Genomic DNA, 55,192 nt, shown 5'->3' on the forward strand with positions numbered 1-55,192 from the left:
GACGACGGACCCCGTGCATCTCGATCGTCGCGCTGCCCACGCCTCAAACGTTAGTCCACGACGGCTTCTCGATAGTCTGACGGGCGTGCGTATCGCCACCTGGAACATCAACTCCATCCGCTCCCGCATCGACCGCGTCGAGGCCTTCGTCGAGCGACACTCGATCGACGTGCTCGCCCTGCAGGAGACCAAGGCCAAGCCCGACCAGATCCCGACGATGGGCCTGGAGGCCCGCGGCTACGAGGTCGCCTCGGTGGGCTATGACCAGTGGAACGGCGTCGCGCTGATCTCCCGCGTCGGTCTGTCCGACATCCAGATCGGGTTCGAGGGGATGCCGTCGTTCAAGGACGTCGCGGAGGCGCGGGCGCTGACCGCGACCTGCGGTGGCGTACGCGTCACCTCGGTCTACGTCCCGAACGGCCGCAAGCCCGACGACCCGCACTACGCCTACAAGCTGGAGTGGCTCGCCGCCCTGCAGAAGGCCGCGACCGCCTGGTACGACGGCCCCTCGGCGATGGTCGGCGACTGGAACGTCTGCCCCTACGACGAAGACTGCTTCGACCCCAAGCAGTTCGTCGGCAAGACCCACCTCACCCCTGCCGAGCGCGACGCCTTCTTCGCCATCGAGAAGGACTTCAAGGACGTCGTACGCCCCTTCGTGCCCGGCCCCGAGGCCTACACCTACTTCGACTACTACCGGCAGCGCTTCGAGCGCAACCGCGGCCTGCGCATCGACTTCGTCCTCGGCTCGCCGTCGTTCGCGTCGCGGGTCACCGGGGCCTTCGTCGATCTCGACGAGCGCAACCCCGCGATCGGCACGGGTTCGCCCTCCGACCACGCTCCGGTGATCGTCGACCTGGCCGACTAGGGCCGCCTACTTCGGTGGCTTGGGCGGCAGCGACTCGGCGGTGGCGAGGCCGCGGCTGACCCAGTCGGCGAGCGCATCGCCGCGCAGCAGGTCGGCGGCGACGTTGACGTAGCCGGACATCGTCCGGGCACCCATGACCATCGGCTCGGCGCCCGCCGCGATGGCGGCCTCGTAGGCCGACCTGCCGGTGCGTACGAGCAGGTCGTCGGCGCCGACCGCGCAGGCCATGTTGCCGTTCACCATGAACGCCAGCCCACCGAACATCTTCACCTCGGTGGCCCCGGCAGGCATCAGGTCACGGACACGTGCGGCGAGCTCGGCGTCGTAAGCCATGTCTCCATGCAACCACGTTCAGCCGCGCTGAGCCCATCGAACAAAAGTGTCGGTGGTCCCTGGGAGGATCGCAGGTATGGAGATCTGGATCCTTGTGCTCGGGCTGGCGATCGGTCTCGTCCTGGGTGCGCTCCTCGGCGTGCTCTGGGTGCGGGCGCGGAGCGTGGAGACGGTCGCGGCCGGGATGGTGGACCAGGCCGAGGTGATGCAGGGGCTCGACCGGCTCAGCGACCAGATGCAGCATCTCGACCGCGAGCGGGCGCGCTGGCAGGGACAGTTCGAGACCGAGGTCGGGCGGCTGCAGACCGAGACCCGGTCGCTGTCGACAGCGCTGCGCAAGCCTCAGGTCAGGGGCCGCTGGGGCGAGATGCACCTGCGCCGCGCGGTCGAGCTGGCCGGCCTGGTGGACAAGTGCGACTTCTCCGAGCAGGTCCACCTCGAGGACGGACGGCTGCGCCCCGACCTGGTGGTGCACCTGTCCGGCAACAAGGAGCTGGTCGTCGACTCCAAGGTCCCGCTCGACGCCTATCTCGACGCCGCGGCCGCGGACAACGAGGACGACTACCGCGCCCACCTGCGCCGACACACCGCCCAGCTGCGTACGCATGTGGACCAGCTGGCCTCGAAGGCCTACTGGCGCTTCCTGGAGGAGTCCCCGGAGTTCGTCGTGCTCTTCGTTCCGGCCGAGTCGTTCCTCTCGGCGGCGCTGGAGACGGAGCCCGGCCTGATCGAGTACGCCGCGGAGCGCCGGGTCGTGCTGGCCTCGCCGACCACGCTGATCGCGCTGCTGCGCACGGTCGCCCACGGGTGGTCCCACGAGGCGCTCGCCGAGCAGGCCCGGGAGATCCACCGGCTCGGCCGTGATCTGCACCAGCGCCTCTCCACGATGTCCGCCCATCTGGACGGGATCGGGCGCTCGCTCAACACGGCCGTGACACGCTACAACCAGGCGATCGGATCCCTCGACAACCGGGTCCTGGTGGCCGCCCGTCGTTTCAATGAATTATCGGTAACCGACGACGATCTCGAGACGCCTCGTCCCGTCGAGATCCGCGCTGTGGAGCGGCTCAGCAGCGTGCGGGAAGATGATCGGCGCGCCGCCGAGAATGACGGTGTGCCGGGCCCTACCGTGGGTTCTGATACACAGGCTGCATACGAGAGATCGTGACCCCATGAGTCAGCGCACCATCTGGGAGGAAGGACGCGAGTCCGGCCGCCACGTCGTCGCGCTCGGATCCGCCACCTCGCTGACCGTGACCTTCGTCGATCTGCTCATCGACGACAGGATCGGCCTGCTCTTCGACCTCACCTTCGTGGTGATCGCGCTGACGCTTGCGCTCATCGTCCGGCCCAGCGACTTCTTCGTGGTCGGCGTGCTGCCACCGCTGATCATGCTCGGCATCTTCATCCTGCTCGCCGCGACCCAGCCCGGGTCGATCGCCGATGCCGACGACGGTTTCGTCCAAGCCGTGTTCAGCGGTCTGGGCCATCATGCGATCAGCCTCTTCATCGGCTACGCCGGCTGTCTGGGCAGCCTGGCGATGCGCCGCCGGGTCCTCAGGCAGCGCATCGAGCAGAGCGACGAGGTCGAGCACGAGAGCGCGCTCGCCTCCTGAGCGAAAGGTCCTGAGCTCCTCAGTCCAGGGCCAGGAAGCCGGACACGTCGCCGGCACCCTCACGGATGATCTCGGGCTGACCGTCGGACCAGTCGATGACCGTGGTCGGCTCGGCCGGGGTCTCACCGGCCTCGATGACGATGTCGACCTGGTGGTCGAGCGCCTCCTTGACGTTCCAGCCGAAGACCTCCGGCTCGGTCTCGCCGGGCAGGATCAGCGTGGAGGAGAGCAGCGGCTCGCCGAGCTCCTCGAGCAGCGCCTGCACGACCGCATGCTCGGGGATGCGTACGCCGACGGTCTTCTTCTTCGGGTGCATCAGCCGCCGCGGCACCTCAGGGGTCGCCGGAAGGATGAACGTGTAGGGCCCCGGGGTCGCGTGCTTGATCGCCCGGAACGCGCTGTTGTCGACGTGGACCATCGTGCCGAGCTGCGCGAAGTCCTTGCAGATCAGCGTGAAGTGGTGGCGGTCGTCGAGACCGCGGATCCGCAGGATCCGGTCGCGTCCGTCCTTGTTGCCGATCCGCGAGCCGAGCGCGTAGCCGGAGTCGGTCGGGTACGCGATCAGCTGGTCGTCACGCAGGGCATCGACGACCTGGCTGATCAGACGGGGCTGCGGGTTGTCAGGGTGTACGTCGAGAAATCGGGCCACCCCTCGACCCTAACGCCCCCGGGCAGGCAGGGATCAACCCCTTGCCGAAGCCGCCTTCAGATCCTTGCGCAGCTCCTTGGGGAGCGCGAAGATCAGCGACTCCTCGGCGCTCTTGTGCGCCAGGGCGTCGGGGAAGCCTCGCTCCTTGAGGAACTCGACGACACCCTCGACCAGCTTCTCCGGGACGCTGGCTCCGGAGGTGACCGAGACGCTGCGTACGCCATCGAGCCAGGACTCGTCGATCTCGCTGGCGTCGTCGACGCGGTAGGCGGCCTTGGCGCCGGCCTCGAGCGCGACCTCGACCAGACGGACCGAGTTGGAGGAGTTGCCGGAGCCCACCACGATGACCAGGTCGCTGGCCGCGCCGATCTCCTTAACCGCCAGCTGACGATTCTGGGTGGCGTAGCAGATGTCGTCGCTGGGCGGGTCGAGCAGCTCGGGGAACTTCTCTCGGAGCGCGGCGACGGTCTCCATGGTCTCGTCGACCGAGAGCGTGGTCTGGGAGAGCCAGACGACCTTGGAGGGGTCGGGAACCTCGACACCCGGTACGTCATCGGGCCCCTCGACGAGCGTGGTCGCCTCCGGCGCCTCGCCCATGGTGCCCTCGACCTCCTCGTGACCGGCGTGGCCGATCAGCAGGATGCTGTAGCCCTCGCGCGCGAACCGCTTGGCCTCCAGGTGGACCTTGGTGACCAGCGGGCAGGTCGCGTCGATGGTCTTCAGCTCGCGCACGGCGGCGTCGGCGTGGACCGCCGGGGAGACGCCGTGGGCGGAGAAGACGACGGTCGCACCGGAAGGCACCTCGTCGAGCTCGTTGACGAAGACCGCGCCGCGGTTGCGGAGGTCGTCGACGACGTGCTTGTTGTGCACGATCTCCTTGCGCACGTAGACCGGCGCGCCGTAGAGGTCCAGCGCCTGCTCCACCGTGATCACGGCCCGGTCCACCCCGGCGCAGTAACCGCGCGGCTCCGCGAGGAGGACAGCCTTCTCGTCGTCGGAGATCAGGCGTGGGGTGCCGAGGTCGATGCTCATGGGATCAGTCTAGAGATCCCTCCTGAAACCCGCCGAGTCGGCGCATCCTGACCGAGTTTCTCGCCGAGTCGGCTCGTCATGACGCGCCGACTCGGCGGGGATCTGGGTCAGGATGAGCCGACTCGGCGGCACTAGGGTTGGCGGCATGGCCCTGGACACCTCCCCCGAGTCGCCCGCTCCGGTGCGGCAGATCGCGAACGCGATCGGCAACTGGATCGACCGGCTCGGTGCGGTCTGGGTGGAGGGGCAGGTGGCGCAGCTGAGCCGGCGGCCGGGGATGCAGACGGTCTTCCTGACCCTGCGCGACTCGGTGGCCGACATCTCGGTGCCGGTGACGTGCACGCGGTTCCTGCTCGACAGCCTCAACCCGCCGCTGGTCGAGGGCGCCTCGGTGATCATCCACGCCAAGCCGTCCTACTACGCCAACCGCGGCACCCTGTCGCTCCAGGCCCGCGACATCCGGCCGGTCGGGCTCGGCGAGCTGCTCGCCCGGCTCGAGCAGCGCCGCCAGCTCCTCGCCGCCGAGGGACTCTTCGCGGCCGAGCTCAAGCGGCCGCTCCCCTTCCTGCCGACCAAGGTCGGGCTGGTCACCGCGGCCAACTCCGCGGCCGAGCGCGACGTGCTCGAGAACGCGCGGCGACGGTGGCCGCAGGTGCAGTTCGAGGTGGCGTACGCCGCGATGCAGGGCTCGCGCAGCGCCGCCGACGTCGTCGAGAAGCTGCAGCGGCTCGACCGCGACCCCGAGGTGGACGTCATCGTCGTCGCCCGCGGCGGCGGCTCCGTCGAGGACCTGCTGCCCTTCTCCGACGAGCACCTGATCCGCGCGGTGCACGCGGCCCGCACCCCGATCGTCTCCGCCATCGGCCACGAGCCCGACTCACCGCTGCTGGACCTCGCCGCTGACGTACGTGCCTCGACGCCGACCGACGCCGCCAAGCTCGTCGTACCCGACGTGGTCGAGGAGCAGCGGATCGTCGCGACCGGTCGCGACCGCCTCCGCGGCGGGATCGCCGCGCTGATCCACCGCGAGCAGACGCTCCTGGACGCCCTGCGCTCGCGTCCGGTGCTGGCCGACCCACGCTCGCTGATCGACGCCCGGCGCGACGAGGTCACCTCGCTGCGCGACCGTGCCCGCCGCACCGTCGGGCACGCCCTCGACCGGGCCGCCGACGACATCGGCCACCACCGCGCCCGCGCCCGCGCCCTCTCGCCTCTGGAGACGCTGAGGCGGGGGTACGCCGTCGCCCAGGATGCCGACGGACACGTACTCACCAGCGTCGCCGACACCGCCGAGGGCGCCGCCGTCAGCATCCGCCTCGCCGACGGCCGCCTGGCCGCCACCATCACCTCGACCGAGAAGGACCCAACCGATGACTGACCGCGACACCGACAAGGACCTGTCCTACGAGCAGGCGCGCGAGGAGCTGGTCGAGGTCGTCCGCAAGCTCGAGGCCGGCGGCATCACCCTCGAGGAGTCCCTGGCCCTGTGGGAGCGCGGCGAGAAGCTCGCCACCCTGTGCCAGGAGTGGCTCGACGGCGCCCGCAAGAAGATCGACGCCGCCATCGCCGACGACTGACCGCCGAGCCGTCAGCTGCGTCGGCCGAGCCGTCGCGTACGTCAGCCGAGCCGTCGCCCCGGCCGGTCGAGCCGTCGCGTACGTCGGCCGAGGCGTCACCCCGTCGGTCGAGGCGTCGCGTACGTCGGTCGAGGCGTCACTCTCGCTGGCCGAGTTGTCACGAGGGTGCCACCTCGCCCGACCTACCTGACGTCTCGCCCGACCTACCTGACGCCTCGCCCGACGGGGGTGACTTCTCGCTACTTCAGCGGCTCGGTGGTGAGGAGCGCGAGGTAGTCGCGGACGTCGCCGTCCTTGGGACCCCAGAGCATGAGGGTCTGGCCGTCGACCTCGGTGGAGTAGCCGGTGTCGCCGTCGGAGTCGGACCACTCGGTCCAGGTGGTGGCGACATCGGTCGGGATGTCGACCTGGTCGCCCTTCTTGGCCTGGGGGTCGACGTTCTTCTGGGCCAGCGCCTGCGCGGAGCGGGTGGAGAACTCCAGGCCGACGTAGGAGGTCTCGCCCTTGACGAACGACATGGTCCAGGCCGGCTCCTCACCGCCCTTGTAGGAGGGGTCGGTGTTGGCGTACCAGCCCGAGGGCAGCTCGCGGGGGTAGACGACGTCGAGATCGGCGACCTGGGCGCTGCGTACGGCCTCGGCCCAGTCGGCCTTGTAGGTCTGGTTGGCACCGCTGACCTCGCGCTCGAGGTTGCCGCGCCACTGCACGACGAGCACGATCGGGACGACCAGGACGAGCAGGAAGATCATCGATCCGATGAGAGCACCGAACGTACGCGGATAGCTGCGCGCCGGGGTCTCCGGCTGCTCGCTCGTCGACTCACTCGACGGCTGGGCCGGCTGCTGCTGATCGGTCTCGCTCACGTCCTCCATGGTCCCACTCGGGCGATGTTCGCTCGAATCGTGGTCTCGACAAGCTCGAGCACCGGGGCCACGTGTTCCGCAGATGAGGAGACTTTCCGCGCAATCGCTCCGCAGATGCGATACTCCTCCGGTGACCTCGTACCGTATCGCCGAAGCCGCCGAGCTCCTCGGCGTCAGCGACGACACCGTGCGCCGCTGGGTCGACGCGGGGCGGATCGAGGCGAGCACCGAGAACGGCCGTGCGGTCATCGACGGCATCGTCCTGGCCGCCCTGGCCTCGGAGCTGGCCGACGCCCCCAACCCGGACCGGACGAAGGCGGTCAGCGCCCGCAACCGGATGCTCGGGATCGTCACCAAGACCACCCTGGACACCGTGATGGCCCAGGTGGAGATGGTCTGCGGCCCCTATCGGATCGTCTCGCTGATGAGTGCCGAGGCTGCCGTCGAGCTCGGGCTCGAGCCCGGCGTCAGTGCCGTGGCGTCGATCAAGTCAACCAACGTCGTAGTGGAGCGCCCATGATCACGAGGACCAGTATCTCCGCCGTCGTCGCCGTGACCGCCCTGCTCGCGCTCGCCGGATGCGGGAGCTCGAGCGAGGGGACGGAGAAGCGGGAGCTGACCGTCTTCGCGGCCGCCTCGCTGACCGACACGTTCACGGAGCTGGCCGAGCAGTTCGAGAAGGAACATCCCGGCGTGAAGGTGACGACCAGCTTCGGCGGCTCCTCGGACCTGGTCGCCCAGATCGAGGACGGCGCCCCGGCGGACGTCTTCGCCTCGGCCGACACCAAGAACATGGACAAGCTCGGCGACCTGGCCACCGACCCTCAGGACTTCGCCTCCAACACGCTCGAGATCGCCACACCTCCAGGCAACCCGGCCGAGATCGGCGGCTTCCAGGATCTGGCCAAGGCCGGCACCAAGGTCGTCGTCTGCGCGGCCGAGGTCCCCTGCGGCAGCGCGACCGCCGAGATGGAGAAGAAGACCGGCGTCGACATCGAGCCGGTCAGCGAGGAGCAGTCGGTCAGCGACGTACTCGCCAAGGTCACCTCCGGTGACGCCGACGCCGGGCTCGTGTACGTCACCGACGTGACCGCCGCCGGCGGCACCGTGACGGGCGTCGAGTTCGCGGAGTCCGACGAGGTCGTGAACACCTACCCGATCAGCGCCCTCGACGGCGCCGACGACGCCGACCTCGCCCAGGAGTTCGTCGACCTGGTGCGCAGCGAGTCCGGGCAGAAGGTGCTCAGCGATGCCGGCTTCGGCCAGCCCTGATCTTCTCGGGAGGTCCGGACGGACGGACCGGCAGCGGGGGGCCGGTCCGTCCGTCGGGATGCCACGCTGGTTGTGGCTCCCGGCGGGCCTGGCGGCGGCGTTCATCATCGTCCCGCTCGCCGCGATCATCCTCCGCGTCGACCTGGCGAGCTTCCCGGCGCTGATCACCTCGCCCTCCGCGCTGGAGGCGCTCTGGCTCAGTCTGCGCACCGCCGGGGCCAGCACACTGCTGTGCATCGTCCTCGGCGTACCTCTCTCCACCGTCCTGGCCCGCACCGGCTTCCGCGGCCAGGGACTGGTGCGCTCGCTGGTGCTCCTCCCGCTCGTGCTGCCGCCGGTGGTCAGCGGCCTGGCGCTGCTCTACACGTTCGGCCGCCGCGGGCTGCTGGGGCAGTCGCTGGACCTGGTCGGCATCCAGATCCCGTTCACCACCCTCGCCGTGGTCATGGCGCAGACGTTCGTGGCGCTGCCGTTCCTGGTGATCAGCCTCGAGGGTGCGCTGCGCACCAGCGGCACGCGCTACGAGGCGGTCGCGGCCACGCTCGGCGCCCGCCCGACCACCGTCTACCGCCGCGTCACCCTCCCCCTCGTGGCGCCCGGCCTGCTCTCCGGCTCCGTCCTCGCCTTCGCCCGCTGCCTGGGCGAGTTCGGCGCCACGATCACCTTCGCCGGCAACCTCCCCGGCGTCACCAGCACGATGCCGCTGCAGGTCTACCTGCTCCGCGTCGACGACCCCGACGCGGCGGTCGCGCTCTCGCTGGTGCTGGTGGTCGTCGCGGTCGCCGTGATCGGCTTCGCCCGGCACGGGAGGGCCCTATGAGCTCGCTCCACGTCCGCGCGGTGATCGCCCAGCGCGGCATCGACGTCACCCTCGACGTGGCCGCCGGCGAGACCGTCGCGCTCACCGGCCCCAACGGCGCCGGCAAGTCGAGCATCCTCGGCGTGATCGCCGGCCTCCTTCGCCCCGACGAAGGAGAGGTACGCCTCGGCGACCGCATCGTCGACACCACTCCCCCGCACGCCCGCGGGGTCGCTCTCCTCGCCCAGGACCCGCTCCTCTTCCCGCACCTGTCGGTGCTCGCCAACGTCGCCTTCCCTCCGCGGGCGAGAGGCGTACGCCGCCACCAGGCCAACGAGCTCGCCCTCCGCCACCTCACCGAGGTCGGCGCCGAGACGCTCGCCGGGCGCAAGCCGTCCCACATCTCCGGCGGCCAGGCCCAGCGGGTGGCGGTGGCCCGGGCACTCGCCGCCGACCCCGAGCTGCTCCTGCTCGACGAGCCGATGGCCTCGCTCGACGTCGACGTACGCCCCGCCCTGCGGCAGACGCTGCGCACCGCCCTCGAGGACAGGACCGCCATCATCGTCACCCACGACGCCGCCGACGCCCGCGCGCTCGCCGATCGGGTGGTGGTGATCGAGCACGGTCACGTCGTCGAGGACGGCCCGACCGAACGGGTGCTGAACGAACCGCAAACACCGTTCGCCGTCAGGCTCGTCTCTGGATCGATCAAGTGACGCGGCGGGCGCTACCCCGCGCCCGGCCGATAGATTGAACCCTATGAACGACACCCAGCCGCTCGGCGTCGCCCCCACCGCCCCTGACCGCAACCTGGCCCTGGAGCTGGTGCGCGTGACCGAGGCAGCAGCGATGGCCGCCGCCCGCTGGGTCGGCCGTGGCGACAAGAACGGCGCCGACGGTGTCGCGGTCAACGCGATGCGCACGATGATCTCCACGGTCGCCATGAACGGCACCGTCGTGATCGGCGAGGGCGAGAAGGACAACGCCCCGATGCTCTTCAACGGCGAGCAGGTCGGCGACGGCACCGGACCCGAGTGCGACGTCGCGGTCGACCCGATCGACGGCACCACCCTGACCGCCAAGGGCATGAGCAACGCCGTCGCGGTGATGGCGGTCGCCCCGCGCGGCAGCATGTACGACCCCAGCGCCGTCTTCTACATGGAGAAGCTGGTCACCGGCCCGGAGGCCGCCGACGTCGTCGACATCCGTCTGCCGGTCGCCGAGAACATCGCCGCCGTGGCCAAGGCGAAGGCCACCACGACCTCCGACATCACCGTGATCGTGCTCGACCGCCCGCGCCACGACAAGCTGGTCGAGGAGATCCGCGAGACCGGCGCCCGGATCAAGTTCATCGTCGACGGTGACGTCGCCGGCGCGATCTCGGCCGCGCGTGCCGGCTCCGGCGCCGACCTGCTGATGGGCATCGGCGGCACCCCGGAGGGCATCGTCGCCGCCTGCGCGATGAAGGCCCTGGGCGGCACCATCCAGGGCCGGCTGTGGCCCAAGGACGACGAGGAGCGCCAGCGCGCCCTCGACGCCGGCCACAACCTCGACCCCGACTTCGTGCTCCACACCAACGACCTGGTCACCGGCGACGACTGCTTCTTCGTCGCCACCGGCATCACGGACGGTGACCTGATGCGGGGCGTGCAGTACCTCCCCCACGGCGCCGTCGTCACCGACTCGCTGGTCATGCGCAGCCGCTCGGGCACGATCCGCAAGGTCACCTCCGAGCACCAGCTCGCCAAGCTCAAGGCCTACAGCGCGATCGACTTCTGAGCCGGTGACCCCGCGACGACGTCGCCGGGTCACAGCGCGAAGAGATCGAGCGAGCGCAGCGGGTGAGCTTGCGAACCCGCGAAGCGGGTCGAGATCTACGCGTCCCGAAGCATTGCGCCGGACCAGATGCGCGGCAAGGACCTCCCGGTCCTTGCGGCGCTTCTCGTTGCGCTCGTAGTCCTCCCGAGCGACCGCCCGCGGTGCCGTTTTGTTGCTATCTTGTGGTGCGACACGAGCATTGATGAGCGTCTCAGGTGTATGTCGTTCCGGGAGGCATCGACGTGACGGACCCATTCTTCGCTGCGCTGCGGGCACGCCGCCCGGACGTCGACCTCGTGATCCTGCCGCCGGCGGACCCTCCCGAGCCCTCCCCCGAGGCGACGGCTGACGAGCTGAGCCGGTCGGCGGAAGCGGTGGACGCGACCGTCGCAGCCATCGCCGCCCGCCTCCCGGAGCCGACCGGAGACGGCCCCAGGTGGGAGACGTACGACCACGACAACGTACGCCGCTGGGCCCAGCTCGAGGCGCGCACGACCGACGGCGGCACGACCCTGGAGGGCCTCGACCAGGCGTTCCGGGACGCGAGGTGGCGCTCCAGCCTCGCGGTGAAGGCGTTCCACCGATGGACCGCTTCGCAGCCCGAGGTCCAGATCGTCGGCACCTGGTCCGCGAGCCATCACGCTCTCGTGGTGACCGTGACCGGCCGGGTCCTCCATCCCGCGCCGGGCGCGCGGGAGGTGTTGACATGACGCTGCACGTCGAACCGGCCAAGGTCCGGTCCACGGCCGCCGCCTGGGACACGGAGAACCTCCATCTCACCGCCGCGGCGAAGCAGATCAAGGCGGTCGGCACCGGTGGCTTCACGCCGACCGTGGCGAGTCTGGTCGGACGGTTCGTCGAGGCGTGGGAGGCGATCGCCACCAGGTCCGCGAGCGCCTCCGAGTCCCAGGCCGACGGGCTGCGGAGCACGGCGATCGACATCCTCCAGACCGACGCGAAGACCGACATCAACGCATCCTTGGCGCTGAGCAGCATCAAGGAGATCCGGTGACCATCACCATCTCCCTGCCGCCGACACCGAACGAGACACCTGAGTTCGACGCCGACGGGGAGAAGGTCCAGGACGCCGGGACCACCCTGCGCACCTCCTCGTCGATCTTCGACGACCACGGCTCGTTCGTCGGCGGGAAGGCCAAGGACTCCGGCCTCCTCGACGGCCAGGCGGCCGCCGCGTACGTCCAGGCGCTGAGCCCCATCGGCAGGCACGCGGACGCCTGCTCGCTGGCGCTGCGCGCCGCGGCCAACGCCGTCCTGGGCCATGGCGACGAGCTGGTCGATCTCGCGAAGCGTCATCAACAGCTCCGGAGCGACCGGGAGCACCTGGCCCGCGAGGCCGCCGCGCTCGCCTCCCGGGCGAATCCGCTGCCCACCGACGAGGCCGAGCTCCAGCGCCTCAAGGCGGACTGCGACCGCTGCACCAGCCAGATCGAGGCGTACGAGTCCGACCTGGTGAGGTGGACCGAGGACCTCAAGGCCAGCGAGGACAAGGTCACCGCCGCGCTCCGCGGCGCGATGACGGAGACACAGATCGACCAGACGTACGCCGGGGTCGCCGACCCCGCGGACGCCGCCAGGGACTCGATGCCGTCGGGCAAGGACCCCAAGGCGGTCAAGGCGTGGTGGGACGGGCTCACCGAGGAACAGCGCGCTGCCCTGATCGCTGCCGACCCCGAGATCGTGGGCAACACCGACGGCATCCCGGCGGCCGACCGCAGCGCGGCGAACACCGTCTCGCTCGACCGTGACCTCGCCGAGCTCGGCGCCATCCCCGAGGACCAGCGCACCGACGACGAGCAGACCCGCTACGACAACGCGAAGGCCGCGGACGTCGCGCGTGACAAGATCGAGAGATCCAAGGACCCGATGACGAACGAGCACTACGAGGCCCAGGTCTACATCTATGACCCGATGGCGTTCGGCGGCGACGGACGGGTCGCGATGGCGGTCGGCGACCTCGACACGGCGCGCAACGTGTCGGTCAGCGTGCCGGGCCTGACCACCGACATGGAGTCGGCCCAGTCGAATGCCGAGAACGTGATCAATCTCCATCAGGCAGCGTCCTTCGAGGGCGGCACCAGCACCGCCACCATGTTCTGGATCGGCTACGACGCACCCAGCGGAGCCGACTCGGCCGGCGTCGCGACCGAGGGCATGGCCGCCGCCGGCGGAGAGCGGCTCGCCGACACCCTCGACGGGCTCAACGCCATGCGTTCCGACGACTTCCACCTGACCGCCATCGGCCACAGCTACGGGTCCACCACCGTCGCCCATGCCATGACCGACCACCACCCCGGTGCCGACGACGTCGTCCTGCTGGGCAGTCCTGGCGCCGGCGACGACGCCGACTCCGCCGACGACCTCGGTGTCGGCTCGGGACATGTCTTCGTCGGTACGAACAGCGAGGACCTCGTCGGCCGACTGGGGCAGACCGGATGGGTCAGTCCTGCGGCCATCGGTGCGGGTGTGCTCACCGGTCCCCTAGGCGGGGTCGTCGCCCAGATGGCCGGCGCCGGCCTCGGCCACAACCCGGCGGAGGACGACTTCGGTGCCGTACGCTTCCAGGCCGAGAGCACCAGCAGAGGGTCGATCCCCAACATCGACGACCACGTCAAGTACTACGACCACGACACGGAGTCACTCGCCAACATGGCCCACATCGTCAACGGCCAGTACGACGACGTCGTACGCGCCGGGCAGGTGCATGACCCGTGGTACCGCGGTCCGGTCGACCCCGAGAGCGACCGCACCCCGACCAGCCCCGACACGGACGGCTCATGACCGCCCGGATCCTGGCCGCGACGGCTGCGGCACTGACGATCATGCTCGCCGGAGGATGTGGTGGAGTGAGCGACCAGACCTACACCGAACTGGAGCACCAGCGAGACGACGTGCTCGCGTGGGCACGTGAGCTGTCGGCCGTCGCCTCCACGACACTTGCCACGTCCCCGGAGGACGCGACGGAGGCCTACGACGGCGTGGCCCAGAAGGGGACCTCGGACAACTACAAGTCGTACAAGTACGACGTCCAGGCAGACTTCGTCACGGAGCACCAGGAGCCGCTCGACGCGCTGCACGACGAGCTCGAGGAGTTCAGTCCGACGTTCAGCAGCAACTCGCTGCGGCTCTCGCACGGCGATCTGACGGCGTTCTTCCAGATCTATCCGAAAGGTCCCGGAAAGGTCGGCATGTTCGTCGAGGGGCCTGCGATCGAGATCGACCAGGAAGACATGAGCGACTGGGACGGCTTCGTCGTCGGCGAACCGGTCGACCTGGCCTGACCCGGTAAAGTCGATACATGACCACCGCCGCCGAGCCGACCGAGTCCACCGCCTTCCTCCCCGGAGGAGTAGAGATCGCGTACGACACGTTCGGCGACCCCAGCGCTGACCCGCTGCTGCTGATCATGGGGCTGGGCGGCCCGATGACCTGGTGGGACGTCCAGCTGTGCGAGCAGCTGGCCGCGGCCGGGTTCTACGTGGTCCGCTACGACAACCGCGACGTCGGCCACTCCTCGCCCCACCCGAGCGACGAGCGGATCACGCTGGCGCGGCTGGCCCGCGCGTTCGTGGGGCTGCCGACCACGTCGCCGTACGCGCTGACCGATCTCGCCGACGACGCGGCCGCGCTGCTGACCCATCTCGACATCGACTCCGCGCACGTATGGGGTGTGTCGATGGGCGGGATGATCGCCCAGACCCTGGCCATCCGGCACCCGGACCGGGTGCGCTCGGTCTGCTCGACGATGTCCACGACCGGCCGTCGCGGTGTCGGCTTCCAGCACCCGACCCTGCTACCCGCGCTGGTCATCAAGAAGCCCGGTCTGGAGGGCTACATCGAGCGTCAGATCAAGGGCGGCATCCAGATCGGCTCGCCCGCCTACCCCGAGCCCGAGGACGAGGTACGCCGGCGCGCGATCGACACCTGGAACCGCGGCGTCAGCGGGCCGGCCGTGGCCCGGCAGATGCTCGCCATCCTCACCCAGCCCGACCGCACCGAGGACCTCGGCCGGATCAAGGTCCCGTTCAGCGTGATCCACGGCCTGGCCGACAAGATGGTCCACGTCTCCGGTGGCCGTGCGACGGCTGCGGCCGTCCCCGGCTCCGAGATCACCCTGATCAAGGGCATGGGCCACGACCTGCCCCGGCAGCTGTGGCCCGCCTTCATCAAGGTCGTCCGCCGCACCGCCGACCGCGCCGTCACCGCCTAGGACGATGCGCACCACGGTCCCCGAGGACGAGTCGGGGTCGCTGCTCGCGAGGGCGCTCGCGGACGTCGCCGAGCCGATCGAGGACGAGGCGGTGACCGCGAAGCTCCTCGACGCCGCCGCGGAGCAGTTCCGCCGCATCGGGATCAGGCGCACCACCATGGAGGAGGTCGCCAAGCGGGCGGGGGTCGCCCGGATCACCGTCTACCGGCGCTTCGCCAACAAGGAGGCGCTGGTCGAGCAGGTCGTACGCCGCGAGTTCCGCCGCTACTTCGAGCAGTTCGTGCTCGACATCGCCGATGCCGCCGACGCGGCCGAGCGCGTCGAGATCGGCTTCGCCAGCGCGATGCGGGCGATCCGCGGCAACCCGCTGATCGGTGGCCTCCTCGCCGTCGAGACCGACTCGCTGGTGCACTCGATCGTCGGCGACGGCGGCCGCACCGTGGCCACGATCGCGCGCTTCGTCGCGGGCCAGCTGCGGCGCGAGCAGCGGGCCGGCAACGTACCCGAGGAGGTCGAGGTCGACCTCGTCGCCGAGCTGATGGTCCGCACCTCGACCTCGTTCCTGGTCACCCCGAGCGAGGTCGTCGACATCGACGACGAGGCCCAGCTGCGTGCCCTCGCCCGGCTGTTCCTGGTGCCGCTGATCAGCCCCGGCAGCCGCCCGAAATAACCTCCGGTCGCGCCCCGGAGATACCGTGAGACCATGCACGACCACGGCTCCCTGCCCGCGCTCGGCTGGTCCGAGTTCCTCACCACCTGGAGTCTCCAGCCCGGCTGGTTGCTCGCCGTGGTCATCCTCGGCGCGGGCTATCTGACGCTCCGCAACGCCGCCGGACCCGCCTCGACGGTCAAGGGCTGGCGGGTCGCGTCGTTTCTCACCGGGCTCGGCCTGATGTACGTCGTGGTCGCCTCGGCCATCAACGGCTACGCGATGGCGCTGGCCTGGATGCACATGGTGCTCCACCTGACCCTGATCATGGTCGTGCCCGCGCTCCTGGTGCTCGGTCACCCGCTCACCGTCATCGCCGAGACCGGCCCGCGCGCCGAACGGGCGATGCGGTCGCTCCCGGTCACGATCCTGGTCCACCCCGCCACCGGCACCCTGCTCTACTCGCTGGTCATCATCGGCACCCACCTGTCCGGGTTCATGGACTCGATGGCGCAGAGCACGCCGCTGATGGTCGGCGAGCAGGTGGCGTACGTCGTCTCCGGCTTCCTCTTCCTGACCGGCACGATCGGCGAGGAGAAGGTACGCCCCGACCTGCCCTACCTGGGCCGGATCGCGCTCCTCGTCGTCGGCATGGTGCCCGACACGATCGTCGGGATCGTGATGCTGCAGACCGAGCGCGACCTCTACCCCGTCTACTCCGGCGCCCGGCCCGAGTGGGCGCTGGACGCGGTGCGCGACATCCAGACCGCCGGCGGCCTGATGTGGGCCGGCGGCGACGGCGGCATGATGCTGCTCGCCATCGGCCTGGTCATCGCCGTCGTCTCCTCACCCGAGCGCCGCACCAAGATGACCGGCCGCTTCCTCGACGGCGTACGCAGCGCCCGGCTCGCCGAGGAGAGCGCCCGGGGCACGACGGAGGGCCCCGCCGAGCCGGGATCCGTGGATCCCGACAGCGACGAGGCCCTCGATGCCTACAACGCGATGCTGGCTCGGATGAACCAGCAGCACTAGGTCGTCGGTCAGTCGTTGACGCGCAGGCCCGACTCGGTGTCGAAGACGTGGACGTCCTCGGGGTCGGTGGTGACGTAGATGGTGTCACCCTTGCTGACCTGGTCCTTGGAGGAGACCCGGACGATCAGGGTCGACGGGACGCCCTCGACGTCGCTGGTGCCGTAGACGTAGGAGTCGGAACCGAGCTCCTCGACGACGGTCACCTGGACCGGCAGCCCGCCCTGGCCCTCGCCGATGACCCGGAAGCTCTCCGGGCGCACGCCGATGGTGATGTTCTTCGGCAGGTCGGAGGCACCGACGGGAACGACGTACTCCCCGATCTTGGCGCCGCCGTCGGCCGCGGTGGCCTTGATGAGGTTCATCTGCGGCGAGCCGATGAAGCCGGCGACGAAGAGGTTGACCGGCTTGCGGTAGAGGTTGAGCGGGGTGTCGACCTGCTGCAGCTCACCGTTGCTCATCACCGCGACGCGGTCGCCCATCGTCATCGCCTCGACCTGGTCGTGGGTGACGTAGACGGTGGTGATGCCGAGCTCGGCCTGGAGCTTGGCGATGTCGGTGCGGGTCTGCACGCGCATCTTGGCGTCGAGGTTCGACAGCGGCTCGTCCATGCAGAAGACCTGCGGCTGACGGACGATCGCGCGGCCCATGGCGACGCGCTGGCGCTGACCGCCGGAGAGCGCCTTCGGCTTGCGGTCGAGGTAGTCGGTCAGGCCCAGGGTCTTGGCGGCCTCGGCGACGAGCTTGTCACGCTCGGCCTTCGGGACCTTGGCCATCTTCAGCGAGAACGCCATGTTCTCGGCGACGCTCATGTGCGGGTAGAGCGCGTAGTTCTGGAAGACCATCGCGATGTCGCGGTCCTTGGGCGCCACGTTGGTGACGTCGCGGTCGCCGATCCTGATGGAACCGGAGTTGACCTCCTCCAGCCCGGCGAGCATGCGCAGGGTGGTGGTCTTACCGCATCCGGACGGGCCGACGAGCACCATGAACTCGCCGTCCTTGATCTCGAGGTCGATGCCCTTGACCGCGGGCTCGGCGGCGCCGGCATACCACCGCTGCGCCTTGTCGAACGTAACTGTTGCCATGATTCCGTTGTCTCCTTCACCGGCAGGTACGTGCCGGACGATCCGTTGTGAAGTGACCGAGGACACATTTCCTCGGCGGGGACACCATAGCCCAGATTCGGAATCAGCGGGTCAAAGCCCGGCACACAGCCGGGGTACAGCCCTCGTAGGCGTCGAGCCGGCGCATCAGGTCGCGGGCGTAGGGCTTCGCGTGGTCCTCGGCGAAGACGTTGCGGTCCTCCCACGGCCGGTCGTAGCGATAGAGCTCGTAGGCGTAGTCGGTGCCCTTCCAGGACTTGTCCAGGTCGAAGCGGACCAGCAGCCCCTGCGAGCCGCGCACCGCGATGTAGGACGGGATGATGTCGATGGTGCCGCCGGAACCGCTGTCGAGGTCGACCTCACCGGGATGCGACTTCGCATAGGTGTGCTCGAAGAAGGCGTATCTCCCACCCGGCAGCCGCGGCCGGCTCAGGGTCTCCGCGAACGAGGTGCCGGAGACGTACGCCGGGGTGGGAGCGCCCGCGAGGTCGAGGAAGGTCGGCGCGAGGTCGATGTTGTTGACGAACTGGCTGCGCTTGCCGGGCACCACGTCGGGTCCGACGACGACCAGCGGGACCCGGGTGTCGGAGTCGTAGGGAGCGCCCTTGCCGCCGTTGAGCTGGTGCTGCCCCAGGTGGAAGCCGTTGTCGGAGGTCAGCACGATGTAGGTGTCCTCGCCGGCGGCCTCCCGCACCTGGGCGATCATCCGGTCGATCGACTGCACCATGCGGGCGCGGTCGCGGTACTGGCTCAGTGCCGTCTCGTCGCTCAGCGACACCTTGTTGGTGCGCCAGGCAGGAGCCTGGGACGTACGCCCGCCGCGGCCGAGGTAGGTCGGCACGTTGTCCGAACGGTCGTCGCCGTAGCCGACCAGGTCCTTCAGGGTCAGGTCGGCGCACGCCACGCGCCCGCAGTTGCCGCCCGACGGGTCACCGGCCGGCGCCTGGTCGGCGACGGCGGGCGGGAACCAGGTGTCCAGGCCCGGGTAGTGGTGGCCGAGGCGGGAGTGCGGTCCGTAGGCGGCGATCTCGAGGAAGTAGGGGTCCTCGTCGTCGCGGTGCGCGTTGATGAAGTCGAGTGCGTAGTCGCGCGTGACGTTCGTGGCGTACGCAGCGTCCTTCTCCTGCACGGAGGCGTTGCGTGCGGGCTGTGGGTGGTTGTGGAGCTGCACGTTGCCGTCGCTGTCGAGGTAGGTGCTCTGGTAGCCCCACCCGCCGTAAGCACCGCCGAGGAGCGCGTTCCAGGTGTCCCAGCCGGGCACCTTGGGCGGCGGGACCCGCTTGCCGTCGGCGTCGAGAGTCGCTTCGTAGGCGTTGATGTACTTCCCCACGAACCCGGTCGTGTAGCCGGCCTTCTGGAGGCCGATGCTGAACTGCTTCTCGAGGTTGCCGTAGCGCTGGAACGCCGACCAGCCGCCGACCGGGTGCTCCGGGTCGTTCTGGGTGTTGGTCAGGACCTTGGTGTGGTGCGGCGTCTGCCCGGTCAGCAGCGCCGCCCGCGAGGGGCAGCACAGCGAGTCGATGACGAAGGAGTTCTGGTAGGTCGCGCCCTCGGCGGCCATCTTAGTCGCCTCGGGCATCGTGCGGAGAAGCTCCAGCGAGAAGTCGTCCATCAGGATCAGGACCATGTTGCGGCGCTCGTCGGTCGTGGCGGCGAGCTCGGCGGCGGGGTCCTCGACCGGAGCGGCGGACGGGTCGGCGGCCGCGGAGCCGGCGGCGATGGTCTTCGGGCCGAGGACGAGGAGTCCGGCGACCAGGGCCACGACGGCCAGGAGTGCGGCACCCAGCAGTGCGCTCCACTTCGGCTTCATCCCGAGACTCCTTTGTCTATTATGTAACTACACAATAACTGGTTCAGGTGAGGTTAGTGCCTGATTTCCAGGCACGACAAAATCGGTCCGCGGAGCGGACCATCCCGAGAGGTGTTGCTCAGTGCAGCTCGTGCGGCGGTGGCGTCCGCAGCTGCTTGGGGCCCTTGGCCCCCTTCAACGGCTTGCGGACGACGGTGACGCCGCCCATCAACGCCAGGCCCTTCACCCGCAGCAGCGGGCCTCCGGTCGGCTCGACGCCGCGCGGACCGACGTAGCCGCCCATGATCCCGACGCCCTGCATGACGACCTGGACGTCGGGGCCGACTGTGATGTTGACCCCGCCCATGATCGCGTTGGCGTAGATCACGGTCTCCTGGGCGGAGAACTGCGCCTGACGCATGTCGAGATCGGCGCCACCCATCAGGGCGATCACGTTGCCGGTCGCTGGCACCGTCCAGACCCCGCGTCGGTCGACGCCGCTCATGATCGCGACGTAGAGCTGGCTCTCGATCGGGTTGTCCGCGAAGACCGCGGGGTTGCCTCCGGTGGCGGGCCTGGTCTGCGGGACCGGCGGTGCCGGGGTCCCCGCCACGGGCAGGTCGACGGTGATCGGGATCAGGTCGGCGTACGTCTTGGCCTTGAAGGTCGCCTCGAGGCGGTCGTCGAGCTCGTCGATCTCCAGGCGTCCCTCGCCTGCGGCCTCGCGCAGGATGTCGGCCACCTTGTGACGGTCGGCATCGCTGATCCGCAGATTCGGATCAGGATTCTGGCCGTGAAATGGCTCGGGGGTCGTTCCCATGGGGCGAATGGTAGTGGGGGCATCGAGACCGTGCCTCAACAATCCCCCCACCCCATTTCCATAAGTCCGGTCACTCCAGGCCGAGATGCTGCTTCAGGGTGCGCTTCGGTCCGCGCGGACCCCGGCGCTTGACGGTCACGTCGCCCAGCACCGCGACGCCACGCACCCGCACCACCGGCGAGTCCGCGGAGAGCACCTCGGGCACCTTGGCGGAGGGTTCCTTGAAGTCGCCGAGGACACCGTTGCCCTCGACGATCACGTGCACGTGGGGCGGCACGGTGACCTTCACGCTGCCCAGGATCGAGGTGGCGTTGATGACCACCTCGCGCGCTGCGTAGTGCGCCTCGCGCAGGTCGATGGTCGCATCGCCCAGCACCGCGTTGACCGAGAGGTGCTGCGGGACCATCCACACGCCCTTGCGCTCGACGCTGCTCAGGAACGCGCTCGCGCTGTCGGAGGCTTCGCCCTGGCCGTAGACGACCGGCACCGCCGAGGTGGCGGGTGCCGGGGGCGCCGCCGGCAGCTGCCCCGCGACCGGGAGGTCCTGGGTGATCGGCTCCAGGTCGGCGTACGTCTTGGCCCGGTAGGTCTCCTCGAGCCGCTCCTCGAGCTCGTCGATGTCGAGGCGGCCCTCCCCCGCCGCCTCGCGGAGGATGTCGGCCACCGCGTGGCGGTCGGCATCGCTGACGCGCAGGTCGGCGCGGCGGGGCTGGCCGGGGTGCGGTTCGGGGAGTCCCATGGGCGTTGATGCTATCGGCGCGCGCCGTATCCGTCTCTCGGGTTCAACCCTGATCCTTTGCCCGGGCACCGAGCCGAACGTGCCCTGACGCCACCGATGGCGCCAGGGCATCGCCGGTCCCTCAGGTCAGTCGGCGAGCGGGAGGTAGACCCGGCCTCCGGCCGCCGCGAACTCCTTCGACTTCTCCATCATCCCGGCCTCGACCTCCTCGGGGGAGGCGCCGTCGTTGCCGCCGAAGCGGTCGCGTACGTCCTGGCTGATCTTCATCGAGCAGAACTTCGGGCCGCACATCGAGCAGAAGTGGGCGGTCTTGGCGCCCTCGGCCGGCAGGGTCTCGTCGTGGAACGCCTCTGCGGTGACCGGGTCCAGCGAGAGCGCGAACTGGTCGCGCCAGCGGAACTCGAAGCGGGCCCGGGAGAGGGCGTCGTCGTGGTCGCGGGCGCCGGGGTGGCCCTTGGCGATGTCGGCGGCGTGGGCGGCGAGCTTGTAGGTGATCACGCCGGTCTTCACGTCGTCCTTGTCCGGCAGGCCGAGGTGCTCCTTCGGGGTGACGTAGCAGAGCATCGCGGTGCCGTGCATGGCGATCGTGGCCGCGCCGATGGCGGAGGTGATGTGGTCGTAGCCGGGTGCGATGTCGGTCGCGAGCGGGCCCAGCGTGTAGAAGGGCGCGCCGTGGCACCACTCCTGCTGGAGGTCGACGTTCTCCTTGACCAGGTTGAGCGGTACGTGGCCGGGGCCCTCGACCATGACCTGGACGTCGTGCTCCCAGGCCCGGGTCGTGAGCTCGGCGAGGGTGCGCAGCTCGGAGAGCTGGGCCTCGTCGTTGGCGTCGGCGGTGCTGCCGGGACGCAGGCCGTCACCGAGGGAGAAGGCGACGTCGTACTGCTTGAAGATCTCGCACAGCTCGTCGTAGTGGGTGTAGAGGAAGTTCTCCTGGTGGTGGGCCAGGCACCAGCCGGCCATGATCGAGCCGCCGCGGGACACGATGCCGGTGACGCGGTTGGCGGTGAGCGGGACGTAGCGGAGCAGGACGCCGGCGTGGATCGTCATGTAGTCGACGCCCTGCTCGGCCTGCTCGATGACGGTGTCGCGGAAGACTTCCCAGGTCAGCTTGTCGGCCTCGCCGTTGACCTTCTCCAGGGCCTGGTAGATCGGGACGGTGCCGATCGGGACGGGGCTGTTGCGCAGGATCCACTCGCGGGTGGTGTGGATGTCGTCGCCGGTGCTCAGGTCCATCACCGTGTCCGCGCCCCAGGTGATCGCGTGGGTGAGCTTGTCGACCTCCTCCGCGATGGAGGAGGTAACCGCGGAGTTGCCGATGTTGGCGTTGATCTTCACCAGGAACCGCTTGCCGATGATCATCGGCTCGGACTCGGGGTGGTTGACGTTGTTGGGGATGATCGCGCGACCGGCGGCCACCTCCTCGCGGACCAGCTCGGGGTCGCAGCTCTCCCGCACCGCGACGTAGGCCATCTCCTTGGTGATGATGCCCTTTCTCGCGTAGTGCATCTGGGTGATGTTCTCGCCCTTGCGCGGCAGGCGGCGCTCGCCCTGCCACTCCTGGCGGGCCGCGCCGCGGCGTACGGCTGCCTTGCCGTTGTCGAGCAGCTCGGTCCGGCGACCCTCGTAGGCCTCGGTGTCTCCGCGCTCCTCGATCCATTCGTCGCGACGCGGCGGGAGGCCCTGCTCCGGCTGGGACCCGGGGCCCTCGGTGCAGTAGCGGTCGAAGGTCTCGCCGTTGGTGAGCGCGACCCGGGTCACCGGGACCTTCAGGTCGCCGAGCTCGAGGCGAGTGTGGGCGGGGTGGACGGTCATGCTGTCTCCTTCGTGCTTGTCGGGCTGGGCTGATCCGTGAAGAGGTGGGCGATCGGGCCCCGGCCGCGGCCGAGGGTCCAGTGCCGGCTGGTGGCGAGCTGCCGGGCGACGTACGCAGCGGCGTGCTCGGCCGCCTCTCGCAGCGGTGCGCCGTGGGCGAGATGTGCTGCCAGGGCCGAGCTGTAGGTGCAGCCGGTGCCGTGGTCGTTGCTCGTGGGGACGGCGGGGTGTCGCAGCGGGATCGGCGGTTGTCCCGGCTCCGCGAGCCAGTCGGTGCACTCCCCCGTGGCCGCCGGGTCGCCGCCGGTGACGACGACCGCCGGCCCCAGACCGGCCAGCTGCGTCGCCAGCTCCTCGGGTGACCCGTCGTGCCCCGCCAGGGCGCGGGCCTCGTCGAGATTGGGCGTGACGACGGTGGCGACCGGAAGGAGGTGGTCGACGTAGGCGCGGCGCACGTCCTCCCCACCGAGCACCGCTCCAGAGGTGGCGACAAGGACGGGGTCGACGACAACCGGAGGTTGTGAAGCCGAGAGTGACCCATGGGCCACGCTCAGCTTCACAACCCGCTGCGCGATCGCTTCCACGGCCGCGACGGTTCCGAGCATCCCGGTCTTGATCGCGGCGACGGGCAGGTCGTCGAGCACCGCGTCCAGCTGAGCCTCGATGGCGGAGTGCGGAACCGGGTGGATGTCGCTGACGCCGGTCGTGTCCTGGGCGGTGACGGCGGTGATCACGCAGGCCCCGTGGACCCCGAGCGCGGCGAAGGTGGCCAGGTCGGCCGCCGTACCCGCCGCTCCCCCGGAGTCGGTGCCGGCGATGGTGAGCGCGACCGGCGGGTTCACGGGACCGCCTTCTCAGCGGGAAGTGCGGTCAGAAGGTCGCCCACCACCTGCGCCGGCTCCTCGGCACGCATCACCGCCCCCATCACCGCGACCCCGTGGGCACCGGCTTCGATGGCTTCGGCGGCGTTGTCCGGGGTGATCCCGCCGAGCGCGTACGTCGGGAGCGCCAGGTCCGCGAACGCGCCCGGCCCCAGCGGCGGCCCGTAGCCGGGCTTGGACTCGGTCAACGCGTAGGGACTGAGCATCACGTAGTCGAACCCCTCCTCGGCCGCTCGGGCGACGTCGGCGGGGCTGTGGCAGCTGCGGCCGAGGTGTAACACGCTGTTACACCGACTATCCGGTCGTTCTGATGGGGCGAGTAGTCCTACGAACGACGTGTTACAGCTCGCGGAAGCCGGCAGTTGCACACCCACCGCAGCAGGCAGATGGGTGTGGGCGGCGATGACGTTCAGCCCGAGCCCAGCGAGCTGCTCGGCCAGCTGTGCCCGCTGCTCGAGGGGCTCGTCGAGCTCGCGGAGCACCACATGGGTCAGCCCCGCCTCCGCGCACTCGGCCAGGGTCGGGAGCAGGCCGCGGCCGAGGCGGAGCTGGGAGCGGTCGGTGAGGACGAGCAGTCGCGGGAGCGCCGTCATGCGATCCGGCCCTCCATCGGCGAGGAGGCCCGGGCGACCGCCTGGCGCGGGATCCGGCCGGCGCCGCGGGCGGCGTGGCCGGCCTCGACGGCCAGCCGCAGCGCCCGGGCCATCCCGACCGGGTCGTCGGCGCGGGTGACCGCGGTGGCGGCGAGCACCGCGGAGCAGCCGAGCTCCATGGCCAGGGCGGCGTCCGAGGCGGTGCCGACACCGGCGTCGAGCACGACCGGAACGTCGACCGCGGCCACGACGGCCTCGATGGCATGCGGGTTGAGGATGCCGAGCCCCGACCCGATCGGGGAGCCGAGCGGCATCACCGCCGCGCACCCGGCGTCCGCGAGCCGGCGGGCGAGGACCGGGTCGTCGGTGGCGTACGGCAGGACCGTGAAGCCCTTGCGCACCAGCTGCTCGGCCGCCTCGACGAGCTCGACGGCGTCGGGCATGAGCGAGGTCTCGTCGCCGATCACCTCCAGCTTCACCCAGTCGGTCTCCAGCGCCTCGCGGGCCAGCTCGGCGGTCAGCACCGCCTCGCGCGCCGAGAGACAACCGGCGGTGTTGGGCAGGATCGGCACCTCCGCCGCGCGCAGCGTCTCGAGCAGCCCACCCGTCGCCGTTGAGGACGTACGCCGCATCGACACCGTCACCAGACCCGGCTCGGCCGCGTCGATGACGTCGGGGAGCAACGCCAGGTTGGGCAGGCCGCCGGTGCCGAGGAAGAGGCGCGAGGACAGCTCACGGTCGGCGATCTTCAGGCTCATCCGCCCTGCACCGCCGTCACGATCTCGACGACGTCGCCGTCCCGGAGGCTGGTGGTCGCATGCTCGGCACGCGGCACGACCTCACCGTTGACCGCGATCGCGCTTCCCGCGCGCTCGTTCAGCAGGTCGACGATGCCTGCACCGTCGGCGACCTCGGCCGGTTCGCCGTTGATCATCAGTCTCATCTGTCGGTCTCCTCGGTGTTGCTTGACGGGCACTTCGTGGGCTTGTCGGGTGTTTCAGTGCCCGTCAAGCCCTGGAATCCCCGGTCGACCGGGGATCCCAGGAACCGGCGCGGATCCACCACGGCCTCCACCGCCCCGGTCTCGATGTGATCGGCGACCAGCCGCGCGATGAGCGGCGCGAGCAGGACCCCGTTGCGGTAGGCGCCGGCGGCCAGCACGACCCCCGGCTCGTCGGTCGGCCCGACCAGCGGGAGGTTGTCGGCGGTGCCGGGCCGGTCCCGCGAGGTCACCTCCACCACGCCGGCCCGGTCGAGCGCCGGCACCACTCGCCGGGCGGCGTCGAGCAGCCGCCAGGCGCCCTCGACGGTCGGCAGCAGGGGGCCGTCGCGCTCCTCCGAGGTTGCCCCGATGACCACCTCGTCGCTGTCGGTCCGCGGCACCACGTAGACCTGCTCGCCGTGCACCCACGCCCGCACGGTCCGCTCCACCCGCTCCTGCGTCCGCACCCGCACCACGTCGCCGCGGACCGGGCGGATGAGGGAGGAGTACGGAGCGGGGAGGTGCGCCCCCGTGGCGACGACGGTCACGTCGGCGACCGCGTCGGCCTCGGCCACCGTGGGCACCCGCGCGAGCAGCGCCGCGACGACCGCGCGCGGGTCGACCGAGTGGTCCTCGGCGAGGAAGGCCCCACCGGCGACGCGACCGAGTCCGGGTTCGTAGCCGAGCAGCTCCCTCCGCCCCAGCCGTTCGTAGGAGACCCCGGCGAGGTCGAGCACCGCGAGCTGGCGCTCGACCTGCTGGACGTCGCCGGCGTCGGCGCCGACGAGCAGGGTCCCGCGGGTGTGCACGGGCACCCCGAGTCGCCCCGCGAACTCCGGCCACAGCGCCAGCGACGACAGGCACAGCCGGGTCAGGTCCTCCTCGCCGTACCAGGCCTCGCCAGCCGGGCTGAGCATGCCGGCCGCGGCGTACGACGCCCCCGAGCCCGGGGCCGGATCGACCACCGTGACGTCGTGTCCGCGACGGATCAGCTCGTCGGCCACGGACAGCCCGACGATCCCGGCACCGAGGATCCGCGCCCGCATCAGCCGACCGCTTTCACGAGCTCCTTCGCGGCTTGAAGTGGATCGGGTTGTCGCCAGAGCCCGCCGATCACGGCGACCCCGTGGGCGCCGGCGGTACGCACCGGCCCGGCAGACTGCGCCGAGATCCCGCCGATCGCGATCAGCGGGAGCACCCCGGCGGCGTCCGCGACGGCGGCGACGCCCAGCGGAGAGGGAAGCCCGGCCTTGGACGTGGTCGCGAAGACCGGGCCGAACCCGGCGTAGTCCGCACCCGCGCCGGCGGCCGCCTCGACCGCGGCCCGGTCCCGGCAGGTCGCGCCGATGACCAGCCCCGGAGCGACCGCGTCGGCGATCCTCCTGGCCTCGGCCACCGGCAGGTCGGAGGCACCCAGGTGGACCCCGTGCGCCCCGGCCGCGAGCGCCACGTCGAGCCGGTCGTCGACGACCACGCACGCGTCGTACGTCCCGACCTGCTCGATCACGGTCGCCGTCAGCGCGAGCAGCTCACGGGTGGTCGCGGTCTTGTCGCGCACCTGGAAGCCGGTGACACCGAGCTCCGCGAAGGCGGGCAGCAGCGCGAGGTCGTCGCGTGCGGAGACCAGGCAGAAAATACGTGGAAGAAGCACAACCAATCACTTCCTTCGCCGGCATGATCCGGATCAGGTGTAACGGTCGGAGCGGCTCCAGCTCCCTCTCAGCCCGCTGCCGCGGACTCCCGTGTGGACGTCTCCGACCATAGCGCGCACCCCCGAGAGCGCGCAGCCCGAGGGCCCGCACAACGGGATACCGCTAGTAGGTCGAGATCCGCAGCGCCCGCATCTTGGCGTACAGCGTCGTGCGGGAGATGCCGAGCTCGCGGGCGACCGCGGCCTTGTTGCCGTCGTGCTTGATCAGCCCGTGCAGGATGACGTCGCGCTCGGCCTGGTCGAGCGGTCGTACGACCACCCGCGGCCCCGGCACCGATCCCAGCTTCGGCGGCAGGTCGGCGGCGACGATGGCGCCGAACCGGCGCCGCGCGGCAGCATGGCCGAGCACCGCCCGCAGCTCGCGTACGTTGCCCGGCCAGCGGTGCTCGACCAGCATCCGCTCGACGCCCGGGGTGAGGAAGACATCCGGGTTGATCGCGGAGAGCAGCTCGCGGGCCAGCCCGGGGATCTCGTCGCGCCGCGCCGCCAGCGGCAGCTTCTCCTCGACGCGGGAGGCCAGCGCGGCCACCGCTGCGGTGTGCTCGGAGAGCTCGGTCAACGGCGCCGAGACCATCACCACGTGGGCCCGGTCCGGGCGATCCAGTGCCTCCGCGACGACCCCGAGCAGCGCGTCGGAGAGCAGCTCGAGGCCGTCGATGACGACCGTGCCCACCCCGGCGGCCATCCGCCGGCGGAACTGCTTGGCCCAGTTGCCGTCGCCCTCGAGCACGGTGGTGGCGCCGGTGAGCAGGGTGATCGGCGCCGAGGGCGCGAGCTCCCGGGCCAGCGACGTACGCCCCGACCCCGGTGGCCCCGCCACCAGGATCGTCCCCGGCTCGCGCACAGACTCGGAGAGCGCGCTGACCGAGAGTCCGCGACGTGGCTCGCGGGGCTCGATGCGTACCAGCGCGGCCAGCCGACGGGTGTCGAGCACCTCGGCGTGCACGTGCACGGACTCCCCCGACTCCAGGCTCATGTCCATGACCGTCTCCCCCGGCAGGTGTACGTCCTGGAGCAGGATCCGCAGCACCGCGATGTCCGCCGCGGTCAGGGTGTCCTGGGCCGTCTGGTTGGCCACGGTCAGGTTCTCCCCGACCGCGACCAGCGCACCCCGGCAGGCCACCACGGACTCGTGGAAGGCCAGCAGCAGCTGCTTGTCGGTGGTGCGGCTGCCGTCCTGGAGCCGCCGCTGGATGTCTGTCACCGCACGCTGCACCACCGGCCGCAGGAGCGGGTTGGCGTCGCTGGCCAGGGAGGAGATGTCGAGGACCCCCTCGATCCGGTGGGTCACCGGATGCCGGATCGGCATCCCGAAACAGCTGAAGTCACGCAGCATCTCGGCGAAGTGCTCGGCGCCGTGCACCTGCACCGGGAGCCGGGTCTCCAGGGCGGTGCCGGGCGCGTTCGTGCCGACGCGCTCCTCGAGCAGGCTGGCGCCCAGGTCCACCCCGAGGCCGTCGAACGCCCTCGCCACCTGCGCCTGGCCGCACCAGCGGTGCACGATCCGGCAGTCCCGGTCGACCAGCAGCGTGGCGTACGTCGTGCCGTCGAGGTTCTCGGCCAGGTCCTTCAGGACCGGGCCGGCCGCCTCGTACAGGGATCCGTGGGGGTCGATGTCGACCGGCGCGAGCGAGCCATGGGCGCGCACCGGGTCGACCCCGGCGAGCCGGGAGCGATGCCACGACGCGGCGATCCGATCCGGCGCTGACGGTTCCGGTGATGACGTCGAGGTCGGCACAGCATCCCCCCATCGAATGTGGCTCACGTCACATTAGCCCGGTGGTGTGGGCCCCGAAAGGGAACTGTTCAGGTTCTGAACACCCGACCGCGCGCTGCGCTGCGACCGTGGCAAGGATCCCCCGCTCCCATCCCCGCGACACAAGGAGTCAGCCATGAAGACCAAGGCCGCAGTCGTCTACGAAACCGGCAAGCCGATCGTCATCGAGGAGCTCGACCTCGACAAGCCCCAGGCGGGCGAGGTGCTGATCCGCTACACGCATGCCGGGCTGTGCCACTCCGACGTGCACATCGCCCACGGCGACCTCGAGGCCCGGCTCCCGATGGTGCTCGGCCACGAGGGCGCCGGCGTCATCGAGGAGGTCGGTCCCGGCGTCACGCGGGTCAAGCCGGGTGACCGGGTGGTGTGCTCCTTCATCCCCAACTGCGGCACCTGCCGCTACTGCTCCACCGGCCGGCAGTCGATCTGCGACATGGGCGCGACCATCCTGGAGGGCTACCTGCCGGGTGAGCGGTTCCCGATCACCGGTCCCGCCGGCCAGTACGGCGCGATGTGCATGCTCGGCACCTTCAGCCAGTACGGCGTCATCCACCAGAACTCGGTGGTCAAGGTCGACGACGACCTCTCGCTCGAGTCGGCCGTGCTGGTCGGCTGCGGTGTTCCCACCGGCTTCGGCTCCGCGGTCAACACCGCCGCGGTCAAGGCGGGCGACACCGTCGTCGTCTACGGCATCGGCGGGATCGGCATCAACGCGGTCCAGGGCGCGCGGCTCGCCGGCGCCAAGTACGTCGTCGCCGTCGACCCGCTGGAGAACAAGCGCGAGGCCGCGCTCCAGCTCGGCGCCACGCACGCCTTCGCCGACGCCGGCTCCGCGCTGGCCGAGGTCACCAACCTGACCCGCGGCCAGCTCGCCGACTCCGCCATCCTCACCCAGGGCCTGGTCACGGCCGAGAACGTCACCGACGGCTTCGACGTGATCGGCAAGGGCGGCGTGCTGGTCCTGACCGGTCTCAACAAGCTCACCGAGCCGACGATCCAGCTCTCCGGTGCGGTGACCACGCTGTTCCGCAAGACGATCAAGGGCAGCCTGTTCGGCGACTGCAACCCGACGTACGACATCCCGCGGATCCTCGGCCTCTACCAGAAGGGCGACATCAAGCTCGACGAGCTGATCACCCGCACCTACACGCTCGAGCAGGTCAACGAGGGCTACGACGACCTTCTCAACGGCGCCAACATCCGCGGCGTGGTCGTCCACGACCACTCCTGAGGATGTCGTGGCCCTCGGTCTCGGCGCCGGAGCCGACGCCGGGACCGGGGCCGTGGCGGCGTACGATTCTCTTCCGTGGCTGACGTTGAGTTCCGGTACTCCGACCTCCTCCCGACCGGTAAGGACGACACTCCTTACCGGCTGATCACCAGCGAGGGGGTGGAAGAGATCGAGGTCGACGGGCGCAAGTTCCTCAAGGTCGACCCCGAGGCGATCCGCCTGCTGACCGCCGAGGCGATGAAGGACATCAACCAGTACCTGCGCCCGGCTCACCTGCGCCAGCTCCGGAAGATCATCGACGACCCCGAGGCGTCCGGCAACGACCGCTTCGTCGCGCTCGACCTGCTCAAGAACGTCAACATCTCCGCCGGCGGGATCCTGCCGATGTGCCAGGACACCGGCACCGCGATCGTGATGGGCAAGAAGTCCGAGGGCGTGCTGACCGGCTCCGACGACGCCGAGACGGTCTCGCGGGGTGTCTTCGACGCCTACACCAAGCTCAACCTCCGCTACTCCCAGCTGGCCCCGCTGACCACGTACGAGGAGAAGAACACCGGCTCCAACCTGCCCGCGCAGGTCGAGATCTACTCGACCACCGAGGGTGAGAACGGCCCGGAGTACAAGTTCCTCTTCATGGCCAAGGGCGGCGGCAGCGCCAACAAGTCGTTCCTGTTCCAGGAGACCAAGGCGATCCTCAACCCCGACCGGATCCTGACCTTCCTCGACGAGAAGATCCGCTCGCTCGGCACCGCCGCCTGCCCGCCGTACCACCTCGCCGTCGTCATCGGCGGGACGTCCGCGGAGTTCGCGCTGAAGACCGCGAAGTACGCCTCGGCCCACTACCTCGACAACCTCCCGACCGAGGGCTCGATGAGCGCCCACGGCTTCCGCGACACCGAGCTGGAGGAGAAGGTCTTCGAGCTGACCCAGTCCTTCGGGATCGGGGCGCAGTTCGGCGGCAAGTACTTCTGCCATGACGTACGCGTCGTCCGCCTGCCTCGCCATGGCGCGAGCTGTCCCGTGGCGATCGCGGTCTCCTGCTCCGCCGACCGTCAGGCGCTGGGCAAGATCACCCGCGACGGCGTGTTCCTCGAGCAGCTCGAGACCGACCCGGCGCAGTACATGCCCGACGCCGGGATGGCCGAGGAGATCTCGGCCGGCGAGGTCGTCTCGATCGATCTGAACCAGCCCATGGACAAGATCCTGGAGACGCTCTCGCAGCACCCGGTCAAGACCCGCCTCTCGCTGTCCGGCCCGATGGTCGTGGCCCGCGACATCGCGCACGCCAAGATCAAGGAGCGCCTCGACGCCGGCGAGGAGATGCCCTCCTACATGAAGGATCACCCGGTCTACTACGCCGGGCCCGCCAAGACGCCCGAGGGCATGGCGTCGGGCTCCTTCGGCCCGACGACGGCGGGACGGATGGACTCCTACGTGGAGCAGTTCCAGGCCGCCGGCGGCTCCATGGTCATGCTCGCCAAGGGCAACCGATCCAAGGTGGTGGCCGAGGCCTGCGGGACCTACGGCGGCTTCTACCTCGGCTCCATCGGCGGCCCCGCCGCCCGGCTGGCCCAGGACTGCATCAAGTCCGTCGAGGTGCTCGAGTACCCCGAGCTCGGCATGGAGGCGGTGTGGAAGATCGAGGTCGAGAACTTCCCCGCCTTCATCGTCGTCGACGGCGAGGGCAACGACTTCTTCACCGACCCCTCCGGCACCACCACCATCCCCCTCACCGGGATCAGGGTGCGGTCGAAGGAGCGCTGAGGCCCGGCGGGGGCGGGCTCAGACCTCGTTGTCGCGACGGTTCTCCGGCGGCGCCTCGCCGGGACCGGAGCCGCCCGTGTCCGGGCTGCCGGACTCGGAGTCCGGGTAGCCGGCGGTGGCGTCCGAGGGCGCGATCGGGGTGTCGCTGTCGTCCTCGTCGAGGCGCTCGGTCTCGGAGACCTGACCTTCCTCACCGGTGTATTCGGGGTCGTCGGGCCCCTCTGCTGGCAGTTGCTCGTGGCTCATGTCTGCTGCGGTACCCAGCAACGGCCTCCACGGCACCTGTCAGCTGTGGCCGCCGGGTTGCCACTCCCGTCTGAGCAGCCCGAAGACCCACGAGTCCGAGACGTCGCCGTTCACGATGCAGTCCTCGCGCAGCGTCCCCTCCAGTCTGAAGCCGAGCTTCTCCAGCACGCGTCCGGACGCGGCGTTGCGGGTGTCGGCCTCCGCCTGCACCCGGTTGAGGTCCAGCGTGTCGAAGGCCCACCCCAGCAGCGCGCCGGCGGCCTCGGTCGCATAGCCCTGACCCCAGGCGGGCTTGCCGAGGCAGTAGCCGAGAGACGCGCTGCGGAACTCGGGGTTCCACGAGTTCAGCGTGCACCAGCCCAGGAAGACGGAGTCGCGCTCGATGGCCACCCGAGCCCCGCTGCCCTCCTCCGCCATCTCACGACACCTCGCGATGAACTGGTCCGCGCGGCTGCGCTCGGTCCACGGCGGTGAGTCCCAGTAGCGCAGTACGTCGGCGTCGCTCTGCAACGCGAAGAGCTCGTCGGCATCGGAGTCGGCGAACGGACGCAACCTCAGCCGCGTCGTGACCAGGGTCGGCGTGGGCAACGGCATGCGCACCATCGTGTCAGTCCGTCGCTGCCCGGGGCACCACGTTTTCGGCGCACCGGAGACTGTCGGTGGTCGCGCCCATACTGGCCGGCATGGACGCGGTCGAGGCGCTGGAGCAGCTGGGCGGGATCGCCTGCGCTGCGGACATCGTCACGCTCTCCAGCCGCCGACGTCTCCGCACCGCTGTGTCGAGCAGGGCGATCATCCACGTCGATCGCGACCGCTACGCCCTGCCCGTGACCGACCTCGGTCGCCGCCTCGCGGTGGCGCACAACCTCCATCTCACCCATCTCAGCGCGGCGCTCCATCACGGCTGGGAGGTCCGTACGTCTCCCAGCGTCCCGCACCTCCTCCTACCGAGCGGACAGGAGCGACCCACGAGCAAGGCTCGGTTCTGGACGTACGACGCCCGGCGCGAGGAGCTGGACGGCTGGGCCACCGGGCCGTTGCTGACCGTGATGCTGTGCGCACGTGATCTGCCGTTCGCCTCTGCACTGACCGTCGCCGACTCGGCACTGCGCCACGGCTCTGTGACGCATGAGCAGCTCGTCACGGCCAGCCATACCTGGCGTGGCGGCCACAGGGCGCAGGTCGAGAAGGTCGCCGCCCACGCCAACGGCTCGGCCGTCAACGCCTTCGAGTCCGGACTGCGCGCGATCACCGCTTCGGCGGGCTACGAGTTCATCCCGCAGTTCGAGGTGCGCGTCGGCGCGCTGACGGTGCATCCCGATCTCGTCGACCCGATCCACGGCATCATCCTCGAGGCCGACTCCGGGGGCTTCCACGCCGACAGAGAGGCGCACGACCGCGACTGTCAGCGCTACACGATGCTCGCCGCCGACGACTGGATCGTGCTGCGGTTCACCTACGACCAGGTCATGTTCCAGCCCGAGTACGTGGTGAGGTGCATCGAGATGGCACTTTCACAGCCGGCTGCTGCAGCGTGAGCGCGGTCGCCCGGCCACAAGAGCCCTCACAAGGCCGTGCGACACGCCGGTGGACGGCGTGTCGCGGCTGAATCGGCTCTCCTTGTGGCCGCATCCCCGCCTCACCCGACGATGCGATCAGCGCGCGCGGACTCCTCCTTGGCCTCCTCGACGGCCTTGACGGCCTCGTCGTGGGCCTCGCGCTGGGCCTGCTCGATGGCGTTGCGCGGGGTGGGCACCGGTGGCGTACGTCGCTCGTCGGCGTTGCCGTTCCCGGCCGCCTTCGAGGCGTTGTCGGCGAAGGCGCCGGTGACGGTGCGCATCGCCTCGGTGAGCTCGCCGGGGATGACCCAGAACGAGTTGCCGTGCGCGGCCAGCGAGGGCAGCATCTCGAGGTACTTGTAGGCCAGGACCTTGGCGTCGGCGTCGTTGGCGTGGACCGCCTGGAAGACCCGTTCGAGCGCCTTGGCCTCACCGTCGGCCTCGAGCACCCGGGCCTGCTGGTGACCCTCCGCCTCCAGGATCGACTTCTGCCGGGTGCCCTCGGCCTCGAGGATCAGCGAGGCCCGCTTGCCCTCGGCGTGCAGGATCGCGGCGCGCTTGTCCCGCTCGGCGCGCATCTGCTTCTCCATCGCCTCCTTGATCGAGGCGGGCGGGTCGATCGCCTTGATCTCGACCCGGTTCACCCGGATCCCCCACTTCCCGGTGGCGTCGTCGAGCACCTCGCGCAGCCGCGCGTTGATCGTCTCGCGCGAGGTCAGGGTGCGCTCCAGGTCCATCGAGCCGATCAGGTTGCGCAGCGTCGTGACGGTGAGCTGGTCGATCGCCTGCAGGTAGTTCGCCACCTCGTAGGCGGCCGCTCGCGGGTCGGTGATCTGGTAGTAGAGCACCGTGTCGATGTTGACCACCAGGTTGTCCTCGGTGATCACCGGCCGCGGGTTGGAGGAGTAGACCGTCTCGCGCACGTCCAGCTTGGTGTTGACCCGGTCCACCAGCGGGATGACGAAGTTGAGCCCCGGCTGCAGCGTGATCCGGTAACGCCCGAACCGCTCGATGTTGTAGCGCCGGGCCTGTGGCACGATCCGGACCGTCGAGGCGACTCCCCCGACCACCAGAGCGACGAGCACCAGCACAATCAGCAAAAGCTCCATGACGTACGTCCTCCTATGGCGACAGCGACAGCGGGTCCCGCGGGTGCACGAGCGCGGTCGCACCTTCGATCTGCAGCACGTCGACGCGAACCCCGACCGGGATGACCAGGTCTTCGTCGTAGGGGCGTGCGGTCCACTCCTCGCCGGCGAGCCGCACGAGCCCGTGCGAGAAGCTCACCTCCGAGGTGACGACCGCCTGCCGGCCGACGAGTGCGTCGGTGCCGTCGAGCGACGGCGGTGGCACCGACATGTGCCGGCGTGCCACCGGGCGGACGAGGGCGACGCTCCCGCCACCGGCCAGCGCGAAGACGAGCAGCTGCACCAGCACGGGCGCGCCGAGGGCCGCGCTCCCTGCGGCAAGGAGCGCCCCGCCGGCGACGAAAGCGAACGCCAGCGTCATCGTGAACGCCTCGGCGACTCCGAGGAGCACCGCGACCAGGATCCAGAAGATCGACCACATAAGCCCACCCGACTCGGTTCCCCACCAGCGTACTCCGGGTGTGGCGGTCATCACATGGGGTCAGTGGGAGTTGTTTCGCCCGTTCGCCAGCGGCAGTCCCGCCCACAGCGAGACGAACAGGACCAGGACGCCGATGGCGGCGATGATGGCGGCGCCGAGCGAGAGGACGACGTCGAAGACCAGCAGCACCACGAGCGCCGAGACGATCGCGAAGCCCACCAGCCCGGCCCGCGCACAGATGTGTGAGGCCGTGACCAGCCACCGGCGCTGCCGACGACGGAACAGCATCCGGTGGAAGGAGACGGGAGCGATGATGAGGCTCGTGGTGATGACCGAGCCGACCAGCACGACGAGGTAGAGGGACTGCTGGTGTTCGGACAGGTCAGGGAATCGGGGCGAGAAGGGCACCGTCAGCAGAAAGCCGGTGAGGATCTGGACGCCGGTCTGCAGCACCCGCAGCTCCTGGAGGAGCTCGTTCCAGTTGCGGGTGATCCGCTGCTCCGGCCCCTCGTCCGGACCACCGCCGTCGATCGTCTCGTCGTCGTCGATCTCGTCGCCGTCGAACCTGCTGGCGCCCATCAGAACACCGGCCGTCCCCCCGTCACACCGAGGACGGTTCCGGAGACGTAGGAGGCCTCGGCCGGCGAGGCGAGGAAGACGAACGCCGGCGCGACCTCGGCCGGCTGACCGGCGCGCCCCAGGGGCGTGTTGGCACCGAACTTCTGCACCTTCTCCGGCGCCTGCGTGGCCGGCTGCAGCGGTGTCCAGATCGGGCCGGGCGCCACCGCGTTCACCCGGATGCCATCGGGTCCGAGCTCGGCGGCGAGGTTCACGGTGAAGTTGTTGATCGCCGCCTTGGTCGCGGCGTAGTCCAGCAGGCTGGTCGAGGGCTCGTACGCCTGGATGGAGGCGTTGTTGATGACGCAGCCGTTGCTCTTCTTCAGGTGCGGCACGGCCGCCCGGGTCAGCCAGAGCAGGGCGTACAGGTTGGTCTTGAAGGTCCGGTCGATCCGCTCGTCGTCCATGTCCGTCAGGCCCTTGTCGCGGGCGAACTGGTAGCCGGCGTTGTTGACCAGGATGTCCAGGCCGCCGAGCTCCTGCACGGTGCGCTCGACCACCTCGTCGCAGGCCTCGCGCTCACGCAGGTCGATCGGGATCGCCAGGACCGTCCGGCCGGCATCCTCGACCAGCTTCGAGGTCTCCTGGGCATCCGGCTCCTCCTCGGGAAGATAGGTGAAGGCCACGTCGGCCCCCTCGCGGGCGTACGCGATGGCGACCGCGCGGCCGATGCCGGAGTCGGCACCGGTGATGAGCGCGACCTTGCCATCGAGGCGGCCGTGGCCCTGGTAGCTGGACTCGCCGTGGTCGGGCAGCGGGTCCATCTCGCCGGTGAGCCCGGGAGGCTCCTGCTGCTGGGCGGGGAACTGGGTGTTGTCATCGCTCATGAACGAACCGGTACCCACATCGGACACAATGGAACCGTGACGGAATCGGTGATCGCAGAGACGACCGGAGCGAGGTCGGATGGCGAGCTTGCTCGTCCATTCGCGCCGAGCGAGGGAGTAAGCGCGCGCAGCGCGCACGGGGGCCTGGTCCTGAAGCACCGGGCCGACGGCCATCTGGAGCTGCGGGCCAACGGGATCTTCGTGATGGACACCCGGGAGACCTCGACCGAGAAGGCGCTCGCGACACGGGCGCTCGAGCTGCATCCGGAGCCGAGGAACGTACTCATCGGTGGTCTGGGCCTCGGGTTCACCCTCGAGGCGGCGCTGACCGATCCGCGGGTCGAGGCGGTCACGGTCGTCGAGATCGAGCCGCGCCTGGTCGAGTGGATGCGCACCGGCCGGATCCCCCACGGCCCGGAGCTCCTGGAGGACGAGCGCATCCACATCGAGGTCGCCGACGTGGCCGTGGTCCTGCGGGAGAGCCCGGCGGAGGCGTACGACGTCGTGCTGCTCGACGTCGACAACGGCCCCGGCTACCTGGTCCACGACGCCAACGGGGCGCTCTACGAGGCGCCGGCGCTGGCCGATGCGCGGCGGGCCACCGCCCCGGGTGGCACGGTGGTGGTGTGGTCGGCAGCGGAGGCTCCGGCGCTGCTGGAGGTGATGGCGCAGGTCTTCGACGGCGCCGAGGCGCTCTCCTACCCCGTCGACCTGCAGGGACACTCGGAGACGTACTGGCTCTATGTGGGCTGGCTCTCCTCCGGCGGGGTCTCACCGAGGAATGGCACGAACTAGTCAAAGGTTGAACCAGACATGGACGACATGAGCTTTCGCATCGAGCACGACTCCATGGGAGAGGTCCGGGTCCCGAAGGACGCGCTGTGGCGCGCCCAGACCCAGCGGGCCGTGGAGAACTTCCCCATCTCGGGCACGCCGATCGAGCCGGCGCTGATCCATGCGATCGGCCATGTGAAGGCTGCCGCCGCCAAGGCCAACCTCGACCTCGGCGTCCTGCCCGCCGACAAGGCCGAGGCGATCTTCGCGGCCGCGGGCGCCGTCTCCGAGGGCAGGCACGACGACGCGTTCCCGATCGACGTCTTCCAGACCGGGTCCGGCACGTCCTCCAACATGAACGCCAACGAGGTGATCGCGTCGCTGGTGGCGAGCGCCGGCGGCGACGTACATCCCAACGACCACGTCAACGCCTCCCAGTCCTCCAACGACACCTTCCCGACCGCGATCCACGTCGCGGCCGCGGTCGCCGTCAGCGAGCAGCTGCTGCCCGCGATCGACGTGCTGGCCACCTCCCTCGAGGCGAAGGCCACCGAGTTCGCCGGCCTGGTGAAGTCGGGACGTACGCACCTGATGGACGCGACCCCGGTCACCCTCGGCCAGGAGTTCGGAGGGTACGCAGCCACGATCCGCTACGCGGCCGAGCGGCTGGAGGCGGTGCTCCCGCGAGTGCGCGAGCTGGCGCTCGGCGGCACCGCGGTCGGGACCGGCATCAACACGCCCGCCGGGTTCCCGCAGGCCGTGATCGCCGAGCTCTCCGACCGCACCGGGCAGCCGTTCACCGAGGCCCGCAACCACTTCGAGGCCCAGGGCACCCGCGACTCGCTGGTCGAGCTCTCCGGCGTGCTGAAGACGATCGCGGTCGGCCTGATCAAGATCAACAACGACCTGCGCTGGATGTCGTCGGGCCCGACCACCGGCCTGGCCGAGATCCACCTGCCCGACCTCCAGCCGGGCTCCTCGATCATGCCCGGCAAGGTCAACCCGGTCGTCCCCGAGGCCACCTTGATGGTCGCGTTCCAGGTGATCGGCAACGACGCCGCCGTGACCGCCGCCGGAGCCTCGGGGGCCTTCGAGCTCAACGTCGCGATGCCGGTGATGGCCCGCAACATCCTGGAGTCGATCCGCCTGCTCTCGACCTCGATGACGGTCCTGGCCGGACGTACGGTCGACGGGATCGTGCCGATCCCCGAGCGTCTCCGCGCCTACGCCGAGTCGTCTCCCTCGATCGTCACGCCGCTCAACAAGTACATCGGCTACGAGGCCGCCGCCAAGGTCGCCAAGCAGGCCCTCGCCGAGGGCGCCACCATCAAGGACACCGTCATCAAGCTCGGCTACGTCGCCGACGGCACGATCACCGAGGAAGACCTCGACAAGGCCCTCGACGTCGAGTCGATGACCCACCCCTGATCAGGCACCGCCGAGAATGTAGCTGTGGGCGACGAAACGAGAGTTTGGTCGCCCACAGCTGACGATTCGGCCGCCAGAACCACCTTCTCGGCGGGGGCTCAGTACCAGCCGGAGGACTGGGAGTGGCTCCAGGCGCCGCAGGGGGAGCCGTAGCGGTCGTTGATGTAGCCGAGGCCCCACTCGATCTGGGTGGCGGCGTTGGTCTGCCAGTCGTCGCCGGCGGAGGCCATCTTGGAGCCGGGGAGGGCCTGCGGGATGCCGTAGGCGCTGGAGGAGGGGTTGGAGGCGCTGACGTTCCAGCCCGACTCCTTCTCCCACAGCGGCTCGAGGCAGGAGAACTGGTCGAGGCCCCAGCCGAAGTCGGCGAGCATCGACCGGGCGATGTCCTTGGGGTCGCGCAGGTCGAGCTCGATCTCCTCGACGCCGGCGATCGCCCGGACGTCGCCGGAGTCGGACAGGGCCGCCTGCTTGCCGGGGTCGGCGACCTCACGGCGGTCACCGGCGGAACGCGAGAGGGTGGTCTCGCTGCCGCGGGCGGCGGACTCGGCCTCGATCGCGGCGCGCTGGGCGTCGGTGAGCTCGGGGAGGTCGGCTGCCGACCCCGCGCTGAGCGTGGCGTCGTCTTGGGCCGGCCCGGTGTAGGCCACCCCGCCGGCGACGGCGGCACCGGTCCCGCCGAGGGCGAGGACGGAGAGGAGGAGGGTTGTCTTGGCGGTCGTACGCGCAGCCTTGTGCGGAACGTCGACAAGCGGATTCGCTGGCGCACCGCGATGTCGCGGGGCACGATGAACAGGCTTGGTCACGGGCTCTCATTCGGGGGCTGAGGCATTACAGACCCGCAAACAATGCATGAGCACCCGCCCTGTATCAAACCGGACGCACCGTTTGTAGGTCAGAAATGACCGTCCTGAGCATCACTTCCGTAACATGAGTCACAGAAACCACAACGGCCCCAGACCTCACCGGTCTGGGGCCGTTGACGTGACAATGATTACGGCGTCACGGGACGACGTTCTCCAGCATCTCGGTGACCAGGGCCGCGATCGGCGAACGCTCGGAGCGGGTCAGGGTGACGTGCGAGAAGAGCGGGTGGCCCTTCAGCTTCTCGATCACCGCGACGACACCGTCGTGACGCCCGACCCGGAGGTTGTCGCGCTGCGCGACGTCGTGGGTGAGCACGACCTTCGAGTTGGACCCGATGCGGGAGAGCACCGTGAGGAGCACATTGCGCTCCAGCGACTGCGCCTCGTCGACGATCACGAACGAGTCGTGCAGCGACCGGCCACGGATGTGGGTCAGCGGCAGCACCTCCAGCATGCCGCGGTCGATGATCTCGTCGATCACGTCCTGGGTGGTCACCGCGGAGAGGGTGTCGAAGACCGCCTGGCCCCACGGCGACATCTTCTCGTTCTCGGTGCCGGGCAGGTAGCCGAGCTCCTGGCCACCGACGGCGAAGAGCGGGCGGAAGATGACCACCTTCTTGTGCTGGTTGCGCTCCATGACCGCCTCCAGGCCAGCGCACAGTGCCAGCGCCGACTTCCCGGTGCCGGCCCGGCCGCCGAGGGAGACGATGCCGACCTCGGGGTCGAGCAGCATCTCGAGCGCGATCCGCTGCTCCGCGGAGCGGCCGTGGATGCCGAAGACCTCCCGGTCGCCGCGGACGAGGTGGACCTGCTTGTCCGAGCCGACCCGGCCCAGCGCGGTGCCCCGGTCCGACATCAGCACCAGGCCGGTGTGGCAGGGGAGGTCGCGGGCGACGTCGAGGTCGAGGACGCCGTCGTCGTAGAGCTCGTCGAGGTCGGCGGAGGCGACGTCGAGCTCGGCCATCCCGGAGTAGCCCGGGTCGGAGTCGTTGATCCGCTCGCCGCGGTAGTCCTCGGCCTTGAGCCCGACCGCGGACGCCTTGATCCGCATCGGCAGGTCCTTGGAGACCAGGGTGACGTCGAGCCCGTCGCCCTGCAGGTTGCGCGCGACCGCGAGGATCCGGGTGTCGTTGTCCCCGAGCCGGAAGCCGCTCGGCAGCGAGGACGGGTCGGTGTGGTTGAGCTCGACACGGATGGTGCCGCCCTCCTCACCGACCGGAACCGCCGTGTCGAGGCGGCCGTGGGTGACCCGCAGCTCATCGAGCTGCCGGAGCGCGGAGCGGGCGAAGTAGCCCAGCTCCGGGTGGTGCCGCTTCCCCTCCAGCTCGGTGATCACCACCACCGGGAGCACGACCTGGTGCTCGGCGAAGCGCGTCATGGCCTTCGGATCCGAGAGCAGGACGCTGGTGTCGAGAACGAACGTTCGCGCAGCAGGCGACTCGCTCTCCGGAGAAGGCTCCGACGCCGGTGTCGGAGCGGCCGACGTGTCGGCCTCGGTGACATGCTCGTTCGTGGTTCGGTTGGCCACGCGGATCACCTCTCGCGACCGGCTCATACACCCATGAGTCCGGCCATTTCATCGTCAATCAGATGGACCGGACGGTGGACCGTCAGTCGGGGTGCCGACCGCCTCACACCCGTCGGGATCGATGAGATCCTGACGCAGGTTCGGTTCGTGACTACTCACGTAACGGGCCTCCAGGTGCGACGGGAATTTGTTCCCCGCCGTTGGTACAACGCTACGACGCCGCACCAACGGTCCGTGGCAACACGAACGATTTTTCTTTGTGAACTCCTGGTGACACCACCGATTTGTTCCGGCCAGCGGTCACCTTCCGAGGCGACGCTCGCGCTGGGCGTAGGCCCGCAGGGCGCGCAGGAAGTCCGTGCGCCGGAAGTCGGGCCAGTAGGCCTCGCAGAAGTAGAACTCCGACTTCGCGCTCTGCCACAGCAGGAAGCCACCGAGGCGCTGCTCCCCCGACGTACGGATCACCAGGTCGGGGTCGGGCTGGCCCTTGGTGTAGAGGTGGTCGGCGATGTGCTCGACGTCGATGATCTGGGCGAGCTCCTCCAGCGAGGTGCCGCGGGTGGCGTGCTCGTTGAGCAGGGCGCGGACGGCGTCGGCGATCTCGCGACGGCCGCCGTAGCCGACGGCGACGTTGACCAGCATCCCGTCGACGTCCCGGGTCGCCTCCTCGGCGGCCTTGAGCCGCTGGGCCAGCCACGGCGGGAGCAGGTCGAGCGCGCCGACCGGGTGCAGCCGCCAGCGGCGTACGTCTGCCAGGGAGTCGACCGCGTCGGCGATGATCTCGAGGAGGGGTGCCAGCTCCTCGGCGGGCCGGTTGAGGTTGTCGGTGGAGAGCAGCCACAGGGTGACCACCTCGATGCCGATCTCGTCGCACCAGGTGAGCAGCGGCTCGATGTTGGCGGCGCCGGCACGGTGGCCGTGGGCGGTCGACTGGCCGACCGCCTTGGCCCAGCGGCGGTTGCCGTCGAGCATCACCCCGACGTGCTTGGGAAGCTTGGAGACGTCGAGCTTGCGGAGCATCCGCGCCTCGTAGGCGGGATACAGAATTCGACGTACGCCGTCCTTCCAGTCTGCCACGAGGAGAAGGGTATCGGCGGCGCGGCGACATCACCCAGCGGGACGGGATTCACCTGATCTTCAGGGTGGGCGGATACTCTTACGCTTCATGAGTGAGATGACGGACGCGATGCGCCTCAAGGTCGGCACGATCACCGACTCGGTCTCCTCGACCGTCCACGAGGCCCTCCCGAAGCTGCGCGGCTGGATCCATCTGGCCAGCGCCCCGCTCACCCTCGCCGCCGGTATCGTCCTGATCGTGCTCGCCCCCTCGGGCGCGCCACGCCTCGGCGCGACGGTGTTCACGATGGCCGCGCTGCTCCTCTTCACGGTCTCCGCGGTCTACCACCGCGGCAACGCGATGGGTAAGTGGAGCGCCCGCGCCCACACGATCCTGAAGCGCTGGGACCACGCCAACATCATGCTGATGATCGCGGGCTCCTACACCCCCTTCTCGCTGCTGCTCCTCGACGGCGTCACCCAGGTGGTGCTGCTCTCGGTGGTCTGGACCGGCGCGATCCTGGGCGTCTTCTTCCGGGTGTTCTGGCCCGAGGCCCCGCGTTGGCTGTACGTCCCGAACTACATCGCCCTCGGCTGGGCGGCGATCTTCTTCATCCCGTCCTTCTTCGACGGCGCCGTGGCGCTGGGCGTCGGCATCGGGATCGCCACCTTCACGCTGATCTGCGTCGGCGGCGCGCTCTACACCGCCGGCGGTGTGATCTACGGCTTCAAGCGGCCCAACCCGTGGCCGAAGTGGTTCGGCTTCCACGAGGTCTTCCACACCTTCACGATCCTTGCCTTCATCGTCCACTACACCGGCGTCTCGCTGGCGACGTACGCGCTGCGCTGAGCCTCGTCGCGGGCGCGCGCCGCGGCCGCGTGCCGGGCGAGCACCGCGGTGAGGATCCCGGTGACCGCGAAGAGCGCGCCCAGCGCCATCCAGCCGCCGGTGCCGTGGTCGATCGCGGTGGCGGTCACGACCAGCGGCGCGAGCATCTGGGCGAGCGCGTAGCCCATCTGGCTGACCCCCTGGTAGGCGCCGGCCCGGTTCTGGTCGGCCAGCTCGAAGGCCAGCCCCCAGCTGCCCGCCTCGCCGCGGGTCTCGGCGGCTGAGGAGGCGAGCGCGGCCGACAGCAGCAACGCGGTGGCGACCACCGGACCGGCGTAGGCCGCCGCGGCGAAGAGGACGCAGGCCGTCAGCAGCAGGAACCCGGCCCCTCGCACGGCCCGCCCTGCGGTGGCGATGTCGTGGGTCCCGCGCGAGGCACGCACCTGGAAGAGCGCGACGTAGACGGTGTTCACCACCAGCAGCACGGAGACCAGAACGGTCGGGGCGTCGGTGTGGTCGGCCACCCAGAGCGGCACCCCGATCGAGGTCACCCCGAAGTGGATCGCCATCACGCCGCTGAGGACGGTCGCGGTCACATAGGTGCGGTCGCGCAGCGGTGAGGGCCCTCGGGTCGTCGAAGGCCCGGAGCCGGCGTCCATCGACTCGCCCAGCCCCGCGACCCGGCGCCGCAGCCCGACGAGCGGCACCGCCGCGAGCGTGGTGAGCACACCGACGAGCACCATCGTGGTGCGGTAGGCCGTCCCGGTGTCCACCGCCAGCGCCACCGCCGCGAGCAGCGTCCCGGCGCCGATCATCACGTTCATCACCACCCGCAACCGGGCGCGCACGGCCACCCGGTCGGGACCGTCGAACCAGCGCGCGACCAGCGTCGACTGGGCGCTCGACTGGAAGCCACGCGAGGCCGAGACCCAGGTCGCGACCAGCACGAACGCGACCACGTCCCGGGCCAGGGCGTAGGCGAGCAGGGCGATGCCGTAGCTGGCCATCGCCCCCAGCTGCACCCGGTCGGCGCCCCACCGGTCGCTGAGCCGCCCACCTGCGTACGTCGCCACGACGCCGACTCCGCCGGCGACGGTCAGGCCGATGCCGACGGTGACCGCCGAGAGGCCGATCGTGCGGGTGAAGTAGAGCGCGCTGACCGCGAAGAACATGCCACGGGCGAGGGAGAGGGCGGCGACGGCGCCGACGAGCGGGCGCTCGACCGGGTCATTGGGGAGTCGGATCACGGGTCCCAGTTGTCGCACCTCGCGTCCATGGAACGTTAACGATGTAGCGTATTGCTTCATGATCAGGTACGAGCTGGCCGGCCCCGACCTGAGCGAGGTCCGGTTCGCCATCTCGCCGCTCAACGAGCTCACCCTCTCCCTGCGTGCGCTGCGCGACCCGGGCCGGTTCCCGCTCCACCTTCCTTGGCTGCGCACCGTCGCCGCCGCGGAGCTGGACCGCGAGACCCTGCTCGCGCTGACCAACGACCGGCTCTGGACGCCGGACTTCCTCAACCCCCGACCCCGGAACCCGCTCGCCCGGCTCGACGACGAGCTCGAGGTCGTCGCGGCCACCCCACCGGACCGGGTCCGCGCCGACCTCGCCGCGGTCCACTTCGAAACCGATCCGCCGGTGGCGCTGAGCGGGTCCCCGCGGGTGGTGCTGCGCCGCGTCCTCACCGCTCTCCGCGACTACTGGGACGCGTGCTTCGAGCCTCACTGGCAGCGGATGCGCGCGGTGCTGGAGGCCGACATCGTCCATCGCGGCCGCACGATCGTGCACGCGGGCATGGCGGCGATGTTCGGCGACATCTCGCCGCGGGTCACCTTCGCCGACGACGTCCTCGCGATCCGGCTCACCACCTCGAAGGTCGACTATCGGCGTACGACCGCGGGGGTCGGGCTCACCCTGGTGCCGACCCTGTTCAGCCGCAACCCGTCGACCCCGATCTCGCCCGAGGAGCCGCCGGTCATATTCTACCCGGCGCGAGGCCTCGGGACCCTGTGGACCACCGACCGGCCTCGGGCGCCGCACGCCCTGCGCGACCTCATCGGCGAGACCCGCTCCGGGCTGCTCACCCTGCTGGAGGCTCCGGCCTCCTCGACCGAGCTGGCCGTACGTCTCGGGGTGACCCCCACGGCGGTCAACCAGCACCTGCGGGCGATGCGCGCGGCCGGCCTGCTGACCTCGGCCCGCCACGGCCGATCGGTCCTCTACCTCCGCTCCGACCTGGGTGATCGCCTGCTGGACGCGGTGAACCCGGACGCGGTGAACTGACAAGGGGCGCGCGGCCAACGGCCGCGCGCCCCTTGCTGGTGGTCAACGTGTCACATGTGGAGCGGCTCGACGACCTTGTCGTCTCCGCCCTTGCCGACCCGCGAGTTGCGGTAGCCGTAGACGAAATAGATCGCGAAGCCGATCGCCATCCAGATCAGGAACCGCAGCCAGGTCTCGACGCTCAGGTTGAGCGTCAGGTAGATGCAGATCAGCGCGGCCACGATCGGCAGCACCGGGTTGAGCGGCACCGAGAAGGAGCGCGGCAGGTCGGGGCGACGCTTGCGCAGGATCGGCACGGCGATCGAGACCAGCGCGAACGCGGTCAGGGTGCCGATGTTGACCATCTCCTCGAGCTTGCCGATCGGGGTGAAGGTGGCCACGATCGCGACGAAGACGCCGACGGTGAGGGTGATCCGGACCGGGGTGCCGGTCTTCGGGTTGACGTGGGCGAACTTCACCGGGAACAGGCCGTCGCGGCTCATCGCGAAGACGACCCGGATGGCGCCGATCATCAGCGTCATCACGACGGTGGTCAGACCGGCGACGGCGCCCGCCGAGATCAGGGTGGCGAAGCCGCCACGGCCGACGTCGCGGAACGCGGTGGCGAGCGCGGCGTCGGGGTCGATCTCGTCGTACTTCACCATGCCGGTGATGACCAGCGCGACGGCGACGTAGAGGATCGTGCAGATCACCAGCGAGCCGATGATGCCGCGGGGCAGGTCACGCTGGGGGTTCTTGGCCTCCTCGGCGGTCGTGGCGACCACGTCGAAGCCGATGTAGGCGAAGAAGACGACCGAGGCGGCCGAGATGATGCCGAGGACACCGAAGGTCTGCGGCTCGAGGCCGAAGGCCCACTGGATCAGCGGCTGGTGGATGCCCTCGCCGCTGACGGAGCCGGCGCGCGCGGGGACGAACGGGTCGTAGTTGGAGCCGGAGACGTAGAACATGCCGGCGACGATGACGAACAGGACGATGAACAGCTTGACCGCGACGAGCGCGAGGTTGACCCGCAGCGACTCCTTGATGCCGATCGCGATCAGGCCGACCAGGACGACCACGAGCAGCAGCGCGGCCAGGTTGGGCTGACCGAAGTCGGCGTTGGCGTCCGGGCCGTACCCCTTGGGCCAACCGAGCCCGATCTCCTCGAGGAACGTCACCAGGTAGCTGCTCCAGCCCTGCGCGACCACGGACGCACCGAGCACCATCTCCAGGTTCAGGTCCCAGCCGATGATCCAGGCGAGCATCTCGCCCAGCGTGGCGTAGGAGAAGGTGTACGCCGACCCCGACACCGGCACGGTCGAGGCGAACTCGGCGTAGCACAGCGCCGCCAGGCCGCAACAGATCGCGGCGATGACGAAGGAGAAGACGACGCCGGGGCCTGCGTACTGGGCCGCGGCCCGGCCCGTCAGGGTGAAGATACCCGCGCCGATGATGACGCCGATCCCGAAGACCGTCAGGTCAACCGCGGTGAGCCGCCTTTTGAGCTGGAACTCCGGGGTTTCGGCATCGGCAAGTGATTGCTCGATGGACTTGGTGCGCCAAACAGACATGAGGGATAGGAAACCATCCCGACCGGTCGACCGGAAAGGTCGGGGGTGTCACCCGTCACATCTCGCACCGGAAGCTGCTCGCCTCCGAGGCGGGCCCCGCGACGTACGCCGGCCAGGTCGGCCATGCGCACAGCGGCCGCGTGCGGCCGGCTCCGGCGTTGCCGTCGGCGACCACCTGGTTCTCGGGCGCGACGCCGCGCTCGGCCCAGCCCTCCAGCGCGGTGAGGGAGTCGTACGAGGCGGAGTAGGCGACCGGGGCGAAGTTGGCGTGGTTGGCGCCGGGGACGAGGTAGAACCGCGAGAACTCCTCGGTCGCACGCTTGCCCATCACGCGCTGGACCCGCTGGTAGTAGTCGATCGTGGAGCGGTGGCTGACCAGCTCGTCGGCGGCACCGTGGATCAGGATCAGCCGGCCGCCGGCACGGGCGAAGGGGCGCAGGTCGGCGTCGTTGACGTCCTGGAGCGCGGTGAGCTCGCTGATCCGGCGCTGCCACTCCCCCGGGTCGGCCGGGTCGATCGCGAACGGGCTGATCTGCGGGTCGCGGGTGATGAAGTACTTCACCCACTGGTTCCAGAACTGCATGCCGTAGCCGGCGGTCACCGGCATCGGGTCGGCCGGTGCGGTGGTGCCGAACCCGAGGATCGGCGTCGACATCCGCGCGCCGGAGAGCAGCGGGAACCCGGGGTAGCCCCGCTCCCCGCTCGCCACCCGGTAGGGCAGCCGCCAGCTGCCGTCGGCGGCGACGATCGCGTCGACCTGCTCGCGGGCGAGGCAGGTGGCGCCCGGGGTCTCCCCCTCGCCGCACAGCAGCGTCTCCGGGTCGAAGTCGCAGCCGGCCTCGTCGGAGATCACCCCGTCCTCGAGCCCGTCGTCGCCGTCGCAGGCGGCCAGCACCCGCTGGGCGACGAGGTCCTGCTGGACCTTCGACGGGAACGCGCCGGGCTTGGCGAACTCGTGGGTGATCCGGCCGAAGAAGAGGTCGAGGGTCGCGGCGTTCCAGGCGGGGTAGGCGGAGATCACGCCGTCGAAGTCGCGCGGCCAGCGCTGTGCGACGGCGAGGGCCTCACGGCCACCGGTCGATCCGCCGGCGAAGTAGGTGGTGGCGGGCCCACGGCCGAACGCCTTCGTGATGACGAACCGCGCGGTGTCGTGCACCTTCTTGAGCGCGTCCCCGGAGAAGTTGCGCAGCGCCTCGTCGTTCTGGCCGAACCAGCCGTCCAGGCTGGCGATCGGGTGGCGGGTGGTGTCGGCCTGGTGACCGGAGTCGCTGGCATAGGTCGCGTAGCCGCGGCCGAGCGGCGTGCGCTGGTCGACCGGCCCGAAGGGCACGTTCTGGGCGAGGTTGGGGACGGTGCCGTTGTAGCCACCGCCGCCGAACATCATCGTCCGCCCGTTCCACCCCTCCGGCAGCGCCAGGCCCATCCGGATGTCCGGGGCAGCCGGGTCGACCGGGTGGATCGCGATGTCGGCGCGGCAGTAGGCCGGGATCGCGGTCGGGCCGGTCCCGGAGGCGGGCATCGACGTCGCCGCGGTGACCTCGGCGCCCGTGGTGGGCAGGCCGATCCGGTGCGCCGGGATCTTCAGCCCGACCAGCGAGGAGCAGGCGACGGTGGCTGCTGGCGCGGCGGCGAGCGCGGCGGTGGTCGGCGCGACCGTGGTCGGCGCGGCGGTGGCGGGCGCCTGGCCGGCGACCAGGGCCGCGGCGGCGAGGGCGAGGGCGGAGCCGACGGTCAGGGAGCTGCGTACGAGTCGGGTGTGGGGCATGCCCCTTAGGATCGCGACGCGGTGTGACGTGCGCCATGTGGCTGCCGCACACAACTCCAGCGCCCGAGATGTGGTCGGCCACGGGCCAACCCATGGAAGGCCGGAGTGGCTCTGATCCACACAGCCAACGCGCTCACTGTGTCGCGAACCCCTATGGCGTACGTCTCACCACTTCCCTAGCGTCGCCCATGTGACGAGCACCACATCGACCCCGAGGTGCGCACTCCGGACCGAGGGTCTCACCAAGGACTTCCGTGGCTTCCGCGCGGTCAGCTCCGTCGACCTCGAGGTCGCCGAGGGCACCGTCCACGCGCTCGTCGGCCCGAACGGAGCCGGCAAGACGACCCTGTTCAACCTGCTGACCGGGTTCCTGAGACCCAGCAGCGGACGGATCAGGGTCTTCGGTGACGACGTCACCGGGATGGCACCGGAGCGGATCACCCGGCACGGGGTGGCCCGCTCCTTCCAGATCACCAGCCTCTTCGAGAACCTCACCCCGCGCGAGCACGTCGAGATCGCGCTCCAGGGGCTGACCAACCAGGGCCTGAGGTTCTGGCGCTCGGAGAAGCTGCTCGGGCGGCGGCGCGAGGAGGTCGACCGGCTGCTGGCCGAGGTCGGCCTGACCGAGCTGGCCGACCGGCCGACCGGCCTGATGGCGTACGGCCAGAAGCGGGCGCTCGAGCTCGCCCTCGTGCTCGCCGTCGAGCCGAAGCTGCTGCTGCTCGACGAGCCGACCGCGGGGATGGGCATCGAGGACGTCGACCGCACCATCGAGCTCGTCCGGCGCATCGCGGCCGGACGGACGGTCGTCTTCGTCGACCACAACATGCACGTGGTCGGCCAGCTGGCCGACCGGGTCACCGTCCTGCAGCAGGGCGCGGTGCTCGCCGAGGGCCCCTACGACGAGGTCCGCGCGGACGCGCGCGTCATCACCGCCTATCTCGGGGAGGCCCACAGTGCTTGACGGAGGTCCCTGTGCTTGAGATCGAGAACCTGAGCGCCTGGTACGGCGAGGCGCAGGCGCTGCGCGAGGCCACCCTGAGCGTCGGGGCCGGCGAGGTCGTGACCCTCGTCGGCCGCAACGGCGCCGGCAAGACCACCCTGGTCCGCTGCCTGATGGGGCTCCACAGGCACCTGACCGGATCGGTCTGGCTCGACGGTCGCGACATCACCTCGCTGCCCGCGCACCGGCGCGCCCGCGCCGGGCTCGGCTGGGTGCAGGACGACCGCGGCATCTTCGCCAACCTGAGCGTGGAGGAGAACCTCCTGCTCCCGCCTCGCGTCTCGGAGTCGGCGTGGACGCTGGAGCAGGTCTACGACGCCTTCCCCGCCCTCGGCATCCGCCGGCGCGCGGGCGGGACGACGCTCTCGGGCGGTGAGCAGCAGATGCTCGCCGTGGCCCGGGTGCTCCGCACCGGCGCCCGCGTGCTCCTGCTCGACGAGCCCTCCGAGGGGCTCGCCCCGGTCATCGTCGCCCAGATCGGGGAGATCGTGCGGACCGCGAAGCAGTCCGGGATCGGCGTGCTGCTGATCGAGCAGAACGTACGTTTCGCCGCGACCGTCGCCGACCGCCACTACCTCCTCGCCCAGGGCCGCCTGGTCGAGAGCCTCGACAACGACGAGTTCGTCGAACGTCAGGACGAGCTGCTCGAACACCTCGGGATCTGACGTACCGCCCCAGCACAGCGCAGTCCCAACCCCCACGAGGAGAGACACGATGAAGAAGCGACGCACAGCTGCCACGGCCTCGATGGTGATGGCAGGTGTCCTGGTCACCGCAGGCTGCGGCGCCGGCGGCCCGAGTGCGGGCGGAGGCGACTTCACCGACGACAAGGTGGTCCTCGCCCTGCTCAACGACGCCTCCGGTGTCTACAAGGACGTCTCCGGGCCCAACTCGAAGATCGCGATCCAGATGGCGATCGACGACTACCAGGAGAAGTACGGCGACGACGCCGTCGTCGACGACATCGAGGTGATCTCGGCCGACCACCAGAACGAGCCCGACATCGCCAACACCAAGGCCCAGGAGCTCTACGACCGCGAGGGCGCCGACGTGATCCTGGACGTGCCGACGTCCTCGGCGGCGCTGGCCGTCGCGACGCAGGCGAAGAACAAGAAGAAGGTCTACATCAACATCGGCGCCGGGACGACCGAGCTGACCGGCGCGCAGTGCAACAAGTACACCTTCCACTACGCCTACGACACCTGGATGCTGGCCAACGGCACCGGCACCGTCGTCACCGAGGAGGGCGACAAGAACTGGCAGCTGATCTACCCCGACTACGCCTTCGGCCAGGACATGGTGAAGTCGTTCACCGGTGCCATCGAGGCCGGCGGCGGCAAGGTCGCGGGGACGATCGCGACGCCGTTCCCGAACGACAACTTCGCGACGTACATCACCAAGGCGGGAGCCGCGAAGCCGCAGGTCATCGGCACCATGCACGCCGGCGGCGACCTGATCAACCTGGTCAAGCAGTACAACGAGTCCGGGCTCAAGGACCAGGGCATCGACCTGGCCGTCGGGCTGATGTTCATCTCCGACATCCACTCGCTCGGCGTCGAGGCGTTCGAGGGCACGATCTTCACCGACGCCTGGTACTGGAACCTCGACGAGAAGTCCCGCGAGTGGGCCGACCGCTTCATGGAGGAGACCGGCGACCGGCCGACGTACGCGCATGCCGGCAACTACTCGGCGGCTCTGCAGTATCTCGAGGCCGTCCAGGCGGCCGGCACCGACGACGCCGACAAGGTCGTCGAGGAGCTCGAGGGCAAGAAGATCGACGACATGTTCCTGCGCAACGGTGAGATCCGCGCCGAGGACCACCAGGTGATCCACGACGTCTACCTGGCCCGGGTCAAGGGGCCGGCCGACGTCAAGGAGGACTGGGACTACGAGGAGATCATCAAGACCATCCCGGCGGAGGAGGCCTTCCGGCCGGCCTCCGAGTCCGGCTGCTCGATGTGAGGTCGCTGTGAGCGCGGTCCTGCAATACACCGTCCAAGGGCTCGCGGCCGGCAGCTTCTACGCGCTGGCCGCGCTCGGCCTGGCGGTGATCTTCGGTGTCCTCGGCGTGGTCAACTTCGCCCACGGCGCCTTCTACATGCTGGGCGCGGTGGCCGCCGCGGTGCTCCTGGACACGCTCGGGCTGAGCCTGTGGGGCGCGCTGATCGTGGTGCCGCTGCTCATGCTGGTCTTCGGGATGCTGGTCGAGCGGCTGCTGGTGCAGTGGCTGCTGCCGCTCGACCCGCTCTACAACCTGCTGCTCACCTTCGGGCTGACGCTGCTGCTGGTCGACCTGGTCAAGCGCCGCTACGGGGTCTCGGGTCTGCCCTATGAACGCCCCTCGGCGCTCTCCGGTCGGGTGGAGGTGGGTGGCGTCGGGCTGCCGGTCTACCAGCTCTTCGTGATCGGTGTGGCGCTGCTCGTCTGCCTCGGCGTGTGGCTGCTGATGACGCGTACGCGGGTGGGGATGATCGTCCGCGCCGCGACCGAACGTCCGGAGCTCGCCGGCGCGCTCGGGATCAACGTCGGACGCTGGGTGACCCCGGTCTTCGGATTCGGGGTCGCGCTCGCCGGGCTGGCCGGGGTCCTGGCCGCGCCGTTCCGGGCGATCACCGCCGAGATGGGCAGCGACTTCATCATCATCCTGTTCGCGGTGGTGGTGATCGGCGGGCTCGGCTCGATCGTCGGCGCCGTCGTCGGCGGGTTCCTGGTCGGGCTCGTGGAGGCGTTCGGGCAGGCGTACGCACCGACGTTCGCGCAGGTGCTGATCTTCGTGCTCATGGCCGTGGTCGTGCTGGCGCGACCGGCCGGGCTCTTCGGCCGAGAGGAGGCGACCGCATGACCTCCATCGCGACAGCGGGCGCGAGCGTCAGCGAGCAGCACGCGACGATCGCCGGGGCACGACCCTGGCAGCGGCTGGTCCTGCTGGCGGTCGGCCTGGTGGTGGCGCTCGGCCTGCCGTGGTTCGTCTACCCGCCGGTGGCGATGGACATCGCCGCGTGGGCGCTCTTCGCGGTGGCCCTCGACCTGTTGCTGGGCTACTGCGGGCTGCTCTCGTTCGGTCATGCGGCGTTCTGGGGTGGCTCGGCGTACGTGACGGGGTTGATCGCCATCCACCTCGGTGTCCCGTTCCCGGTCGCGGTGCTCGGCGGGGCGCTCTTCGCGATGGTGCTCGCGGTGCCGATCGGCTACCTGTCGGTGAAGCGGTCCGGGATCTACTTCGCGATGGTCACCCTCGCCTTCGCGCAGATGCTCTTCTTCATCGCCAACCAGGCCTCCTCGCTGACCGGCGGGGAGAACGGGCTCCAGGGGGTGCCGCGGTCGTTCTTCGGGATCGAGGCGGTCGAGACCGACTCGTTCTTCTTCTACTACGCCGCGCTGCCGATCATCCTGCTCGGGATGTGGGCCGCCTGGCGGATCGTCCACTCCCCCTTCGGGCGGGTGCTGGTCGCGATCCGCGACAACGCGCCGCGGGCCCGGGCGCTGGGCTACGACGTGGAGCGCTACAAGCTGATCGTCTTCGTGCTCTCGGCCGGGCTCTCCGGCCTCGCCGGCGGCGTCTTCGCCGTCTCGCACGGGTTCGTCGCGCTCCCCGAGCTGCACTGGGCCACCTCCGGCGAGGTCGTCCTGATGACCGTGCTCGGCGGGATCGGCACCCTGTGGGGCGGGGTCATCGGCGCCGCGCTGATCGTGATGCTCGCCGACTACCTGGCCTCGTCCGGGTTCGACGGGATCGGGATCGTCACCGGGGCCGTGTTCGTGACCGTGGTGCTGCTGTTCCGTCGCGGGATCTGGGGCACCGCCCGCCACCTCTGGCTGAGTCGCCGCCGTTCCTAGAGGTCCTAGAAGCTCCTAGGCGACGAGCTGATGGAGCCGGAGCGCCAGCTGCACCTCGAGCTGGCGCTCCGGCTCCTGCCAGCCCTTGCCCAGCAGACGGGTGACCCGCTCGAGGCGCTGGGTGACGGTGTTGACGTGGACGTGCAGCGCGGCGGCGGTGCGGGTGAGGTTGCGGTCGGCGGCGAAGTAGGCCCGCAGCGTCTCCACCAGCTTCGACCCCTTCGCGGCGTCGTAGTCGATCACCGGGCCCAGCCGCGAGGTGACGTACGCCGCCGGGTGGCCGTCGGAACCGAGCAGCAGCCCCACGAAGCCGAGGTCGTCGGCGGTGACCACCTCACCCTCCCGGCCCAGGGTCATCGCCGCCGCGAGACAGCGACGGGCCTCGTCGTAGCCCTTCACCACGGCACCCGGACTGCTCAGCGGACCCGGCACCGGGCCGGCCGCGCCGACCGTCACCGGCGCTCCCGCCGACAGCCGCAGGCCCTCGACGACCAGCTCACCGGCGGCCCGGGCGTCGCAGTCGGGGAAGATCAGCACGACCTGCCCCTGCCGCACCGCCGCGAAGCCGTCGTGGGTGGCCGCGACGAACGTCGCCGCCTGGCCGACCCGGGCCCGGTCGCCGGGGACGTTCGCGACGACCACGGCATAGGGCCTGGACAGGTCGGCCTGCAGCAGCCGGCCGCGCTCGCGCAGCGTCTCCGGGTCCGGGGTGGTGCCGGAGAGGAGCTCGTCGAGGAGCTCGCCACGCACCCGCCCCTCGGCCTCGGCGACGCTGCGGCGGAAGAGCAGCAGCAGCGCCGTCACCAGCGCGGCACGCTCCAGGATCCGCTGGTCGCCGTCGTCCAGGTCGCCGTCGTCGCGGTCGACCTCGCGCGGACCCAGCAGCATCGAGCCGAGCTGCTCGGCGCCGGCGAGCACCGGGGTGGCGTAGACGTCGCCGCTGCCGGCGGTGCGGCTGAGGTCGAGGCTGCGCCGGGTCACGGCCGCCTCGTAGTCGGAGACGGGCTGGTCCGGGGCGCTGCTCGCGATGGTCTCGCCGTCGAGGTCGAGCACGACGACCCGGGCACCGAGGACCTCGGCGACGCTGCGTACGACATCGTCGACGCCGCCACCCTCGACGACGATCCGGGTGAGCCGGTCGTGGGCGTCGGCGGCGCGCTCGACCACCTCGTTGCGCGCCTGCAGCTGACGGGTGGTGACCTCGAGCTCGGCGACCGCGGCGCGGGTCTCCTCCAGCAGCCGGGCCTTGTCGACGGCGATCGCGGCGTGGGCCGCGAGCGAGACGAGCAGGGCGCTGGCCTCGGTGCCGAAGGGACGTACGGTGCGGTTCGCGGCGAACAGGACGCCGATGACCTGGGTGCCGAGCAGGAGCGGCACCCCGATGATCGCGCGGATGCCCTCGCCGCTGACCGCGCCGTCGATGTCGGGGGCATGCCGGAACCGCTCGTCGGGGATGTAGTCAGCGGTCGAGTAGGGCTTCATGGTCTGGGCGACGAGGCCGCCGAGCCCGATGCCGTAG

59 protein-coding genes and 1 riboswitch (2 of these 60 cut by a window edge) are annotated in these 55,192 nt (G+C 70.2%); of the genes, 29 read left to right on the plus strand and 30 right to left on the minus strand.

The features are described 5' to 3' along the window. Positions 1–40 carry the start of an ABC transporter ATP-binding protein gene (locus UG56_RS13475; protein WP_084101028.1) on the minus strand. 782 nt of this gene lie to the left of the window's left edge, so the window shows 40 of its 822 coding nt (coding positions 1–40); it begins with the start codon at positions 38–40; its stop codon lies beyond the left edge, outside the window. 45 nt (positions 41–85) lie between these two features. Between UG56_RS13475 and UG56_RS13480 the strand changes: the two genes are divergently transcribed. Next, on the plus strand, positions 86–868 hold the full coding sequence (locus UG56_RS13480) for an exodeoxyribonuclease III (protein ID WP_045548479.1): 783 nt from the start codon (positions 86–88) through the stop codon (positions 866–868). A 6-nt stretch (positions 869–874) separates the two neighbouring features. Here the strand turns inward: UG56_RS13480 and UG56_RS13485 are convergent, their stop codons facing one another. Beyond that, positions 875–1,201 (minus strand): TfoX/Sxy family protein, encoded by a 327-nt coding sequence (locus UG56_RS13485; protein ID WP_045548480.1) that lies wholly within the window; start codon positions 1,199–1,201, stop codon positions 875–877. A gap of 76 nt (positions 1,202–1,277) precedes the next feature. Here UG56_RS13485 and UG56_RS13490 point away from each other — a divergent pair, with 76 nt between their 5' ends. Together UG56_RS13490 and UG56_RS13495 are read left to right on the plus strand one after the other, a co-directional pair. Further along, a complete protein-coding gene (locus UG56_RS13490) occupies positions 1,278–2,369 on the plus strand; it encodes a DNA recombination protein RmuC (RefSeq protein WP_084101030.1) in 1,092 nt (363 codons plus the stop codon). 4 nt (positions 2,370–2,373) lie between these two features. Beyond that, complete coding sequence (locus UG56_RS13495) at positions 2,374–2,817, plus strand: DUF6542 domain-containing protein (RefSeq protein ID WP_045548481.1); 444 nt, start codon at positions 2,374–2,376, stop codon at positions 2,815–2,817. 19 nt (positions 2,818–2,836) lie between these two features. Here the strand turns inward: UG56_RS13495 and UG56_RS13500 are convergent, their stop codons facing one another. Beyond that, on the minus strand, positions 2,837–3,466 hold the full coding sequence (locus UG56_RS13500) for an L-threonylcarbamoyladenylate synthase (RefSeq protein WP_045548482.1): 630 nt from the start codon (positions 3,464–3,466) through the stop codon (positions 2,837–2,839). 33 nt (positions 3,467–3,499) lie between these two features. After that, positions 3,500–4,498: a 4-hydroxy-3-methylbut-2-enyl diphosphate reductase gene (locus UG56_RS13505; protein WP_045548483.1), complete on the minus strand. Its 999-nt coding sequence runs from the start codon at positions 4,496–4,498 to the stop codon at positions 3,500–3,502. A gap of 145 nt (positions 4,499–4,643) precedes the next feature. Here UG56_RS13505 and xseA point away from each other — a divergent pair, with 145 nt between their 5' ends. Together xseA and UG56_RS13515 are read left to right on the plus strand one after the other, a co-directional pair. After that, positions 4,644–5,876: an exodeoxyribonuclease VII large subunit gene (xseA, locus tag UG56_RS13510; RefSeq protein ID WP_045548484.1), complete on the plus strand. Its 1,233-nt coding sequence runs from the start codon at positions 4,644–4,646 to the stop codon at positions 5,874–5,876. Next, positions 5,869–6,075 (plus strand): exodeoxyribonuclease VII small subunit, encoded by a 207-nt coding sequence (locus UG56_RS13515; RefSeq protein WP_045548485.1) that lies wholly within the window; start codon positions 5,869–5,871, stop codon positions 6,073–6,075. The genes xseA and UG56_RS13515 overlap by 8 nt, the downstream gene beginning before the upstream one ends. A 239-nt stretch (positions 6,076–6,314) precedes the next feature. Here UG56_RS13515 and UG56_RS13520 read toward each other — a convergent pair whose 3' ends face one another. After that, a complete protein-coding gene (locus tag UG56_RS13520) occupies positions 6,315–6,938 on the minus strand; it encodes a DUF4245 family protein (RefSeq protein WP_177191482.1) in 624 nt (207 codons plus the stop codon). A gap of 130 nt (positions 6,939–7,068) precedes the next feature. On the opposite strand from UG56_RS13520, the gene UG56_RS13525 reads away from it, so the two are divergent. The 12 genes from UG56_RS13525 to UG56_RS13580 all read left to right on the plus strand — a co-directional run bounded on the left by UG56_RS13525 (position 7,069) and on the right by UG56_RS13580 (position 16,736). Further along, entirely contained in the window at positions 7,069–7,458 is a 390-nt protein-coding gene (locus UG56_RS13525) for a TOBE domain-containing protein (protein WP_084101032.1), read from the plus strand. Continuing rightward, complete coding sequence (gene modA, locus UG56_RS13530; RefSeq protein WP_045548488.1) at positions 7,455–8,210, plus strand: molybdate ABC transporter substrate-binding protein; 756 nt, start codon at positions 7,455–7,457, stop codon at positions 8,208–8,210. Before UG56_RS13525 ends, modA begins: the two co-directional genes overlap by 4 nt. A 58-nt stretch (positions 8,211–8,268) precedes the next feature. Next, a complete protein-coding gene (locus tag UG56_RS13535) occupies positions 8,269–9,030 on the plus strand; it encodes an ABC transporter permease (protein WP_045548489.1) in 762 nt (253 codons plus the stop codon). Further along, on the plus strand, positions 9,027–9,725 hold the full coding sequence (locus UG56_RS13540) for an ATP-binding cassette domain-containing protein (protein WP_052693479.1): 699 nt from the start codon (positions 9,027–9,029) through the stop codon (positions 9,723–9,725). The genes UG56_RS13535 and UG56_RS13540 overlap by 4 nt, the downstream gene beginning before the upstream one ends. Positions 9,726–9,768: 43 nt before the next feature. Next, positions 9,769–10,788, plus strand: coding sequence for a class II fructose-bisphosphatase (glpX, locus tag UG56_RS13545; RefSeq protein ID WP_045548490.1), 1,020 nt, complete (start codon positions 9,769–9,771; stop codon positions 10,786–10,788). Between the two features lie 281 nt (positions 10,789–11,069). Then, on the plus strand, positions 11,070–11,537 hold the full coding sequence (locus UG56_RS13550) for a hypothetical protein (RefSeq protein WP_143055028.1): 468 nt from the start codon (positions 11,070–11,072) through the stop codon (positions 11,535–11,537). Next, positions 11,534–11,839 (plus strand): hypothetical protein, encoded by a 306-nt coding sequence (locus UG56_RS13555; RefSeq protein ID WP_045548492.1) that lies wholly within the window; start codon positions 11,534–11,536, stop codon positions 11,837–11,839. Before UG56_RS13550 ends, UG56_RS13555 begins: the two co-directional genes overlap by 4 nt. Next, a complete protein-coding gene (locus UG56_RS13560; protein ID WP_052693481.1) occupies positions 11,836–13,626 on the plus strand; it encodes an alpha/beta hydrolase in 1,791 nt (596 codons plus the stop codon). Before UG56_RS13555 ends, UG56_RS13560 begins: the two co-directional genes overlap by 4 nt. After that, complete coding sequence (locus UG56_RS13565) at positions 13,623–14,126, plus strand: hypothetical protein (RefSeq protein ID WP_045548493.1); 504 nt, start codon at positions 13,623–13,625, stop codon at positions 14,124–14,126. The genes UG56_RS13560 and UG56_RS13565 overlap by 4 nt, the downstream gene beginning before the upstream one ends. A gap of 17 nt (positions 14,127–14,143) precedes the next feature. Beyond that, a complete protein-coding gene (locus tag UG56_RS13570; RefSeq protein WP_045548494.1) occupies positions 14,144–15,055 on the plus strand; it encodes an alpha/beta fold hydrolase in 912 nt (303 codons plus the stop codon). Between the two features lie 4 nt (positions 15,056–15,059). Next, the gene (locus UG56_RS13575; protein ID WP_045548495.1) at positions 15,060–15,725 is read left to right on the plus strand and encodes a TetR/AcrR family transcriptional regulator; all 666 of its coding nucleotides are present in this window, start codon (positions 15,060–15,062) and stop codon (positions 15,723–15,725) included. A gap of 33 nt (positions 15,726–15,758) precedes the next feature. Continuing rightward, a complete protein-coding gene (locus tag UG56_RS13580) occupies positions 15,759–16,736 on the plus strand; it encodes a cytochrome c oxidase assembly protein (RefSeq protein WP_045548496.1) in 978 nt (325 codons plus the stop codon). An 8-nt stretch (positions 16,737–16,744) separates the two neighbouring features. On the opposite strand, the gene UG56_RS13585 is transcribed toward UG56_RS13580, so the two are convergent. The 12 genes from UG56_RS13585 to UG56_RS13640 form a co-directional block, all read right to left on the minus strand. Beyond that, the gene (locus tag UG56_RS13585) at positions 16,745–17,818 is read right to left on the minus strand and encodes an ABC transporter ATP-binding protein (protein WP_045548497.1); all 1,074 of its coding nucleotides are present in this window, start codon (positions 17,816–17,818) and stop codon (positions 16,745–16,747) included. A gap of 103 nt (positions 17,819–17,921) precedes the next feature. Beyond that, positions 17,922–19,646, minus strand: coding sequence for a sulfatase-like hydrolase/transferase (locus tag UG56_RS13590; RefSeq protein WP_045548498.1), 1,725 nt, complete (start codon positions 19,644–19,646; stop codon positions 17,922–17,924). Between the two features lie 118 nt (positions 19,647–19,764). Beyond that, positions 19,765–20,445, minus strand: coding sequence for a DUF1707 SHOCT-like domain-containing protein (locus tag UG56_RS28690; RefSeq protein WP_045548499.1), 681 nt, complete (start codon positions 20,443–20,445; stop codon positions 19,765–19,767). A 70-nt stretch (positions 20,446–20,515) separates the two neighbouring features. Beyond that, on the minus strand, positions 20,516–21,184 hold the full coding sequence (locus UG56_RS13600) for a DUF1707 SHOCT-like domain-containing protein (protein WP_045548500.1): 669 nt from the start codon (positions 21,182–21,184) through the stop codon (positions 20,516–20,518). 126 nt (positions 21,185–21,310) lie between these two features. Continuing rightward, positions 21,311–22,999, minus strand: coding sequence for a phosphomethylpyrimidine synthase ThiC (thiC, locus tag UG56_RS13605; RefSeq protein WP_045548501.1), 1,689 nt, complete (start codon positions 22,997–22,999; stop codon positions 21,311–21,313). Beyond that, complete coding sequence (gene thiD / locus UG56_RS13610; RefSeq protein ID WP_045548502.1) at positions 22,996–23,841, minus strand: bifunctional hydroxymethylpyrimidine kinase/phosphomethylpyrimidine kinase; 846 nt, start codon at positions 23,839–23,841, stop codon at positions 22,996–22,998. Before thiD ends, thiC begins: the two co-directional genes overlap by 4 nt. After that, complete coding sequence (locus UG56_RS13615; protein WP_045548503.1) at positions 23,838–24,473, minus strand: thiamine phosphate synthase; 636 nt, start codon at positions 24,471–24,473, stop codon at positions 23,838–23,840. The genes thiD and UG56_RS13615 overlap by 4 nt, the downstream gene beginning before the upstream one ends. Then, entirely contained in the window at positions 24,470–25,231 is a 762-nt protein-coding gene (locus tag UG56_RS13620) for a thiazole synthase (RefSeq protein WP_071327066.1), read from the minus strand. The genes UG56_RS13615 and UG56_RS13620 overlap by 4 nt, the downstream gene beginning before the upstream one ends. Beyond that, on the minus strand, positions 25,228–25,416 hold the full coding sequence (thiS, locus tag UG56_RS13625; protein WP_008359007.1) for a sulfur carrier protein ThiS: 189 nt from the start codon (positions 25,414–25,416) through the stop codon (positions 25,228–25,230). Before thiS ends, UG56_RS13620 begins: the two co-directional genes overlap by 4 nt. Then, a complete protein-coding gene (locus tag UG56_RS13630) occupies positions 25,413–26,501 on the minus strand; it encodes an FAD-dependent oxidoreductase (protein ID WP_071327067.1) in 1,089 nt (362 codons plus the stop codon). The genes thiS and UG56_RS13630 overlap by 4 nt, the downstream gene beginning before the upstream one ends. Beyond that, the gene (locus tag UG56_RS13635) at positions 26,501–27,106 is read right to left on the minus strand and encodes a thiamine phosphate synthase (RefSeq protein WP_052693728.1); all 606 of its coding nucleotides are present in this window, start codon (positions 27,104–27,106) and stop codon (positions 26,501–26,503) included. The genes UG56_RS13630 and UG56_RS13635 overlap by 1 nt, the downstream gene beginning before the upstream one ends. Then, positions 27,100–27,209: riboswitch (TPP riboswitch) on the minus strand. It overlaps the preceding gene by 7 nt. 60 nt (positions 27,210–27,269) lie before the next feature. Next, positions 27,270–28,904 (minus strand): sigma-54-dependent Fis family transcriptional regulator, encoded by a 1,635-nt coding sequence (locus UG56_RS13640; protein WP_045549540.1) that lies wholly within the window; start codon positions 28,902–28,904, stop codon positions 27,270–27,272. Between the two features lie 154 nt (positions 28,905–29,058). Here UG56_RS13640 and UG56_RS13645 point away from each other — a divergent pair, with 154 nt between their 5' ends. Continuing rightward, entirely contained in the window at positions 29,059–30,174 is a 1,116-nt protein-coding gene (locus UG56_RS13645) for an NDMA-dependent alcohol dehydrogenase (RefSeq protein WP_045549539.1), read from the plus strand. A gap of 75 nt (positions 30,175–30,249) precedes the next feature. After that, positions 30,250–31,938, plus strand: a complete 1,689-nt coding sequence (locus UG56_RS13650) for a fumarate hydratase (protein WP_045549538.1) — start codon at positions 30,250–30,252, stop codon at positions 31,936–31,938. Positions 31,939–31,956: 18 nt separating this feature from the next. Here the strand turns inward: UG56_RS13650 and UG56_RS13655 are convergent, their stop codons facing one another. Both UG56_RS13655 and UG56_RS13660 read right to left on the minus strand, forming a co-directional pair. Continuing rightward, complete coding sequence (locus UG56_RS13655; protein ID WP_045549537.1) at positions 31,957–32,184, minus strand: hypothetical protein; 228 nt, start codon at positions 32,182–32,184, stop codon at positions 31,957–31,959. 39 nt (positions 32,185–32,223) lie between these two features. Next, positions 32,224–32,778: a GNAT family N-acetyltransferase gene (locus UG56_RS13660; protein ID WP_045549536.1), complete on the minus strand. Its 555-nt coding sequence runs from the start codon at positions 32,776–32,778 to the stop codon at positions 32,224–32,226. A gap of 89 nt (positions 32,779–32,867) precedes the next feature. On the opposite strand from UG56_RS13660, the gene UG56_RS13665 reads away from it, so the two are divergent. Continuing rightward, positions 32,868–33,722 carry an endonuclease domain-containing protein gene (locus UG56_RS13665; RefSeq protein WP_045549535.1) on the plus strand — a complete coding sequence of 285 codons (855 nt, stop codon included), beginning with the start codon at positions 32,868–32,870 and terminating at the stop codon, positions 33,720–33,722. Positions 33,723–33,823: 101 nt separating this feature from the next. On the opposite strand, the gene UG56_RS13670 is transcribed toward UG56_RS13665, so the two are convergent. The 4 genes from UG56_RS13670 to UG56_RS13685 are packed head-to-tail and all read right to left on the minus strand — an operon-like array spanning position 33,824 to position 36,757. Continuing rightward, a complete protein-coding gene (locus UG56_RS13670; protein ID WP_045549534.1) occupies positions 33,824–34,852 on the minus strand; it encodes an SPFH domain-containing protein in 1,029 nt (342 codons plus the stop codon). Between the two features lie 13 nt (positions 34,853–34,865). Next, positions 34,866–35,312, minus strand: a complete 447-nt coding sequence (locus tag UG56_RS13675) for an NfeD family protein (protein WP_045549533.1) — start codon at positions 35,310–35,312, stop codon at positions 34,866–34,868. 60 nt (positions 35,313–35,372) lie between these two features. Further along, positions 35,373–35,891: a DUF6328 family protein gene (locus tag UG56_RS13680; RefSeq protein WP_052693724.1), complete on the minus strand. Its 519-nt coding sequence runs from the start codon at positions 35,889–35,891 to the stop codon at positions 35,373–35,375. Continuing rightward, on the minus strand, positions 35,891–36,757 hold the full coding sequence (locus tag UG56_RS13685) for a glucose 1-dehydrogenase (protein ID WP_045549547.1): 867 nt from the start codon (positions 36,755–36,757) through the stop codon (positions 35,891–35,893). Before UG56_RS13685 ends, UG56_RS13680 begins: the two co-directional genes overlap by 1 nt. A gap of 36 nt (positions 36,758–36,793) precedes the next feature. Here UG56_RS13685 and UG56_RS13690 point away from each other — a divergent pair, with 36 nt between their 5' ends. After that, on the plus strand, positions 36,794–37,552 hold the full coding sequence (locus UG56_RS13690) for a spermidine synthase (RefSeq protein WP_256206621.1): 759 nt from the start codon (positions 36,794–36,796) through the stop codon (positions 37,550–37,552). Between the two features lie 18 nt (positions 37,553–37,570). Then, positions 37,571–38,959 carry a class II fumarate hydratase gene (locus tag UG56_RS13695; protein ID WP_143055029.1) on the plus strand — a complete coding sequence of 463 codons (1,389 nt, stop codon included), beginning with the start codon at positions 37,571–37,573 and terminating at the stop codon, positions 38,957–38,959. Between the two features lie 98 nt (positions 38,960–39,057). Here the strand turns inward: UG56_RS13695 and UG56_RS13700 are convergent, their stop codons facing one another. The 3 genes from UG56_RS13700 to UG56_RS13710 form a co-directional block, all read right to left on the minus strand. Then, positions 39,058–39,762 (minus strand): lytic transglycosylase domain-containing protein, encoded by a 705-nt coding sequence (locus UG56_RS13700; protein WP_045549532.1) that lies wholly within the window; start codon positions 39,760–39,762, stop codon positions 39,058–39,060. A gap of 196 nt (positions 39,763–39,958) precedes the next feature. After that, positions 39,959–41,350: a PhoH family protein gene (locus UG56_RS13705; RefSeq protein ID WP_045549544.1), complete on the minus strand. Its 1,392-nt coding sequence runs from the start codon at positions 41,348–41,350 to the stop codon at positions 39,959–39,961. 300 nt (positions 41,351–41,650) lie between these two features. Next, positions 41,651–42,427 carry an isoprenyl transferase gene (locus UG56_RS13710; RefSeq protein ID WP_045549531.1) on the minus strand — a complete coding sequence of 259 codons (777 nt, stop codon included), beginning with the start codon at positions 42,425–42,427 and terminating at the stop codon, positions 41,651–41,653. A gap of 88 nt (positions 42,428–42,515) precedes the next feature. Between UG56_RS13710 and trhA the strand changes: the two genes are divergently transcribed. After that, complete coding sequence (gene trhA, locus UG56_RS13715; protein ID WP_256206622.1) at positions 42,516–43,256, plus strand: PAQR family membrane homeostasis protein TrhA; 741 nt, start codon at positions 42,516–42,518, stop codon at positions 43,254–43,256. Here trhA and UG56_RS13720 read toward each other — a convergent pair. Beyond that, positions 43,217–44,482 carry an MFS transporter gene (locus UG56_RS13720; RefSeq protein ID WP_052693720.1) on the minus strand — a complete coding sequence of 422 codons (1,266 nt, stop codon included), beginning with the start codon at positions 44,480–44,482 and terminating at the stop codon, positions 43,217–43,219. The two genes, trhA and UG56_RS13720, sit on opposite strands and share 40 nt — an antisense overlap. A 58-nt stretch (positions 44,483–44,540) precedes the next feature. Between UG56_RS13720 and UG56_RS13725 the strand changes: the two genes are divergently transcribed. Continuing rightward, on the plus strand, positions 44,541–45,518 hold the full coding sequence (locus UG56_RS13725; protein ID WP_045549529.1) for an ArsR/SmtB family transcription factor: 978 nt from the start codon (positions 44,541–44,543) through the stop codon (positions 45,516–45,518). A gap of 50 nt (positions 45,519–45,568) precedes the next feature. On the opposite strand, the gene UG56_RS13730 is transcribed toward UG56_RS13725, so the two are convergent. Beyond that, positions 45,569–47,068, minus strand: a complete 1,500-nt coding sequence (locus UG56_RS13730; RefSeq protein WP_045549528.1) for an amino acid permease — start codon at positions 47,066–47,068, stop codon at positions 45,569–45,571. 55 nt (positions 47,069–47,123) lie between these two features. Then, complete coding sequence (locus UG56_RS13735) at positions 47,124–48,833, minus strand: tannase/feruloyl esterase family alpha/beta hydrolase (protein ID WP_071327068.1); 1,710 nt, start codon at positions 48,831–48,833, stop codon at positions 47,124–47,126. Positions 48,834–49,023: 190 nt separating this feature from the next. Between UG56_RS13735 and UG56_RS13740 the strand changes: the two genes are divergently transcribed. Genes UG56_RS13740 through UG56_RS13760 form a run of 5 tightly spaced genes read left to right on the plus strand, consistent with a single transcriptional unit; the run spans position 49,024 to position 53,673 of the window. After that, complete coding sequence (locus tag UG56_RS13740) at positions 49,024–49,797, plus strand: ABC transporter ATP-binding protein (protein ID WP_045551761.1); 774 nt, start codon at positions 49,024–49,026, stop codon at positions 49,795–49,797. Positions 49,798–49,808: 11 nt separating this feature from the next. Next, on the plus strand, positions 49,809–50,501 hold the full coding sequence (locus UG56_RS13745; RefSeq protein WP_045551760.1) for an ABC transporter ATP-binding protein: 693 nt from the start codon (positions 49,809–49,811) through the stop codon (positions 50,499–50,501). Between the two features lie 49 nt (positions 50,502–50,550). Next, positions 50,551–51,798 carry an ABC transporter substrate-binding protein gene (locus tag UG56_RS13750; RefSeq protein ID WP_084101038.1) on the plus strand — a complete coding sequence of 416 codons (1,248 nt, stop codon included), beginning with the start codon at positions 50,551–50,553 and terminating at the stop codon, positions 51,796–51,798. Positions 51,799–51,805: 7 nt separating this feature from the next. Next, positions 51,806–52,678 carry a branched-chain amino acid ABC transporter permease gene (locus UG56_RS13755; RefSeq protein WP_045551759.1) on the plus strand — a complete coding sequence of 291 codons (873 nt, stop codon included), beginning with the start codon at positions 51,806–51,808 and terminating at the stop codon, positions 52,676–52,678. After that, positions 52,675–53,673 carry a branched-chain amino acid ABC transporter permease gene (locus UG56_RS13760; protein ID WP_045551758.1) on the plus strand — a complete coding sequence of 333 codons (999 nt, stop codon included), beginning with the start codon at positions 52,675–52,677 and terminating at the stop codon, positions 53,671–53,673. Before UG56_RS13755 ends, UG56_RS13760 begins: the two co-directional genes overlap by 4 nt. Before the next feature lie 15 nt (positions 53,674–53,688). On the opposite strand, the gene UG56_RS13765 is transcribed toward UG56_RS13760, so the two are convergent. Further along, positions 53,689–55,192, minus strand: the 3' portion of a protein-coding gene (locus UG56_RS13765; RefSeq protein WP_071327069.1) for a helix-turn-helix domain-containing protein. It continues 392 nt past the right edge of the window; only the last 1,504 of its 1,896 coding nucleotides appear in the window; the start codon falls outside the window, past its right edge; the stop codon is at positions 53,689–53,691.

The sequence above is a fragment of the Nocardioides luteus genome (assembly GCF_000960475.2).
Classification (GTDB): domain Bacteria; phylum Actinomycetota; class Actinomycetes; order Propionibacteriales; family Nocardioidaceae; genus Nocardioides; species Nocardioides luteus_A.

Excerpts from the sequence above, each read along its gene's own strand:
- UG56_RS13485 (WP_045548480.1), bottom strand. The coding sequence starts at position 1,201 with ATGGCTTACGACGCCGAGCTCGCCGCACGTGTCCGTGACCTGATGCCT.
- UG56_RS13490 (WP_084101030.1), top strand. The coding sequence starts at position 1,278 with ATGGAGATCTGGATCCTTGTGCTCGGGCTGGCGATCGGTCTCGTCCTG.
- UG56_RS13495 (WP_045548481.1), top strand. The coding sequence starts at position 2,374 with ATGAGTCAGCGCACCATCTGGGAGGAAGGACGCGAGTCCGGCCGCCAC.
- UG56_RS13505 (WP_045548483.1), bottom strand. The coding sequence starts at position 4,498 with ATGAGCATCGACCTCGGCACCCCACGCCTGATCTCCGACGACGAGAAG.
- xseA (WP_045548484.1), top strand. The coding sequence starts at position 4,644 with ATGGCCCTGGACACCTCCCCCGAGTCGCCCGCTCCGGTGCGGCAGATC.
- UG56_RS13515 (WP_045548485.1), top strand. The coding sequence starts at position 5,869 with ATGACTGACCGCGACACCGACAAGGACCTGTCCTACGAGCAGGCGCGC.
- modA (WP_045548488.1), top strand. The coding sequence starts at position 7,455 with ATGATCACGAGGACCAGTATCTCCGCCGTCGTCGCCGTGACCGCCCTG.
- UG56_RS13535 (WP_045548489.1), top strand. The coding sequence starts at position 8,269 with ATGCCACGCTGGTTGTGGCTCCCGGCGGGCCTGGCGGCGGCGTTCATC.
- UG56_RS13540 (WP_052693479.1), top strand. The coding sequence starts at position 9,027 with ATGAGCTCGCTCCACGTCCGCGCGGTGATCGCCCAGCGCGGCATCGAC.
- glpX (WP_045548490.1), top strand. The coding sequence starts at position 9,769 with ATGAACGACACCCAGCCGCTCGGCGTCGCCCCCACCGCCCCTGACCGC.
- UG56_RS13555 (WP_045548492.1), top strand. The coding sequence starts at position 11,534 with ATGACGCTGCACGTCGAACCGGCCAAGGTCCGGTCCACGGCCGCCGCC.
- UG56_RS13565 (WP_045548493.1), top strand. The coding sequence starts at position 13,623 with ATGACCGCCCGGATCCTGGCCGCGACGGCTGCGGCACTGACGATCATG.
- UG56_RS13570 (WP_045548494.1), top strand. The coding sequence starts at position 14,144 with ATGACCACCGCCGCCGAGCCGACCGAGTCCACCGCCTTCCTCCCCGGA.
- UG56_RS13575 (WP_045548495.1), top strand. The coding sequence starts at position 15,060 with ATGCGCACCACGGTCCCCGAGGACGAGTCGGGGTCGCTGCTCGCGAGG.
- UG56_RS13580 (WP_045548496.1), top strand. The coding sequence starts at position 15,759 with ATGCACGACCACGGCTCCCTGCCCGCGCTCGGCTGGTCCGAGTTCCTC.
- UG56_RS13585 (WP_045548497.1), bottom strand. The coding sequence starts at position 17,818 with ATGGCAACAGTTACGTTCGACAAGGCGCAGCGGTGGTATGCCGGCGCC.
- UG56_RS13590 (WP_045548498.1), bottom strand. The coding sequence starts at position 19,646 with ATGAAGCCGAAGTGGAGCGCACTGCTGGGTGCCGCACTCCTGGCCGTC.
- UG56_RS28690 (WP_045548499.1), bottom strand. The coding sequence starts at position 20,445 with ATGGGAACGACCCCCGAGCCATTTCACGGCCAGAATCCTGATCCGAAT.
- UG56_RS13600 (WP_045548500.1), bottom strand. The coding sequence starts at position 21,184 with ATGGGACTCCCCGAACCGCACCCCGGCCAGCCCCGCCGCGCCGACCTG.
- thiC (WP_045548501.1), bottom strand. The coding sequence starts at position 22,999 with ATGACCGTCCACCCCGCCCACACTCGCCTCGAGCTCGGCGACCTGAAG.
- UG56_RS13615 (WP_045548503.1), bottom strand. The coding sequence starts at position 24,473 with ATGACGGCGCTCCCGCGACTGCTCGTCCTCACCGACCGCTCCCAGCTC.
- UG56_RS13620 (WP_071327066.1), bottom strand. The coding sequence starts at position 25,231 with ATGAGCCTGAAGATCGCCGACCGTGAGCTGTCCTCGCGCCTCTTCCTC.
- thiS (WP_008359007.1), bottom strand. The coding sequence starts at position 25,416 with ATGAGACTGATGATCAACGGCGAACCGGCCGAGGTCGCCGACGGTGCA.
- UG56_RS13630 (WP_071327067.1), bottom strand. The coding sequence starts at position 26,501 with ATGCGGGCGCGGATCCTCGGTGCCGGGATCGTCGGGCTGTCCGTGGCC.
- UG56_RS13645 (WP_045549539.1), top strand. The coding sequence starts at position 29,059 with ATGAAGACCAAGGCCGCAGTCGTCTACGAAACCGGCAAGCCGATCGTC.
- UG56_RS13655 (WP_045549537.1), bottom strand. The coding sequence starts at position 32,184 with ATGAGCCACGAGCAACTGCCAGCAGAGGGGCCCGACGACCCCGAATAC.
- UG56_RS13660 (WP_045549536.1), bottom strand. The coding sequence starts at position 32,778 with ATGCCGTTGCCCACGCCGACCCTGGTCACGACGCGGCTGAGGTTGCGT.
- UG56_RS13665 (WP_045549535.1), top strand. The coding sequence starts at position 32,868 with ATGGACGCGGTCGAGGCGCTGGAGCAGCTGGGCGGGATCGCCTGCGCT.
- UG56_RS13670 (WP_045549534.1), bottom strand. The coding sequence starts at position 34,852 with ATGGAGCTTTTGCTGATTGTGCTGGTGCTCGTCGCTCTGGTGGTCGGG.
- UG56_RS13675 (WP_045549533.1), bottom strand. The coding sequence starts at position 35,312 with ATGTGGTCGATCTTCTGGATCCTGGTCGCGGTGCTCCTCGGAGTCGCC.
- UG56_RS13680 (WP_052693724.1), bottom strand. The coding sequence starts at position 35,891 with ATGGGCGCCAGCAGGTTCGACGGCGACGAGATCGACGACGACGAGACG.
- UG56_RS13685 (WP_045549547.1), bottom strand. The coding sequence starts at position 36,757 with ATGAGCGATGACAACACCCAGTTCCCCGCCCAGCAGCAGGAGCCTCCC.
- UG56_RS13695 (WP_143055029.1), top strand. The coding sequence starts at position 37,571 with ATGGACGACATGAGCTTTCGCATCGAGCACGACTCCATGGGAGAGGTC.
- trhA (WP_256206622.1), top strand. The coding sequence starts at position 42,516 with ATGAGTGAGATGACGGACGCGATGCGCCTCAAGGTCGGCACGATCACC.
- UG56_RS13725 (WP_045549529.1), top strand. The coding sequence starts at position 44,541 with ATGATCAGGTACGAGCTGGCCGGCCCCGACCTGAGCGAGGTCCGGTTC.
- UG56_RS13730 (WP_045549528.1), bottom strand. The coding sequence starts at position 47,068 with ATGTCTGTTTGGCGCACCAAGTCCATCGAGCAATCACTTGCCGATGCC.
- UG56_RS13735 (WP_071327068.1), bottom strand. The coding sequence starts at position 48,833 with ATGCCCCACACCCGACTCGTACGCAGCTCCCTGACCGTCGGCTCCGCC.
- UG56_RS13750 (WP_084101038.1), top strand. The coding sequence starts at position 50,551 with ATGAAGAAGCGACGCACAGCTGCCACGGCCTCGATGGTGATGGCAGGT.
- UG56_RS13760 (WP_045551758.1), top strand. The coding sequence starts at position 52,675 with ATGACCTCCATCGCGACAGCGGGCGCGAGCGTCAGCGAGCAGCACGCG.